Below are 55,868 nucleotides of genomic sequence, written 5' to 3'. Positions count from 1 at the left end.
TCAGGTTGGGCGCCATTCGATGGAAGCCCTCCTCGTCCAGCCGCATATCCAGCGCCAGGCTGGCCAGGTCATCGGCGAGCGGCTCGGCCGCCGCATCGTTCTCCAGATAGTTCTGCTTCAGGTAGCTCTGACACCCTGGGCAGCATTCGGCCCGCAGCGGCGCCTTGCCCGGTGCATGGCGATCGTCTTCAAGGCTGGTATAGCGCAAATCCTTGCTCGAATCGCAGTACACGCACTTGACCCGCACCACATGCCACTCGCAGGCACACAGCGAGCAAGCCAGATAGCGCAGGCCATTGTGCTTGCCGCGGTTACGCACCACTCCGGCCATCGCCGGCGAACCGCAGGCCGGGCATTGGGCCAGGCTGCCGGCGGGATTGAGCTCGGCCACTGGCAATGACAGCAGCCAACTGGACCATGCGGCCTGCAGCGCGGCCCCGATGAAGGGCACCAACGCCGCTGGCACCGCGTCGTACTGGCCAGCAAGCAGGGCAACACCCCAGCCCTTGTGCTGGTGTTCATCGCTGTCACGCAGCGCTTGCAACGCATCTCCCAACGCACTGCTGGTCTCGCTGTTGAAGTGCGCCAGCAAGGCCTGCAGCCAAACCAGCCAAGCTCCTTCACGCACCAGCCCGTCAGCCGCCAGCGGTGGCAGACCATGACTTATGCACAGGCGCTGACGATCTGCCGCGACCGGCACATCACCAGGCGGGTTATCCACCAGCTGCTGCTGGATACGGCACAACCGCGCGATAAACTTCATGTAATCGCCGAGGGCGTTACCCGCGGCCAACTGCTCAAGGCGCACCGCCCGCAGTTCGAACAGGTTGGCGGGCGGCATATGCAGAAACGGCGGCGTTACCGCCGACGTTTCAATCTGCCCGGGCTCGAGTATCGTGCTCAAACGTTCATCCTTCTTTACGTCGGTGATGGGTCGGGGTCTTGTCACCGGTCACTTCGCGGTACCACAACTTATGATGCTTGCGCGCCCAAGGGCGGCTGACCCAACCATGCAACATGGCGCCGATCGACCCCTTGATCCAGATACCCGCGTAGATATGCACGATGATGCTGAGGATCAGCACGAACGCGGCCAGGGCATGCAACAGGGCAGACAAACGGATAACTTCGATGCCGAACAGATGGCTGAAGTACGCCCGCCAGATCACCACACCGGTGACAAGAAGGGCCAGCATGCATAGCAGCAGGGTCCAGAACAGCAGCTTCTGCCCGGCGTTGTACTTGCCAACCGGCGGCACGCCCTCCTCCTCGTTGAGCATCACCCGGTCGATACGGCGCAGCCACAGGCGGTCGTTGGCGGTGATGAAGTTGGCGCGCCAGAAGCGCACCACCAGGCCGAGGAAGAACACGAACATCGCCACGCCCAGGAACGGATGCAGAATGCGCGTCCACGGCCCGCCGCCGAACAGGTGACTAAGCCAGAACAACGCCGGATGGAACAGCGCCAGCCCGGACAAACCGGCGGTCATGAACAGGATGGCGACGATCCAGTGGTTGGTCCGTTCGTTGGCGTTGTAGCGCAGGATGGGTCTGTTGTCGTTCATGGCCGCTGCTCCCCTTGCCCACCGGGCCTGGTCGGATCAAAGACATGGACGGCCGGGTCCACCTGATGCACCGACGTGTCTGCCGGGTGCACGCTGCCGTCCGGCGGGAGAGGATTTTCGTCTCCTTCGACGCGCTGTGGGCCGACCCGTACGTAATGGAAGAATCCGGCCAGCACCGCCGCGCCCATGGCCAGCAGCGCCAGCGGTTTGGTGAAGCCTTTCCACAGCCCCACCAGCGGGCTGATCACCGGTTGGTCCGGCAGGCCGGCGTACAGCCTGGGCGTGTCGGCATGGTGCAGGACGTACATCACATGGGTGCCGCCGACGCCGTCCGGGTCGTACAGCCCGGCATTGTCGAAACCCCGAAACTTCAGGTCGACAATGCGCTCGGCGGCATGCACCTTCATCTCCTCCTTGCTGCCGAACACGATCGCCCCGGTCGGGCAGGTTTTTACACACGCCGGCTCCAGGCCCACGCTGACGCGGTCGGAGCACAGGGTGCACTTGTACGCCTTGTGGTCCTTCTGCGAGATACGCGGGATATTGAACGGGCAACCGGTGATGCAGTAGCCGCAGCCGATGCAGTGGTCCTGGTTGAAGTCGACGATGCCGTTGGCGTGCTTGATGATCGCCCCCGGGCTGGGGCAGGCCTTCAGGCAACCTGGGTCGGCGCAGTGCATGCAGCCGTCCTTGCGGATCAGCCACTCCAGGTTGCCGTCGTCGCGCTCGTGCTCGGTGAAACGCATCAAGGTCCAGGTCTCGGCGGTGAGGTCCTGGGGGTTGTCGTAGGTACCATGGTTGTGGCCGACCTCGTCACGCAGTTCGTTCCACTCCGAACACGCCACCTGGCAAGCCTTGCAGCCGATGCACTTGGTGGTGTCGATCAGCTTGGCGACCTCCTCCAGCTGGCGTACCGAGGGCGGTACGGTGGTGGTGGCCGAGCGGGCAATGATGTCTTGGCTGGCCATCAGAGTTTCTCCACTTTGACGAGGAACGACTTGGACTCTGGCGTCTGCGTGTTGCCGTCACCCAGGAATGGCACCAGGGTGTTGGTCAGGTAGCCATGCCGGGTAGCCCCGGTGAAGCCCCAGTGCAACGGGATGCCGATCTGGTGCACGGTCTGGTTGTTGACCTGCAGCGGGCGAATCCGCTTGGTCACCACCGCCACCGCATCGATATGCCCGCGCTTGCTGGATACCCGCACCCGATCGCCGGCCTTGATGCCCTTCTCGTTGGCCAGCACCTCGCCGATCTCGACGAACTGCTCGGGCTGGGCAATGGCGTTGAGCCGGCAATGCTTGCTCCAGAAATGGAAGTGCTCGGTCAGCCGGTAGGTGGTGGCCGCGTACGGGAACTCGTCGTGGGTGCCGAGGGTGTCCCACACCGAATCGAAGATCCGCCCGGCCGGGTTGCTGGTGGCTTTCTTGTTCTGCGGGTGCAGGGGGTTGATGCCTATCGGCGTCTCGAATGGCTCGTAGTGTTCCGGGAACGGGCCTTCGGCCATCTTGTCGATGGCGAAGAAACGCGCCACGCCTTCGGGGTTCATAATGAACGGGTTCATGCCCGCCTCGGGTGGCGAATCGACCTTGAAATCCGGCACATCGGTGCCGGTCCAGGCTTTGCCGTTCCACCACACCAGGCGTTTTTTCTCCGGGTCCCAAGGCTTGCCCTGGGGGTCGCTGGAGGCACGGTTGTAGAGGATGCGCCGGTTGGCCGGCCAGGCCCAGGCCCAGTTCTGCACCTGGTGCATGCCGTACGGGTCGCTGTTGTCGCGGCGAGCCATCTGGTTGCCCTGCTCGGTCCAGCATCCGGCGAAGATCCAGCAGCCTGACGCGGTACTGCCATCGTCCTTCATCTGGCCAAAGCCCGAAAGCTGCTGCCCGGCCTTGATCACTGCACCGGTCGGGTCGGTGACATCGGTAACTGCCCAGCCATTCATCTCCTTGGCCAGCTCTTCCGGGGACGGCTCATCAGGGATCTTGTATGGCCAGTCGATGTTCATGATGGCGTCGGGGTAGGCACCGCCTTCCTTGCTGTAGCGCTCACGCAGGCGGATGAACAGCTCGCTCATGATCTGCACGTCGGTACGGGTCTCGCCAGGGCCGTCGGCGCCCTTCCAGTGCCACTGCAGCCAGCGGCTACTGTTGACCAGCGAGCCATCCTCCTCGGCGAAACAGGTGGTGGGCAGGCGGATCACTTCGGTCTGGATGCTGGCCGTATCGACGTCGTTGAACGGCCCGGCATTGCGCCAGAACTCCGAGGTCTCGGTGGCCAGCGGGTCCATGATCACCAGCCACTTGAGCTTGGCCAGTGCGGCGGTGACACGGTTCTTGTCCGGCAGCGCGGCAATCGGGTTGAAGCCTTGGCACATGTAGCCGTTGACCTTGCCCTGGCCCATCATCTCGAACATGCGCAGCACGTCGTAGGCCGGTACATCGAGCTTGGGCAACCAGTCATAGCCCCAGTTGTTTTCTGCCGTGGCGTTGGCGCCGTACCAGGCCTTCATCAGGCTGACGTGGAACTTGCCGTAGTTCTGCCAGTACGACAGCTGCCCCGGGCGCAGCGGCTTGGACGCACGCTTGTCGATGTAGGTGGCGTAGTCCTGCTCGGCGTCGCCGGCCAGGGTCAGGTAGCCTGGTAGCGAATTGGACAACAGGCCGAGGTCGGTCAGGCCCTGGATGTTGGAGTGCCCGCGCAGGGCGTTGACCCCGCCACCCGGCATGCCGACGTTGCCCAGCAGCAGTTGCACCATGGCCGCACTGCGGATGATCTGCGCACCAATCGAGTGCTGCGTCCAGCCCAGCGCGTAGAGGATGGTCATGGTCTTGCCCGGTACCGAGCAAGTGGCGATCTCCTCCCACACCTTCATCATCTGCTGCTGCGGCATGCCACAGGTCATGCTCGCCAGCTCGGGGGTGTAGCGGCTGTAGTGCTGTTTCATCAGCTGGAACACGCAACGGGGGTGCTGCAAGGTCGGGTCGACCTTGGCAAAGCCGTCTTCACCCAGCTCGTAACCCCAGCCGGACTTGTCGGCATACACCCGCTTGGCCTCGTCGTAGCCGCTGAACAGCCCGTCTTCGAAGCCATAGGTCTCTTTGACGATGAACGACACGTCGGTGTAGTTGCGCACGTACTCGTGCTGGATCTTGTCGTTGCTCAGCAGGTAATTGATCAGCCCGCCCATGAAGGCAATATCGGTACCGGTACGGATCGGCGCGTAGTAGTCCGCCACCGAAGCGGTTCGGGTAAACCGCGGGTCGACCACGATCAGCCGCGCCTTGTTGTGCGCCTTGGCCTCGGTCACCCACTTGAAGCCGCAAGGATGCGCTTCTGCTGCGTTGCCACCCATCACCAGGACCAGATTCGCGTTGGCGATATCTGACCAGTGGTTGGTCATGGCGCCACGGCCGTACGTCGGGGCAAGACTTGCCACCGTCGGGCCATGTCAGACACGTGCCTGGTTATCGAACCCCAGCATGCCTGTTGCGCGGACCACCTTGTGGGTCAGGTAGCCTGCCTCGCTGGAGGCAGCAGAGGCAGCCAGAAAACCGGTGGTTAGCCAGCGGTTGACTGTCTGCCCCTGGGCGTTTTTCTCGATAAAGTTGGCGTCGCGGTCCTGTTTCATCAGGTCGGCGACGCGGTCGAGCGCCTCGTCCCAGTTGACCCGCACCCACTCCTTGCTGCCCGGCTTGCGTACTTCGGGGTACTGCAGCCGGCTCGGGCTGTGGATAAAGTCCAGCAGGCCGGCGCCTTTCGGGCAGAGGGTGCCGCGGTTGACCGGATGGTCGGCGTCGCCTTCGATATGGATGATGTTCTGTTTGACGTTTTTACCCGCATCACCCTGGCTGTACAGGATCAGGCCGCAGCCGACCGAGCAGTAGGGGCAGGTGTTGCGCGTCTCGAGGGTGTGCGCCAGCTTGAAGTGACGCACCTGCTCGGCGAATGCCGGTGTCGGGGCCATACCCAACGCCGCAAGGCTCGAGCCTCCAAGGCCGACGGCGGCGACCTTGAAGAACTGCCGACGGTTCAGGTCCATCGTGCACTCCTGATCAGGTTTGGACGCGCGGAACATGGCCGGCGCCTCTCGGTAGTCACGGTGGCGGCCAATTGATGGCTGCCAACCGTTAAGACTAGTCAAGAATCCGCAAGGTGCGATGACCTGGGTCAGGTGGTAGCGCTTTATTCACGCTCAGGCACGCGGCAGGTTGCGCACCACGTTCAGCGCCGCACTGCTCTGCGCCACCGGCATGATCTCGATGCTGTTGATGTTCACATGCGCTGGCTGCTCGGCTATCCAGGCCACCGTGGCTGCGATATCTTCCGGCAGAATGGCCTGCACGTCGCGATACAGCGCCTGCACCGCCTCCAGGTCACCGTTCAGACGCACCAGAGAAAAATCAGTGCCCGAGCATAAGCCAGGCTCGATGTTGCTCACCCGTATCCGAGTACCGGCGAGGTCGGCACGCAGGTTGAGGCTGAACTGGCGGACGAAGGCCTTGCTGGCGCCATACACATTGCCGCCCGGATAGGGATAGGTGCCGGCAATGGAGCCGATATTGATGATCATGCCGCTGTCGGCTTCGACCATACGCGGCAGGACCTTGTGGGTGACCATCGCCAGGCCGGTGATGTTGGTGTCGATCATCTGCTGCCAGTTTTCCGCGCTGCTGGCCTGGGCTTTGTCGACGCCTAGCGCCAGGCCGGCATTGTTGACCAGCAGGTCGATCTGCAGCTTGGCATCGGCAATCTGCTCCATCGCCGTCCCGAGTGATACCGGGTCGGTAACGTCCAACGCCAGGGGGATGAAATTGACCCCCAGTTCTGTCTCCAGCGCCTGCAGCTTGTCCAGGCGCCTGGCGCCGCCCAGCACACGGTAGCCTTTGGCAATCAGTGTGCGGCAGATGGCCCGGCCGAACCCCGAAGAGGCGCCAGTCACGAATGCAGTTTTCATCAGTTTTCTCCAAATGGGTGGGTCAGACCAGGTATTTGACGCCCAGGCTGGTGAACAGGCAGAGCATCGAGAACACCAGCGCCTTGCGCACCACTTCATTGCCTTTGCGCAGGGCCAGGGCACTGCCCAGGTGGTTGCCGAGAATGTTGCAGGCCACCAGCGGCAGGGCCAGCAGGTACACGACCTTGCCGGCGATGACGAAGGCCACCAATGCACCGATGTTGGAGGCGAAATTGAAGGTCTTGGAGTTGGCCGAGCTGGACACCAGGTCCATTCGCAGCAGGTAGTGGAAGGCAATGATGAACATGCTGCCGGTGCCCGGGCCGAAGAATCCGTCATAGAAGCCGATGGCAAGGCAGGTAAGCGGAACTACGGTGTAGAGCACCCGCGATGACAATTCACGCTCCTCGACTGGCCGGTCCTTTGGTGTCAGGAAGATAAGGATGCCGAACGGGATCAACGCCAGGATGATCTTGCCTACGGTCTCCTGGGGGATGGAGACGATCAGATGCGCGCCCAGGTAGGCACCAAGCAACGAGAATGGCACCCCGACCAGCGCCACCTGCCAGACCATCCTGCTGTTGGCCAGAAAGTTTCGAATAGCAGCCAACGTGCCCAAGGTACTGACCAGCTTCTCCTGGCCCAGCGCGACCTGCGGCGGCATGCCGACCAGCAGAAACCCTGGGACCAGAAACAACCCGCCGCCACCTGCGATGCTGTCGACAAACCCGGCGACAAATGCAATCGCCCCGAGCATCAGGATCGCCAACAACCAGTGTTCCGCCCAAAAGGCTCCTAACAGTTCCATAGCAGTACTTCCATCGAGTCGGTGAAAAAGATCAGGAGAGGACTTCGTACAGGTGGTCCGCTCGCGCGAAATGCACCCGGTTCAAGTCGTTGACCGCAAACAGACGTAACAGCCAGCGGTCGGCACCATCGTTCTGCGGCTCGAAGCCATCGCGGGCGTGCAGCACACGCTGGTTCTTGAAGATCATGAAATCACCCGGCAGCAACAGGTGCGGTTCGTCGAAGCGGCGGGTTTCCAGCACCGATCGCAGGTTTGCCAGAGCCTGCTCTGCACGCAAGTTCAGCCCGTGGGTGTTCTCGCTGTCGAAGCGGCACAGCCATTCACCGGCGTGACCACGGGCCAGCACCGGCAGCTCGGCCGTGCACCGACGATTGCCGGTAAACGAGTCGGGGCGGCGGACTTCGAACTGCGGCAGGGAAAGCTCACGAACCGCCGAGGCAGGTAATGCCGCCACTACCGCATCAAGATTGACCAGCGTCGTGCTGATGCGCGGGTCACAGCGCATGCCGAAGAACGAGAGATATTCCGGGCAGCAGGACGCCGTGCCAAGTGGCTCGGATGACAGCGGCAAGTCCGGGTTATCCACATGATAGGAAAAGCGCAACCGCGAGCCATGGGAACTCTTGTGGCTGGATGCATTGCGCGACGGAATGACGTGGCGGAACAGCCGGCCGTTGTTCTCCCCTTCGTAAACGATCGGGTTGATACCCATCAGGCTCTGCATGCTCAGTGTTACCAAGCAGGCAATTGGCGTACTCCCCGGGCTTAGCACACCGGAATAAGGAGTGGGCGGGATGTCCCGATCCCGGGGGCAGTTGCGCACGATCATGCTAGTCAGGTGCGGGTCTTCGACAAACCCGCGAATCTGCTGGCACAACCCCTTGCCCAGCACCTCCTGAGCCTGGTCCCTGAGCTGTGGGTAAAGCTCCTTGCTGGTCTCGAAATCGAGAGGGGTGTTGTTCAGCAGGGTTTGCCAGGCACTGGAGCTAACCCAGGGCAGGCGGATCTCAAGTGAAGCCTGAGGCTCGGTCACTTGATGCAGGTGTGCGCTTTCCATTTCGAGTGTTATTCCATTGAGCTGGCTCGAGGCCGTTCGATGTCGTGCTAGGCCGGGCAGAGGCGGCAGACGTTATAATTTTTCCCTTTCACAGCGGTGTGACGACAGGTAGAGGCAACCGGCAGGTCGCGCTCACATTGCATCGACTCAATCATTGTAATTACAAAAATAAAATCGATTCAATCCATTTCTGCGAAGCAAATAGATGTCGATTGAATCGATTCAATCAACTCATTGATTTCAAAAGGTTTCTGGTCGATGGCGCAATGCTCAGGGCGTCCAGTCCGACGTGGAGTAGGCGGAGGACAAACAAGGCCGACATAAAGCGCAGTACGCAAGCATGGCAATCAAGGTAATTTACCCGTAGGAAAACACAATTACTCCTATAAGACCTTTCGTGCTAGGCTTTCGCGTTCTCGCAGATTCTGGTGCCATTTCCATGTGGGTTCCTCACTACAGCGACCTGGCGCAGCCGGTCTACCTGATGATCGCCGATGCTCTTGAGCAGGACATTGGCAACGGCCGGCTGGTGGCAGGCGAACGTCTGCCAACGCTCAAGGACCTCGCCGAGTCCTTGAACGTGACACCCGGCACTATCGGGCGCGCCTATGACGAAGCGGCCAAACGCGGCCTGGTAGTGGGCGAAGTCGGGCGGGGTACCTTCGTCCTGCAGCAACGCCAGGCGCAAACGCCTCCCCCGTCAACACGCCAAACGCCGATACCGCCCGAGCGAGAAAGCGGCCAGATCGACCTGTCGATCATCAAACCCGATGACGCGCACATGACGGACTGGCTGCGGGGGGCCATAACCGAACTGGCCCAGTCACCCGACCTGGTGCAAGTACTCGACTACGTGACCGAGGGCGGCCATGCCACCCATAAACAAGCCGGCGCGGCCTGGATTCAGCGTTGGTTGCCGGAAGCGCGCTGGCAACAGGTGGTGCTGACCTCGGGCGCCCAGCACGGCCTGCTGGTAGCCATCAGCAGCCTGTCGAAGAATGAAGACGTGGTGTTGTGCGAGTCCTTCTGCTACCCGGGCATCATTTCCCTGGCCCATAGCATGGGGCGCCGTCTGCGCGGCGTGGCCATGGACGAGCACGGGCTGATCCCCGAAGCACTGCGTGCGGCGTGCCTGGAGCACCGCCCTTCCCTTCTGGTGTGTGTCACCACTCACCAGAACCCGACCAACACCATCATGCCCCACGCACGGCGCCAGGCCATCGCCGAAATCGCCCGCGAGTTCGACCTGTTCATCGTCGATGATGATATCTACGGTTTTCTCGAACCCGCGCCGGACTACAAACCCCTGGCTGCCTATGCGCCAGAGCGCTCGGTGTACCTCACCAGCCTGTCCAAGAGCGTGCTGCCTGCGCTGCGCATCGGCTACCTTTATGCGCCGCCGCAAACGCTCTCACGATTATCGTCGATGGTGCGCAGCAGTGTCTGGATGCCTTCGCCGCTGATGGCACAACTGGCCAGCAACCTGATCAACAGCGGCATGGCCGACCGCCTGGTGCAGGTGCAGCAGGAGGAAGCGGCGGCGCGCCAGTGCATGGCGCAGCAGATTCTTGGCAAGTACAAGATCCGCAGCCAGCCCAACAGCTTCCACATCTGGCTGGAGTTGCCCGCCCCCTGGACCAGCGACGAGTTTGCCAACCTGGCCCGCAGCAACGGCGTCACGGTGGTGAGTGGCAGCCAGTTCCTGCCCGAACGTAGCAACGCCACCTGTGGGGTGCGGATTGCGCTGATGACACCAAGCCGTCAGGAACTGGGCTTTGCATTGACCAAGCTGGTCAGCTTGCTGGATTCGCCGGAGCCGCGGCTGTTCTATTGAAGCGCTGCCTGATATCAGCCAACGAGGTGTAGCAGAACGGCCCCAGCCAGAACGAGGCTCACGCCCACTACCTGAAAACAGGACAATCGCTCGCGATAGAAGAAGAAACCAAGTACTGCGGCGATGCCTCCCGACAGTGTGCTGATCACCGTGACGATGGAAATCGAACCATTCAGCACCCCCCAGGAAAAAGCAGAAAAACCACCCAGGTTGAACAGGCTGGCACTACACAATGTCGCATAGGTTCTTGGCCTAATGGCCGACCAGCACCTCATCAGCCTGAGCGCCTCGGGCATCAGGAAGATCACCCCTACTGCATACCCTAGCGCCAACATGTTCACAGGGCCGAGCGATGGCAGCGCATATTTACCTTGGAGCCAGAAACTGACGCCGTATAGGGCCGCAGCCAACAGAGCGAACGCAACTGGCAACCGGCTCATCGGACGCCCCTGTTCACCAGACCGGTTCCCGCTGCTACTGGCCAATAACACACCGATGAAACAGGTCAGCAAGGCAATAAACTGCCAAGGCGACAATTCCTCACCACCGAGCCAGGCCAACAGCGTGGTAAAAACTCCGTAAGTGGTTACCAGCGGAGCCACAACAGCTGTCTTGCCGATAGCGAAGGCTTTGGAAAGCGACAATGCACCCAACACCGTGCAAAGCGCCGCAACGCTGCCAAGGAGCAATGCCGGTACAGGTGCCGTCAGCATCCTTTCCAATTGAGTTGCCGACAGAAAGATGATCAGGCACATCAGCAGCAGGCCCAATACCTGCCCAAAGAACACGGCTCGGCGAATGCCAACCGCTCGGGCGTTTACACCTACCAGAAAATCCGTAGCGCCCCAGAAAACGGCTGCTACCAAACCCATGATGACGTCCATGTTTCCAGCTCCTCAGCCTGCCTAGGAGGAGATAGTAAACAGTGAGGGCGGCAAGCAGTTGCAACACCAGCTAATTCAGAAGCGTCCTACATAGGAGGCCTGCCCATAAAAAAACCCAGGGCAATGGCCCTGGGTTTTGCTCTAGCTGGACAACTTCACGCTCTGATCAGAACGGAATATCGTCATCGAAGCTGTCGAAGTCAGCTGCCGGCTGCGGTGCTGCCTGCTGCGGTGCAGGGCGCTGCTGCTGTTGCTGCTGCGGGCGCTGGGCCTGCTGGCGTGGCGGGGCCTGGTTGTACTGTTGCTGCTGGCCGCCCTGGTTGTAGTTGCCGCCGGCCTGGTTGTACGGGTCACCGCCCTGCTGCTGACCTTGTGGACGGCCGCCCAGCAGCTGCATGGTGCCGTTGATGTCGACGATGATCTCGGTGGTGTAACGCTTGATACCGTCTTTTTCCCACTCGCGGGTCTGCAGCTTGCCTTCGATGTAGCACTGCGAACCCTTGCGCAGGTACTCGCCAGCAATTTCGGCAACCTTGCCGAACAGCGACACACGGTGCCACTCGGTACGCTCGACCTTCTGGCCCGACTGTTTGTCGGTCCACTGCTCGCTAGTAGCCAGGCTCAGGTTGGTCACGGCGTTACCGTTGGGCAGGTAGCGGACTTCGGGATCCTGGCCACAGGTGCCGACCAGAATGACTTTGTTAACCCCACGGGCCATAACGTTCTCCTAGGCTTCGCACGCCGAAGAGGCCGGGTTTACCAGGCGCTCGAGGGTCGTACGGTCCAAAATTTTCGTATCCAGTTTGATATAGATGGCGGATTCTTCTTCCACCACAACGGCGTCGGTCACACCCGGCACAGCCATCAGGCGCTCGGTCAGGCCGGCTTCCCGGACTGCCTCTGGCGTCAGCGGCATACGCAGGCTGGTCACATAGGGCGGCTCGTTCATGCGCAAGGCAACGACCAGCCAGATGGCACACAGCACCGCGCAACCCAGGAACACCATGTTCAGCCCGCCGTGCTGGAACAACCAGCCACCGAGGATTCCTCCCAGGGCAGCACCGAGGAACTGGCTGGTGGAATACACCCCCATTGCCGTCCCCTTGCCACCTGCAGGCGACACTTTGCTCACCAGTGAAGGCAACGATGCCTCCAGCAGGTTGAATGCAGTAAAGAATACCACGGTGCCGATCACCAGTCCGCGCAAACCGTCAGCCCACTGCCAGAAGAACAGCTCCACCAGCAGCAACACACTGACCGCCCCGGCCAGTACGCGTTTCATCTTGCGCTTTTTTTCGCCGTAGATGATGAACGGTACCATTGCAAAAAATGAGATGAACAACGCGGTCAGGTATACCCACCAGTGCTGCTCCTTCGGCAGGCCGCCGCGCTCGACAAAGGCCAGTGGCAGTGCGACGAAGCTGGCCATGAGAATGGCATGCAGGACGAAAATGCCCACATCCAGGCGCAGAAGGTCCGGGTGGCGCAGGGTCGGGCCGATTGCCTGGCGTGCCACCCCCGACTCTCGGTGCTGCAGGATGCTGTGGGTGTTGGGCACGACGAACGCGATCAACAGGATACCCACCAGGGCAAGTCCTGCCGTTGTCAGGAACAATCCTGACAACCCGAATGCACTTGTCAGCAAGGGGCCGACAACCATGGCCACGGCGAACGACAGGCCGATGCTCATGCCGATCATGGCCATCGCCTTGGTCCGGTGCTGCTCGCGGGTAAGGTCGGACAACAATGCCATGACCGCTGCGGAAATCGCCCCGGCGCCCTGCAGGATACGCCCGGCGATCACCCCCCAGATGGAGTCGGCCTGCGCCGCCAGTACGCTGCCCAGGGCGAAGATCACCAGCCCCAGGTAAATCACCGGCCGGCGGCCGATACGGTCGGAAATCATCCCGAACGGAATCTGCAGCACTGCCTGGGTCAGGCCATAGGCACCGATGGCCAGGCCGATCAGTGCGGGGGTTGCACCGGCCAGGTCCATGCCGTAGGTAGCCAGCACCGGCAGGACCATGAACATGCCCAGCATACGAAAGGCAAAGACCAGGGCCAGGCCGCCAGCAGCGCGGGTTTCGCCGCTGCTCATGCGCTCGTTGTGGGTGTCGTGCATGGATTAACCTCGTATGAACCGGCGGCGATTCTATCAGTCCGACAGCTTGAGGGCATCTACGCGACGCTTTGCCGCGTACTGGCAGGGCGCCGTATACTTCTTTGTTTATGCCCGCCGAGCGAGGCCGCAGTGGACAAGATCCTGATTCGTGGGGCACGTACCCACAACCTGAAGAACATCGACCTGACCCTGCCCCGGGACAAACTCATCGTGATCACCGGCCTGTCCGGTTCCGGCAAGTCGTCCCTGGCGTTCGACACCCTGTACGCCGAAGGCCAGCGCCGCTACGTGGAATCGCTGTCGGCCTACGCCCGGCAATTCCTGTCGATGATGGAAAAGCCTGACGTCGACACCATCGAAGGCTTGTCGCCAGCCATTTCCATCGAGCAGAAGTCGACTTCGCACAACCCGCGCTCCACGGTCGGCACCATTACCGAAATCTACGACTACCTGCGCCTGCTGTACGCCCGCGTGGGTACCCCGCGCTGCCCGGACCATGACATTCCGCTGGAAGCGCAAACGATCAGCCAGATGGTCGACCTGGTGCTGGAGCGCCCGGAAGGCAGCAAGCTGATGCTGCTGGCGCCGGTGATACGCGAGCGCAAGGGTGAGCACCTGGCGGTATTCGATGAGCTGCGCGCTCAGGGTTTCGTGCGCGCCCGGGTCAACGGCAAGCTCTACGAGCTTGACGAGCTGCCAAAACTCGACAAGCAGAAGAAGCACAGCATCGATGTGGTGGTCGACCGCTTCAAGGTTCGCGCCGACCTGCAACAGCGCCTGGCCGAATCGTTCGAGACCGCGCTGAAGCTGGCCGACGGTATTGCCCTGGTGGCGCCGATGGACGACGAGCAGGGCGAAGAGACGATCTTCTCCGCGCGCTTCGCCTGCCCGGTATGCGGCCATGCGATCAGCGAGCTGGAACCGAAGCTGTTCTCCTTCAACAACCCGGCCGGCGCGTGCCCGACCTGCGACGGCCTGGGGGTGAAGCAGTTCTTCGACACCAAGCGCCTGGTCAACAGCGAGCTGACCCTGGCCGAAGGCGCCATCCGCGGCTGGGACCGGCGCAACGTATACTACTTCCAGATGCTCGGCTCGCTGGCCGCGCATTACGGTTTCAGCCTGGAAGAGCCCTTCGGCGAGCTGTCGGCCGAGCATCAGAAGGTGATCCTGCAGGGCAGTGGCAAGCAGAGCGTCGACTTCAAGTACCTCAACGACCGGGGCGATATCGTCAAGCGCTCGCACCCGTTCGAAGGCATCGTGCCGAACCTGGAGCGCCGCTACCGCGAAACCGAGTCGGCCACCGTGCGTGAAGAACTGGCCAAGTTCCTCGGTACCCAGCCTTGCCCGGATTGCCGCGGCACCCGCCTGCGCCGCGAGGCACGCCACGTGTGGGTGGGCGAAAAAACCCTGCCGGCGGTGACCAACCTGCCCATCGGTGATGCCAGCAACTACTTCGCCGAGCTGACCCTGACCGGTCGCCGTGGCGAGATCGCGGCGAAGATCCTCAAGGAAATCTGCGAACGCCTGCAGTTTCTGGTCAACGTCGGCCTCGACTATCTCACCCTCGACCGCAGCGCCGATACCCTGTCCGGTGGCGAAGCCCAGCGAATTCGCCTGGCGAGCCAGATCGGCGCCGGCCTGGTCGGGGTAATGTACATTCTCGACGAACCGTCCATCGGTCTTCATCAGCGCGACAACGACCGCCTGCTGGCCACCCTCAACCACCTGCGCGACCTTGGTAACACGGTAATCGTGGTGGAGCACGACGAGGACGCCATCCGCCTGGCCGACTATGTCGTCGATATTGGCCCGGGGGCGGGTGTGCACGGCGGCCAGATCGTCGCCGAGGGCTCGCCGCAGGAGGTCATGGACCACCCTGACTCGCTGACCGGCAAGTACCTGTCCGGGCGCAAGAAGATCGCCGTGCCAGCCAAGCGCACGCCGCGCAACAAGAAGCTGCAGCTCAAGCTCAAGGGCGCGCGGGGCAACAACCTGCAGAACGTCGACCTGGAAGTCCCGATCGGCCTGCTGACTTGCGTGACGGGAGTGTCCGGCTCGGGCAAGTCGACGCTGATCAACAACACCCTGTACCCCTTGGCCGCTACCGCCCTGAATGGTGCCAGCAGCCTGGAAGCGGCAGCGCACAGCAGCATGGATGGCCTGCAGCACCTGGACAAGGTGGTGGATATCGACCAGAGCCCGATCGGCCGCACGCCGCGCTCCAACCCGGCCACCTACACCGGCATCTTCACGCCGATCCGCGAACTGTTTTCCGGCGTGCCGGAATCACGCTCGCGGGGTTACGGCCCCGGGCGCTTTTCGTTCAACGTCAAGGGTGGCCGTTGCGAGGCTTGCCAGGGTGATGGCCTGATCAAGGTGGAGATGCACTTCCTGCCGGACATCTACGTGCCGTGCGACGTGTGCAAGAGCAAGCGCTACAACCGCGAAACCCTGGAGATCAAGTACAAGGGCAAGAACATCCACGAAGTGCTGGAAATGACCATCGAGGACGCCCGCGAGTTCTTCGATGCGGTACCAGCGCTGGCGCGCAAGCTGCAAACGTTGATGGATGTAGGCCTGTCGTACATCAAGCTGGGTCAGTCGGCAACCACGTTGTCTGGCGGCGAGGCGCAACGGGTGAAACTGTCACGCGAGCTGTCCAAGCGCGATACCGGCAAGACCCTGTACATCCTCGATGAACCGACCACGGGCCTGCACTTCGCCGACATCCAGCAGTTGCTCGACGTGCTGCATCGCCTGCGCGACCACGGCAACACTGTGGTGGTGATCGAGCACAACCTGGATGTGATCAAGACCGCCGACTGGCTGGTGGACCTGGGGCCGGAAGGTGGTTCCAAAGGTGGGCAGATCATTGCCTGCGGTACGCCGGAAGAGCTGAGCACGATGAAACAGTCGTATACCGGGCATTACCTGAAACCGCTGCTGGAGCGGGACCGGGCCTGAATACATCCGACAACATGAAAAAGCCCCTGATACCGAAGGTGCCAGGGGCTTTTTCATGATCTGTGGATAACTTACATCTGCGACTGCAGGTAGTTTTCCAGGCCGATCGCCTTGATCAGGCCCTGCTGCTTTTCCAGCCAATAGGTGTGATCTTCTTCGGTATCGGCCAGCTGTGCACGCAGGATGTCACGGCTGACGTAGTCCTTGTGCAGCTCGCACAGCTCGATGCCCTTGCATAGCGCGCCGCGGACCTTGTACTCGAGCTTGAGGTCCGCCTCGATCATCTCCGGCACGGTGCTGCCCACTTCCAGGTCGTCCGCGCGCATGTCGGGGGTGCCTTCGAGCATGAGGATGCGGCGCATCAGGGCATCGGCGTGCTGCGTCTCTTCTTCCATCTCGTGGTTGATACGCTCGTAGAGCTTGGACAGGCCCCAGTCTTCGTACATACGCGAATGAATGAAGTACTGGTCGCGTGCCGCCAGTTCGCCCTTCAGCAACGTGACGAGGTAGTTGATTACGTCCGGGTGACCTTGCATCGCCCTGCTTCTCCATGTGAATACGTCTATGCCACACAGTGTGAACCAGCTTTTGCCCGCGGTCACTGAAAAACGCGCAATTAGAAGCAAAAAATCGGCTAAACAGTAGTGATATTCATTGAAAAACCGCCCAAATGAGGGCGGTTCTTCTTATCACTTCGACTTAGGCAAGATTGACGCCCAAAGCCTTGGCAATGCCTTCGCCGTACGCCGGGTCGGCCTTGAAGAAGTACTGCAACTGCCGTTGCACCACGTCCAGGCTTACACCTGCCATGGTGCCGGCGATGTTGTCGATCAGCAGGGCCTTCTGCTCGGCACTCATCAAGCGGAACAGGGCCCCGGCGTGGCTGTAGTAGTCGCTGTCCTCGCGGTGATCGTAGCGGTCTGCCGAACCACTCAGGGCCAGTGCAGGCTCGGCGTGGCGCGGCGACTGTTTCGGTGCCTCGGCGTAGCTGTTGGGCTCGTAGTTGGGCGCACCCGCGTAACTGCCAGTGGCCATGGAGCCGTCCCGTTGATAGCTGTTCACCGCGCAGCGTGGCGCGTTCACAGGCAGCTGCTGGTGGTTGGTCCCCACGCGGTAGCGATGCGCATCAGCGTAGGCGAATACACGGCCTTGCAGCATGCGGTCCGGCGACAGGCCGACACCCGGCACCATGTTGCTTGGCCCGAACGCCGCCTGCTCCACTTCGGCGAAATAGTTGAGCGGGTTGCGGTTCAGCTCCAGCACCCCCACTTCGATAAGCGGGTGATCCTTCTGCGACCAGGTCTTGGTCACATCGAACGGGTTTTCGCCGCGGCTCGCCGCCTGGTCTTCGCTCATCACCTGAATGCACACGGTCCAGCGTGGGTATTCGCCGCGCTCGATGGCCTCGAACAGATCACGCTGGGCATAGTCCGGATCGGTACCTGCCAGCCGTGCAGCGTCTGCCGGAGTGAGGTTCTTGATACCTTGCTGGGTCTTGAAGTGCCATTTGACCCAGGTGCGCTCACCCTCGGCGCTGATCAGGCTGTAGGTGTGACTACCAAAGCCATGCATGTGGCGATAGCCATCCGGAATGCCGCGGTCAGAGAACAGGATGGTGACCTGGTGCAGAGCCTCGGGGGAGTGCGACCAGAAGTCCCACATCATCTGGGGGTTCTTCAGGTTGGATTGCGGGTGGCGTTTTTGCGTGTGGATAAAGTCCGGGAACTTGAGCGGGTCGCGAATGAAGAACACTGGCGTGTTGTTGCCAACGATGTCCCAGTTGCCTTCCTCGGTATAGAACTTGACCGCGAAACCGCGCGGGTCGCGCTCGGTATCCGCAGAGCCACGCTCGCCACCTACAGTGGAGAAGCGCAGGAAGGTCTCAGTCTGCTTGCCGATCTGCTCGAACAGCTTGGCGCTGGTGTAGCCGGTGATGTCGCGGGTAACGGTGAAGGTGCCATACGCACCCGAGCCCTTGGCGTGAACGCGGCGCTCAGGGATGTTCTCGCGATTGAAGTGGGCAAGCTTCTCGATCAGGTGAAAGTCGTCGAGCAGCAGCGGGCCACGTGGGCCAGCGGAACGGGAGTTCTGGTTGTCAGCTACAGGTGCACCGCTGGCGGTGGTGAGAATCTTGCTCATGGGCTCTCCTTATCGGGCTTCAAGCGCCGGCTAATCGGCTATGGAGAGTATCGACGAGCAAGTTCATAAGGACAAATGTATTACATGACTCGCATCAATAGAAAATAACAATATATGCACACACAAAAAACCGGGCACTAGGCCCGGTTCTTTGTAGCAGACAGAACGTCTTACTCAGCAGCTTCTACAGCACCGCCGACCGGACGATCAACCAGCTCGACGTACGCCATAGGCGCGTTGTCGCCAGCGCGGAAACCGCACTTCAGGATGCGCAGGTAGCCGCCCTGACGGGTGGCGTAACGCTTGCCCAGGTCGTTGAACAGTTTGCCAACAGCGGACTTCGAACGGGTACGGTCGAAGGCCAGACGGCGGTTAGCAACGCTGTCTTCCTTGGCCAGGGTGATCAGCGGCTCGGCAACGCGACGCAGTTCCTTGGCTTTCGGCAGGGTGGTTTTGATCAGCTCGTGCTCGATCAACGACACTGCCATGTTCTGGAACATAGCCTTGCGGTGAGAGCTGGTACGGCTCAGGTGACGTCCACTTTTACGATGACGCATGATTCATTCCTTACCAAACACTACGTTCGGTGATTACGACGATCAGGCGGTCGCCTTGTCGTCTTTCTTAAGACTTGCAGGCGGCCAGTTGTCGAGGCGCATGCCGAGAGACAGACCACGAGAGGCCAGGACGTCCTTGATTTCAGTCAGGGACTTCTTGCCCAGGTTAGGAGTCTTCAACAGCTCTACTTCGGTACGCTGAATCAGGTCGCCGATGTAGTAGATGTTCTCCGCCTTGAGGCAGTTGGCCGAACGTACAGTCAGTTCCAGGTCGTCAACCGGACGCAGGAGGATCGGATCGATCTCGTCTTCCTGCTCGACTACGACAGGCTCGCTGTCACCTTTGAGGTCGACGAACGCGGCCAGCTGCTGTTGCAGGATGGTCGCAGCGCGGCGGATAGCCTCTTCAGGATCCAGGGTGCCGTTGGTTTCCAGATCGATGACCAGCTTGTCCAGGTTGGTACGCTGTTCAACACGGGCGTTTTCGACCACATAGGCGATACGACGCACCGGGCTGAACGAAGCGTCCAACTGCAGACGGCCAATGCTACGGCTTTCGTCTTCGTCGGTTTGACGGGAGTCAGCCGGCTCGTAACCACGACCACGAGCTACAGTGAGCTTCATGTTCAGGGCGCCATTCGACGCCAGGTTCGCGATTACGTGATCGGGGTTGACGATCTCGACATCGTGATCCAGCTGAATATCGGCAGCGGTAACCACCCCCGAACCCTTTTTCGACAAGGTCAGCGTAACTTCGTCACGACCGTGCAGTTTGATAGCCAGGCCTTTCAGGTTCAACAGGATTTCAATTACGTCTTCCTGAACACCTTCGATCGCGGAGTACTCGTGGAGTACGCCATCGATCTCGGCCTCGACTACTGCACAGCCAGGCATGGAGGACAACAGGATGCGGCGCAGCGCGTTGCCCAGGGTGTGGCCGAAACCACGCTCGAGAGGCTCGAGCGTAATCTTGGCGCGGGTCGGACTGACTACCTGCACATCAATGTGGCGGGGAGTCAGGAACTCATTTACCGAAATCTGCATGGATGCACCTATTTTCTAGCCCTTACTTGGAGTAGAGCTCGACAATCAGGTTTTCGTTGATGTCGGCAGACAGGTCGCTGCGAGCAGGAACGTTCTTGAAAACGCCCGACTTTTTAGCAGCATCCACGTCAACCCACTCAACGCGGCCACGCTGGGCGCACAGTTCAAGGGCTTGAACAATGCGCAGCTGAGCCAACGACTTCTCGCGGACCGCGACCACGTCACCCGGACGAACTTGGTAGGATGGAATGTTTACAGTCTTACCGTTGACGCTGATCGCTTTGTGCGAAACCAGCTGACGCGACTCGGAACGAGTCGAGCCGAAGCCCATACGGTAAACGACGTTATCCAGACGGCACTCGAGCAGTTGCAGCAGGTTCTCACCAGTTGCGCCTTTTTTCGAGGCTGCAGCTTGGTAGTAACCGCGGAACTGACGCTCCAGAACACCGTAGATACGACGGACTTTTTGTTTCTCGCGCAGCTGGGTACCGTAGTCGGACTGACGGCCACGGCGCTGGCCGTGGATACCTGGGGCTGCTTCGATGTTGCACTTCGATTCCAGAGCGCGAACGCCGCTCTTCAGGAACAGATCGGTGCCTTCACGACGAGACAGTTTGCATTTTGGACCAATGTAACGTGCCATTCTTCTGTCTCCTGATTACACGCGACGCTTCTTCGGCGGACGGCACCCGTTATGCGGGATTGGCGTCACGTCGGTGATGCTGGCGATCTTGTAGCCGCAGCTGTTCAATGCACGAACGGCGGACTCACGACCTGGACCTGGACCCTTGACGTTAACGTCGAGGTTCTTCAGACCGTATTCCAGCGCAGCTTGACCAGCACGCTCGGCAGCAATCTGGGCTGCGAACGGGGTGGATTTGCGCGAACCACGGAAACCCGAACCACCGGAGGTCGCCCAGGACAAAGCATTGCCCTGACGGTCGGTGATGGTCACGATGGTGTTGTTAAAAGAAGCATGGATGTGGGCGATGCCATCAACCACTGTCTTTTTGACTTTCTTACGAGGACGAGCAGCAGGTTTTGCCATGTCTATATTCCTGGGCGGTTACTTGCGGATCGGCTTACGCGGGCCCTTACGGGTGCGTGCGTTGGTCTTGGTGCGCTGACCGCGAACCGGCAGACCTTTACGATGACGCAGGCCGCGGTAGCAACCCAGGTCCATCAAGCGCTTGATCTTCATGTTGATGTCACGACGCAGGTCACCTTCGGTGGTGAACTTCGCGACTTCGCCACGCAGGGTTTCGATTTGCTCGTCGCTCAGATCCTTGATCTTAGCGGCTGGGTTTACACCAGCGTCTGCACAAATCTTATGTGCAGTTGTGCGACCGACACCATAGATGTAGGTCAGCGAGATAACAGTATGCTTGTTATCTGGAATGTTGACGCCTGCAATACGGGCCATTCAGTGGGACTCCAATTGACAGCTACCTACGCCCCGGAAGCCAAGAAATAGGGCGCGAGATAATATCGCTGTAGAAACGATTAATCAACCCAGCAGCACACTAGCTGCTGGGTTTGACGCAAATCACACTCAGCCTTGGCGCTGTTTGTGACGCGGTTCCGCGCTGCAGATCACTCGTACGACGCCTTCGCGACGGATGATCTTGCAGTTACGGCACAGCTTTTTCACCGATGCACGAACTTTCATTACCGACTCCTCGAACCTTAAGGGGCGTATCAGCGCAGCAAACCGCTGCCGCCGTAGCCTTTCAGGTTGGCTTTCTTCATCAGGGATTCGTACTGGTGCGAAACGAGGTGCGATTGTACTTGGGACATGAAGTCCATCACAACCACTACCACAATCAGCAACGAGGTCCCGCCAAGGTAGAACGGCACATTTGCTGCCACCACCAGGAACTGGGGCAGAAGGCAGACGGCCATCATGTATAGAGCACCGAACATGGTCAAACGGGTCAGAACGCCATCGATATAGCGCGCCGACTGCTCACCAGGACGGATACCCGGAATAAAGGCACCGGACTTCTTCAGGTTTTCCGCTACGTCTTTCGGGTTGAACATCAACGCTGTGTAGAAGAAGCAGAAGAAAATGATCCCTGCACTAAACAGCAGAATGTTCAACGGCTGACCAGGAGCGATCGACTGCGAGATGTCCTGCAGCCAGCCCATACCTTCGGACTGACCGAACCAGGCACCCAGCGAAGCCGGGAACAGCAAAATGCTGCTCGCGAAAATGGCCGGGATAACCCCCGCCATGTTCACTTTCAGCGGCAAGTGGCTGGTCTGCGCTGCAAAGACCTTGCGGCCCTGCTGACGCTTGGCGTAGTGAACGGCGATACGACGCTGACCACGCTCAATGAACACCACGAAACCGATAATCGCTACTGCCAGCAAACCGATTGCGACCAGGGCGAAAATGTTGATATCGCCTGTGCGTGCAGACTCGAAAGACTGCCCGATTGCTCTCGGAAGACCGGCAACGATACCTGCGAAGATCAACATCGAGATACCGTTGCCCACACCGCGCTCGGTGATCTGCTCGCCCAGCCACATCATGAACATCGCGCCAGCCACGAACGTGGAGACGGCGACGACATGGAAGCCCAGCCCTGCAGAAAACGCCACGCCCTGGTTGGCCAGGCCAATGGACATGCCAATGGCTTGAACCAGTGCCAGGATAACGGTGCCGTAGCGGGTGTACTGGCTGATCTTGCGACGGCCAGCTTCACCTTCCTTCTTCAACTGCTCCAGTTGCGGGCTGACCGCCGTCATCAGCTGCATGATGATCGATGCCGAGATGTACGGCATGATCCCCAGTGCAAAGATGCTCATGCGCTCAAGCGCGCCACCGGAAAACATGTTGAACAAGCTAAGAATGGTCCCCTCATTCTGCCGAAACAGATCCGCCAGACGGTCCGGATTGATGCCGGGAACCGGGATATGCGCACCTATCCGATAGACGATGATCGCCATGAACAGAAAGCGCAGACGAGCCCAGAGTTCCGACATCCCGCCCTTACCGAGCGAAGAGAGAGCACCTTGCTTAGCCATTTATTCCTCGAATTTGCCGCCAGCTGCTTCGATAGCCGCACGCGCACCCTTGGTGGCTGCGATGCCCTTGATGGTGACTGCGCGAGTAACTTCGCCAGACAGCATGATTTTCACACGCTGAATGTGCTGGTTGATCACGTTGGCATCCTTCAGGGATTGCACGGAGATCACGTCGCCTTCCACTTTGGCCAGCTCGGACAGACGCACTTCTGCGCGGTCCATGGCTTTCAGGGAAACGAAGCCGAATTTCGGCAGACGACGGTGCAGCGGCTGTTGACCGCCTTCGAAGCCAGGAGCGATCGAACCACCCGAACGGGAGGTCTGACCTTTGTGGCCACGGCCGCCGGTCTTACCCAGACCGCTACCGATACCACGACCTGGACGATGCTTTTCGCGACGGGAACCCGGCGCTGGACTCAGATCATTGAGTTTCATCGATTAGCCCTCGACCTTCAGCATGTAGTAAGCCTTGTTGATCATCCCGCGGTTCTCGGGAGTATCCTGGACTTCTACAGTGTGACCGATGCGACGCAGACCCAGACCCTTAACGCACAGTTTGTGGTTAGGGATGCGGCCCGAGACGCTCTTGATCAGCGTTACTTTTACGGTTGCCATGATCAGAAGATCTCCTCGACGCTCTTGCCGCGCTTGGCAGCAATGGATTCAGGAGATTGCATGGCTTTCAGACCCTTGAAGGTGGCGTAAACCACGTTCACTGGGTTGGTCGAACCGTAGCACTTGGCCAGAACGTTCTGAACACCAGCAACTTCCAGGACAGCACGCATTGCACCGCCGGCGATGATACCGGTACCTTCCGAAGCAGGCTGCATGTAAACCTTCGAGGCGCCGTGGGCAGCCTTGGTGGCGTACTGCAGGGTGGTGCCCTTCAGGTCAACCTGGATCATGTTGCGACGAGCAGCTTCCATGGCTTTCTGAATCGCGGCAGGTACTTCGCGCGACTTGCCACGGCCGAAGCCAACACGGCCCTTACCATCACCTACCACGGTCAGCGCGGTGAAGGTGAAGATACGGCCGCCTTTTACGGTTTTGGCAACGCGGTTAACTTGAACCAGCTTCTCGATGTAGCCTTCGTCGCGCTTTTGATCGTTATTTGCCATAACTTAGAACTCCAGCCCGCCTTCACGAGCAGCATCAGCCAGCGCTTTGACGCGGCCATGGTACTTGAAGCCGGAACGGTCAAAGGCAACTTGAGATACACCGGCGGCTTTCGCACGCTCAGCTACCAGCTTGCCAACCTTAGTGGCCGCGTCGATGTTGCCGGTGGCGCCATCACGCAGGTCTTTGTCCAAGGTCGAGGCGCTTGCCAGAACCTTGCTGCCGTCGGCCGAAATGACCTGGGCGTAGATGTGCTGCGAGGAGCGGAACACGCACAGGCGCACGACTTCGAGTTCGTGCATCTTGAGACGTGCTTTGCGAGCGCGACGCAGTCGAATAACTTTTTTGTCGGTCATTTGCTAGGCCCTACTTCTTCTTGGCTTCTTTACGACGGACTACTTCGTCCGCGTAACGCACACCCTTGCCTTTGTAAGGCTCTGGTGGACGGAAGTCGCGGATTTCAGCGGCCACCTGACCTACCAGCTGCTTGTCGATACCCTTGATCAGGATGTCGGTCTGGCTAGGTGTTTCAGCGGTGATACCGGCTGGCAGTTCGTAGTCCACTGGATGCGAGAAGCCCAGAGCCAGGTTCAGGACGGTGCCTTTAGCCTGCGCCTTGTAACCAACACCGACCAGCTGGAGCTTACGCTCGAAGCCTTGGCTTACGCCTTGGACCATGTTGTTGACCAGGGCACGGGTAGTACCGGCCATAGCACGAGCTTGCTGATCACCGTTGCGAGCGACGAAACGGAGTTCGCCGGAGACTTCGGAGACTTCAACAGACGAGTGAACGTTCAGTTCGAGAGTGCCCTTGGCACCCTTCACCGAAAGCTGCTGACCGGCGAATTTGACTTCGACGCCTGCTGGCAGCTTAACGGGGTTCTTAGCGACGCGAGACATGCCTATCTCCCCTTAGAACACTGTGCACAGAACTTCGCCGCCGACACCGGCAGCGCGCGCAGCGCGGTCAGTCATCACACCTTTGTTGGTGGAGACGATAGACACGCCCAGGCCGCCACGTACTTTCGGCAGGTCTGTAACGGCCTTGTACTGGCGCAGGCCAGGACGGCTGGAGCGCTTCAGCTCCTCGATGACCGGACGGCCTTCGAAGTACTTGAGCTCGATCGACAGAGAAGGCTTGGCCTCACCAGTAACCTGGTAACCGGCAATGTAACCTTCGTCTTTCAGAACTTTGGCAACCGCGACCTTCAGGGTAGAGGAAGGCATGCTTACGACGGACTTTTCAGCCATCTGGGCATTACGGATGCGAGTTAGCATGTCCGCTAACGGGTCCTGCATACTCATGGGCTAGATGCTCCTGATACAAGAATTATTAGCCTTGCGGCTATCACAACCACCCGAGCGGACAGGGTTAAACCCCAGGCTCAGGTGAGCCGGTCATTCTAGACACAAGGTAGAAACGAAACAAGCCCCATATAGGGGCTTGTTTGTTGGCAAGATCACCGGCGGTCGGAAGATTGCTCTCCTTACGCCGGGATCACACCTGCAGCGATTACCAGGAGGCCTTGACCAGACCTGGTACGTCACCACGCATTGCAGCTTGACGCAGCATGTTACGGCCCAGGCCGAACTTACGGTATACACCGTGAGGACGACCGGTCAGGCGGCAACGGTTGCGCAGACGCGCAGCGCTGGCATCACGTGGCTGCTTCTGCAGCGCAACAACGGCAGCGAAACGCTCTTCAGGAGAGGCGTTCACGTTGACGATGGTCGCTTTCAGCTCAGCACGCTTTTTGGCGAACTTGGCTACCGTGAGCTGACGCTTCAGCTCGCGGTTTTTCATGCTCTTCTTGGCCATTTTCCTACTCCAATCAGTTGCGGAACGGGAATTTGAATGCACGCAGCAGAGCGCGGCCTTCGTCATCCGAACGAGCAGTGGTGGTCAGGGTGATGTCCAAACCGCGCAGAGCATCGATCTTGTCGTAATCGATTTCCGGGAAGATGATCTGCTCTTTCACGCCCATGCTGTAGTTGCCACGGCCATCGAAGGACTTGGCATTCAGGCCGCGGAAGTCGCGGACCCGAGGCAGGGAGATCGCCAGCAGGCGGTCCAGGAATTCGTACATCTTGTCGCTACGCAGGGTCACCTTGACGCCGATCGGCCATCCTTCGCGGACTTTGAAGCCAGCGATGGATTTACGAGCGAAAGTCACGACCGGCTTTTGACCGGTGATCTTTTCCAGGTCGGCAACAGCGTGCTCGATGACTTTCTTGTCGCCGATCGCTTCGCCCAGACCCATGTTCAGGGTGATTTTGGTAACGCGCGGAACTTCCATCACGTTCGACAGCTTAAGTTCTTCCTTAAGCTTGGGAGCGATTTCGTTCCGGTAAATCTCTTTCAGTCGTGCCATGGTCTTCTACCTAGCAGTGTTCAAGCATCAACCGCTTTTTGGGTCGACTTGAAGACACGAATTTTCTTACCGTCTTCTACTTTAAAACCAACGCGGTCAGCCTTGTTGGTTTCGCCGTTGAAGATGGCAACGTTGGAAGCGTGCAGAGGCGCTTCTTTCTCGACGATACCGCCCTGAACGCCCGCCATCGGGTTAGGCTTGGTATGACGCTTGACCAGGTTCACACCACCGATGACCAGACGGTCATCAGCGAGAACCTTCAGCACCTTACCGCGCTTACCTTTGTCTTTGCCGGCGATCACGATGATCTCGTCGTCACGACGAATCTTTTGCATGTCGGATCTCCTTACAGCACTTCAGGGGCGAGCGAGACGATCTTCATGAACTTCTCAGTACGAAGTTCACGGGTCACTGGCCCGAAGATGCGAGTGCCGATCGGCTCTTGCTTGTTGTTCAGCAGAACAGCAGCGTTGCCGTCGAAACGAATGATGGAACCGTCAGCGCGACGGACACCGTGACGGGTGCGCACGACAACAGCAGTCATCACTTGGCCTTTTTTGACCTTACCGCGCGGAATTGCTTCCTTGACGGTAACCTTGATGATGTCACCGATGCCGGCGTAACGGCGGTGCGAACCGCCGAGCACCTTGATGCACATGACGCGACGAGCGCCGCTGTTATCGGCCACATCGAGCATGGATTGAGTCTGAATCATAAAATTTCTCCGACCCCTAGCCCTTAGACTTCAACAGCGCGTTCGAGGACTTCAACCAGTGCCCAGGACTTGGTCTTGGCCAGCGGACGGGTTTCGGTAATCGAAACTTTGTCGCCGATCTTGCACTGGTTGGTTTCGTCGTGCGCGTGCAGCTTAGTCGAACGCTTAACGTATTTACCGTAGATCGGGTGCTTTACGCGACGCTCGATCAGTACGGTGATGGTCTTGTCCATTTTGTCGCTGACGACACGGCCAGTCAGCGTACGGACGGTTTTTTCAGCTTCAGCCATGATCACTTACCTGCCTGCTGGTTGAGCACAGTTTTCACGCGAGCGATGTCACGCTTAACTTGCGAGAGCAGGTGCGACTGCCCCAACTGGCCAGTTGCTTTCTGCATGCGCAGATTGAACTGGTCGCGCAGCAGGCCGAGCAGTTGCTCGTTCAGCTGCTGTGCCGATTTTTCACGAAGTTCATTCGCTTTCATCACATCACCGTCCGCTTAACAAAGGAGGTGGCGAGAGGCAGCTTTGCAGCAGCCAGGGCGAAAGCTTCGCGCGCCAGCTCTTCAGAAACACCCTCGATCTCGTACAGGACTTTGCCTGGCTGGATCTGGGCAACCCAGTATTCCACGGAGCCCTTACCTTTACCCATACGAACCTCGAGAGGTTTCTTGGAGATCGGCTTGTCCGGGAACACACGGATCCAGATCTTGCCGCCACGTTTTACGTGACGGGTCAGGGCACGACGTGCCGACTCGATCTGGCGGGCGGTGAGGCGACCGCGAGCAACAGCCTTCAGGGCGAATTCGCCGAAGCTGACTTTGCTACCGCGCAGTGCCAGACCACGGTTGTGGCCAGTCATCTGCTTGCGGAATTTTGTACGCTTTGGTTGCAACATTTGGCGTACCCCTTACTTAGCAGCTTTTTTACGAGGCGCTGGTGCTTGTGGTTTCAGTTCTTCTTGGCGACCACCAATAACTTCGCCTTTGAAGATCCAAACCTTCACACCGATCACACCATAAGTGGTGTGAGCTTCGTAGGTGTTGTAGTCGATATCGGCACGCAGGGTGTGCAGAGGCACACGACCTTCGCGATACCACTCGGTACGAGCAATCTCGGCGCCGCCGAGACGACCGCTCACCTGGATCTTGATGCCCTTGGCACCAATACGCATGGCGTTCTGTACGGCGCGCTTCATGGCGCGACGGAACATTACGCGGCGTTCCAGCTGCTGAGCTACGCTCTGCGCAACCAGCATAGCGTCGAGTTCCGGCTTGCGGATCTCTTCGATGTTGATGTGCACAGGCACACCCATCTGCTTGGTCAGGTCCTGACGCAGTTTCTCAACATCTTCACCTTTCTTGCCGATAACGATACCGGGACGAGCAGTGTGGATGGTGATGCGTGCGGTTTGAGCCGGGCGATGAATATCGATACGGCTTACGGACGCGCTTTTTAGTTTGTCCTGGAGGTACTCACGTGTTTTCAGATCCTTCAACAGGTAATCTGCGTAAGTAGCGCCGTCTGCATACCAGACGGACGTGTGCTCCTTGACGATTCCCAGGCGAATGCCAGTGGGATGTACTTTCTGACCCATCTGATCGACTCCGTTACTTGTCCGCAACCTTGACAGTGATATGGCAAGACCGCTTGACGATGCGATCTGCGCGGCCTTTGGCACGCGGCATGATGCGCTTCAGCGAACGCCCTTCGTTGACGAAGACGGTGGAGACCTTCAGGTCATCAACGTCTGCGCCTTCGTTGTGTTCGGCGTTGGCAACGGCCGACTCGAGGACTTTCTTCATGATTTCAGCGGCTTTTTTGCTGCTGAAGGCCAACAGGTTGAGCGCTTCGCCCACCTTCTTCCCGCGGATCTGGTCGGCGACCAAGCGGGCTTTCTGGGCGGAGATTCGAGCGCCCGACAACTTAGCGGCTACTTCCATTTCCTAACCCCTTAACGCTTGGCTTTCTTGTCAGCCACGTGCCCACGATAAGTGCGGGTACCGGCAAACTCGCCCAGTTTATGGCCGACCATGTCTTCGTTCACGAGAACTGGAACATGCTGGCGACCGTTGTGAACCGCGATGGTCAGACCGACCATTTGTGGCAGGATCATCGAACGACGCGACCAGGTTTTAACTGGTTTGCGATCGTTCTTCTCCACCGCCACTTCGACCTTCTTCAACAGGTGAAGATCGATAAAAGGACCTTTTTTCAGAGAACGTGGCACTGTCGTATCCCTCTAGTTACTTGCGACGACGGACGATCATTTTGTCGGTACGCTTATTACCACGGGTTTTAGCACCCTTGGTTGGGAAGCCCCATGGCGATACCGGATGACGACCACCGGAGGTACGACCTTCACCACCACCATGTGGGTGGTCAACCGGGTTCATGGCAACGCCACGAACGGTTGGGCGAACGCCGCGCCAGCGTTTGGCACCTGCTTTACCCAGCGAACGCAGGCTGTGCTCGGAGTTCGAGACTTCGCCCAGGGTCGCACGGCACTCAGCCAGTACTTTACGCATTTCACCAGAGCGCAGACGCAGGGTCACGTAGACACCTTCGCGAGCGATCAGCTGAGCCGAAGCACCAGCGGAACGAGCGATCTGTGCACCTTTACCCGGCTTCAGTTCGATGCCGTGAATGGTGCTACCCACTGGAATGTTGCGCAGCTGCAGGGAGTTACCGGCCTTGATTGGGGCCAGGGTACCTGCGATCAGCTGGTCGCCAGCGCTCACGCCTTTAGGGGCGATGATGTAGCGACGCTCGCCGTCTGCGTAGCACAGCAGGGCGATGTGAGCAGTACGGTTCGGGTCGTATTCGATACGCTCGACAGTGGCTGGGATGCCATCTTTGTCGTTGCGACGGAAGTCAACCAGACGGTAATGCTGCTTATGACCACCACCAACGTGACGAGTGGTAATGCGGCCATTGTTGTTACGACCACCAGACTTCGATTTTTTCTCGAGCAGCGGTGCGTGAGGAGCGCCTTTGTGCAGCTCCTTGTTGACCACCTTGACCACGAAACGGCGGCCAGGGGAAGTCGGTTTGCATTTAACGATTGCCATGATGCACCCCTTCCTTACTCAGCACTGCTGCTGAAATCGAGATCTTGGCCTGGCTGAAGGGAGACGATCGCCTTCTTCCAGTCATTGCGCTTGCCCAGACCACGTGCGGTACGCTTGGTTTTACCCAGAACGTTAACGGTCGACACGTTTTCAACTTTTACGTTGAACAGGCCTTCGACAGCTTTCTTGATTTCCAGCTTGGTTGCGTCGGTAGCAACCTTGAATACGAACTGGCCTTTCTTCTCAGCCAGAACGGTAGCCTTCTCGGAAACGTGCGGGCCAAGGAGGACTTTGAATACGCGTTCCTGGTTCATCCCAGCAGCTCCTCGAATTTCTTCACGGCCGAGACAGTGATCAACACTTTCTCGTATGCGATCAGACTGACCGGGTCGGAACCTTGTACGTCACGTACGTCGACGTGCGGCAGGTTACGAGCAGCCAGGTACAGGTTCTGATCAACAGCGTCGGAAACGATCAGTACGTCGCTCAGACCCATGCCGTTCAGCTTGTTCAGCAGATCTTTGGTTTTCGGCGCTTCGACAGCGAAGTCCTGAACCACGACCAGACGGTCGCTACGCACCAGCTCAGCGAGGATGGAGCGCAGGGCTGCGCGGTACATCTTCTTGTTGAGCTTTTGCGAGTGATCTTGAGGGCGAGCTGCGAAGGTTACACCACCGCCACGCCAGATCGGACCACGAGTGGTACCAGCACGAGCACGGCCAGTACCCTTCTGACGCCATGGGCGCTTACCGCCACCAGCCACGTCGGAACGGGTCTTCTGCTGCTTGGTACCTTGACGGCCGCCGGCCATGTAGGCCACGACTGCTTGGTGAACCAGCGTCTCGTTGAATTCGCCACCGAAAGTCAGTTCGGAAACTTCGATCGCCTGAGCGTCATTTACATTAAGTTGCATGTCAGTTTCCCCTTAACCGCGAGCCTTGACAGCTGGACGTACAACCACGTCGCCGCCAGTAGCGCCTGGAACGGCACCCTTGACGAGCAGCAGGTTGCGCTCAGCGTCTACGCGAACTACTTCCAGGGACTGAACAGTCACGCGCTCGGCGCCCATGTGACCGGACATTTTCTTGCCCTTGAACACACGACCAGGAGTCTGGCACTGGCCGATGGAACCAGGAACACGGTGCGACACGGAGTTACCGTGGGTGTTGTCCTGACCACGGAAGTTCCAGCGCTTGATGGTACCGGCGAAGCCTTTACCTTTCGACTGACCAGTAACGTCTACCAGCTGGCCTTCAGTGAAGAGTTCAGCTTTGATCGAGTCGCCAGCCTGGAACTCGCCTTCTTCAAGACGGAACTCCCAGACACCGCGACCAGCGGCAACGTTAGCCTTGGCGAAGTGACCTGCCTGAGCGGCAGTCACGCGAGAAGCACGACGCTCGCCGACAGTGACTTGCACTGCACGGTAGCCATCGGTTTCTTCAGTTTTGAACTGGGTGACGCGATTCGGCTCGATCTCGATGACCGTGACCGGAATGGAGACACCTTCTTCGGTGAAAATGCGGGTCATACCGCACTTGCGACCGACTACACCAATAGTCATGTTGTAACCTCATGAGTGTACGGGGCTTTCACCCGCTATGGCCGCCCATTTCAGAGCGTTACACGGACAAGACCGAAGTCTTAGCCGAGGCTGATCTGCACTTCCACACCTGCCGCCAGATCAAGCTTCATCAGCGCGTCAACGGTTTTATCCGTTGGCTGGACGATGTCCAGAACACGCTTATGAGTGCGGATCTCGTACTGGTCACGCGCGTCTTTGTTGACGTGCGGGGAAACCAGAACGGTGAAACGCTCTTTGCGGGTAGGCAGTGGAATTGGACCACGCACTTGTGCACCAGTACGTTTCGCGGTTTCCACGATTTCCTGGGTGGATTGGTCGATCAGGCGATGGTCGAAAGCCTTCAACCTGATTCGGATTTGCTGATTTTGCATTGGATTTCAGACTCCAGGCTGTTCCCAACGGACGCACTACGCCCGCTAAAAGGAGGCGTGATTCTATAGACGCCTCAATTTAGTGTCAACCGAATAAAAAAAACCCCCGCTGAGCGGGGGTTTTTTTCAACCGATCGAGTGATTACTCGACGATTTTGGCCACGACGCCGGCGCCGACGGTACGACCGCCTTCACGAATGGCGAAACGCAGACCGTCTTCCATTGCGATGGTCTTGATCAGGGTGACAACCATTTGGATGTTGTCGCCTGGCATTACCATTTCAACGCCTTCCGGCAGTTCGCAGTTACCGGTCACGTCAGTGGTACGGAAGTAGAACTGAGGACGGTAGCCTTTGAAGAACGGCGTGTGACGACCGCCTTCTTCCTTCGACAGAACGTAGACTTCGGCAACGAACTTGGTGTGCGGCTTGACCGAACCTGGCTTGACCAGAACCTGGCCACGCTCAACGTCGTCACGCTTGGTACCACGCAGCAGAACGCCGCAGTTCTCGCCAGCACGACCTTCGTCCAGCAGCTTGCGGAACATCTCAACACCGGTGCAGGTGGTGGTGGTGGTGTCACGCAGACCAACGATTTCCAGCGGATCCTGAACGCGGACGATACCACGCTCGATACGACCGGTAACAACGGTACCACGACCCGAGATCGAGAATACGTCTTCGATCGGCATCAGGAACGGCTGGTCGATGGCACGAACTGGCTCTGGGATGTAGCTGTCCAGAGTTTCGACCAGTTTACGAACGGCAGTGGTGCCCATTTCGTTGTCGTCTTTGCCTTCCAGGGCCATACGAGCCGAACCGATGATGATCGGGGTGTCGTCGCCTGGGAAGTCGTAGGTGGACAGCAGGTCGCGAACTTCCATCTCGACCAGTTCCAGCAGCTCAGCGTCGTCTACCAGGTCAGCCTTGTTCAGGAAGACCACGATGTACGGAACGCCAACCTGACGGGACAGCAGGATGTGCTCACGGGTTTGTGGCATCGGACCATCGGCGGCCGAGCAAACCAGGATCGCGCCGTCCATCTGGGCAGCACCGGTGATCATGTTCTTCACGTAGTCAGCGTGACCTGGGCAGTCGACGTGAGCGTAGTGACGAATGGTCGAGTTGTATTCGACGTGAGCGGTGTTGATGGTAATACCGCGCGCTTTCTCTTCCGGAGCCGAGTCGATCTTGTCGAAGTCGACGATTGCGGAACCGAAAACTTCGGAGCAAACGCGAGTCAGAGCTGCGGTCAGAGTGGTCTTACCGTGGTCAACGTGGCCGATAGTGCCGACGTTAACGTGGGGAAGGGAACGATCAAATTTTTCTTTAGCCACGACAGTGAACCTCTTGCCTAAAGGGGATTAGCCTTGTTTTTTAACGAGTGCTTCGACGATGTTCGACGGAGCTTCGGCGTATTTGGAGAATTCCATGGAGTAGCTCGCGCGACCCTGAGACATGGAACGAACGTCGGTCGCATAACCGAACATCTCTCCGAGCGGTACTTCAGCACGAACGACGCGGCCGGAGACCGAATCATCCATACCCTGAACCAGACCACGACGACGGTTCAGGTCACCCATCACGTCACCCAGGTAGTCTTCCGGGGTTACAACTTCGACCTTCATGATCGGCTCGAGAACCACGCCGCCGCCCTTCTGGGCCAGCTGCTTGGTTGCCATCGAAGCAGCGATTTTGAACGCCATTTCGTTGGAGTCGACATCGTGGTACGAACCGTCGAATACCGTGGCCTTCAGGCCGATCAGAGGATAGCCGGCAACAACGCCGTTCTTCATCTGCTCTTCGATACCCTTCTGGATCGGGGCGATGAATTCCTTAGGAATCACACCACCAACGACTTCGTTGGAGAACACCAGACCTTCGGTGATGTTGCCTTTGTCGTCCTGATCTGGCTCCGAGAAACGGATCCAGCAGTGACCGAACTGACCACGACCACCCGACTGACGAACGAACTTGCCTTCGATTTCGACGTTGGACTTGGTGATCTTCTCGCGGTACGAAACCTGCGGCTTGCCGATGTTGGCCTCGACGTTGAACTCGCGCTTCATGCGGTCAACGAGGATGTCCAGGTGCAGCTCACCCATACCGGAGATGATGGTCTGGCCGGTTTCTTCGTCGGTCTTGACGCGGAACGAAGGGTCTTCCTGAGCCAGCTTGCCCAGTGCGATACCCATCTTTTCCTGGTCTTGCTTGGTCTTCGGCTCTACAGCTACCGAGATCACAGGCTCCGGGAAGTCCATACGCTCGAGGATGATCGGCTTGTCGGCGTTGCACAGGGTGTCACCGGTGGTGACGTCCTTCATGCCGATCAGAGCAGCGATGTCGCCTGCCAGTACTTCTTTGATTTCTTCACGCTGGTTGGCGTGCATCTGCACCATACGACCAACGCGCTCTTTCTTGCCTTTGACCGAGTTGATCACCGAGTCGCCGGACTGCAGCATACCCGAGTAAACACGGACGAAGGTCAGAGTACCAACGAACGGGTCGGTGGCAATCTTGAACGCCAGAGCCGAGAACGGCTCGTTGTCGTCGGCATGACGCTCGTCGTAGTCGGCCTCGACCAGCTCATCCTTCGGCTTCTCGATCAGGTCAGGGTGGATACCCTTGATCGCAGGAATCTCGGTAGGAGCAGGCAGGAAGTCGATGACGGCGTCGAGAACCAGGGGAACGCCCTTGTTCTTGAAGGACGAACCGCAGACAGCCGGAACGATCTCGCTGGCCAGGGTGCGCGCGCGCAGACCGGCTTTGATCTCTTCGACGGTCAGCTCTTCGCCTTCCAGGTACTTGTTCATCAGCTCTTCGCTGGACTCGGCAGCCGCTTCGACCATGTTCGCGCGCCATTTTTCGGCCAGCTCGAGCATGTCCGCAGGAATTTCTTCCTCACGGTAGGTGGTGCCTTTGTCGTCGTCGTTCCAGTAGATAGCCTTCATCTTGATCAGGTCGACCTGACCCTGGAAGTTATCTTCCGAACCGATGGCCAGCTGAACAGGAACCGGGGTGTGCCCCAGACGGTTCTTGATCTGACCAACAACGCGCAGGAAGTCGGCACCGGCACGGTCCATCTTGTTCACGTAAACAACACGTGGAACGCCGTACTTGTTGGCCTGACGCCATACGGTTTCGGACTGCGGCTCAACGCCGGAGGTACCGCAGAACACAACGACCGCGCCGTCGAGTACACGCAGCGAACGCTCTACTTCAATGGTGAAGTCAACGTGGCCGGGGGTATCGATGACGTTTACGCGGTAGTTGTCGTACTGACCAACGGAACCTTTCCAGAAGGTAGTAACGGCAGCGGAGGTAATGGTGATACCCCGCTCCTGCTCCTGCACCATCCAGTCGGTGGTCGCGGCGCCGTCATGCACCTCGCCCATCTTGTGGCTCAGACCTGTGTAGAACAGGATCCGCTCGGTAGTGGTGGTCTTGCCCGCGTCAACGTGGGCACAGATACCAATGTTACGGTAGCGGTTAATTGCTGTAGTACGAGCCATAAAGCCCTCGCAAAATGATTGATGCTTGAATTAGAAGCGGTAGTGCGAGAACGCTTTGTTGGCTTCAGCCATACGGTGAACGTCTTCACGCTTCTTGACTGCAGCACCCTTGCCTTCAGCAGCATCCAGCAGTTCGCCGGCCAGGCGCAGAGCCATCGACTTCTCGCCGCGCTTGCGGGCGTAGTCTACGAGCCAGCGCATTGCCAGAGCGTTACGACGGGATGGACGAACTTCAACCGGAACCTGGTAAGTGGCACCGCCGACACGACGGGACTTTACTTCGACCAGCGGAGCGATGGCGTCGAGAGCTTTCTCGAAGATTTCCAGGGGGTCGCTGTTCTTGCGCTCTTTGACCTTGTCCAGGGCACCGTAAACGATGCGCTCGGCCACGGCCTTCTTGCCGCTTTCCATCACGTGGTTCATGAACTTGGCGAGGATTTGGGATCCGTATTTAGGATCGTCCAGAATCTCACGTTTTGCTGCTACACGACGTCTTGGCATGATAAGCCCTCAAACGGTCTTCAGGTTAGCCCGGGACCTGGGTCTACGACCCCCGCCCGACCTTACTCTTATCGACTCAAAAAAATGGATGTGTGCAAACGGCCGATTACTTCGGACGCTTGGTACCGTACTTCGAACGACCCTGGTTACGGCCTTTGACGCCCGAAGTATCCAGAGAGCCGCGAACGGTGTGGTAACGAACACCTGGCAAGTCTTTTACACGGCCGCCACGGATCAGGACGACGCTGTGCTCTTGCAGGTTGTGGCCTTCACCGCCGATGTACGAGGAAACCTCGAAACCGTTGGTCAGACGCACACGGCATACTTTACGCAGTGCCGAGTTAGGTTTTTTCGGCGTGGTGGTGTACACACGGGTGCACACGCCACGACGTTGCGGGCAGTTCTGCAGCGCAGGAACGTCGGACTTCTCGACCGAACGCTTACGCGGCTGACGTACCAGCTGGTTGATAGTTGCCATCTACTAGCTCCACTGATTGTCTTGCGACTCTATTGTCTTGCAAGAAAGCCAAAAATTGACGAGACGGAGCCTCACCAAATTTAAGGGTACAAAAGTCTACGGAGGATCTTGCACCCAGTCAAGACGAGGCCCCGGCCCTCCTCGCCCGATCATCGGCAACATTGTGTGTCGTCGATGACCGTTCGAGGTTTGCCGGGGCCCTGCCCTGTACTTAGTTACCGCTGGAATTCAGCGCTTCGGTCAGTGCAGCTTCGACCTCACTGGCGCTCACACGCAGCGGTTTGTCGGCTTCACGGCGACGCTTGCGCTCGCTGTGGTAAGCCAGACCGGTACCGGCCGGGATCAGACGACCCACGACCACGTTCTCTTTCAGGCCGCGCAGGTAGTCGCGCTTGCCGGTTACAGCCGCTTCGGTCAGTACGCGGGTGGTTTCCTGGAAGGAAGCCGCGGAGATGAACGATTCGGTCGACAGCGACGCCTTGGTGATACCCAGCAGCACACGGGTGAACTTGGAGATGAACTTGTCATCGCCGGCGAGACGCTCGTTCTCCACCAGTACGTGGGTCAGTTCCATCTGGTCGCCCTTGATGAAGCTGGAATCACCCGACTCCGAGATCTCGACCTTGCGCAGCATCTGACGCAGGATGGTCTCGATGTGCTTGTCGTTGATCTTCACGCCTTGCAGACGGTAAACGTCCTGGATCTCGTTGACGATGTACTTCGCCAGCGCGCTCACACCCAGCAAACGCAGGATGTCGTGCGGATCGCTCGGGCCGTCGGAGATGACTTCGCCGCGGTTTACCTGTTCGCCTTCGAAGACGTTCAGGTGGCGCCACTTAGGAATCAGCTCTTCGTACGGATCGCTACCGTCGGTCGGAGTGATGACCAGACGGCGCTTGCCCTTGGTCTCTTTACCGAACGCGATGGTGCCGCTGACTTCAGCCAGAATCGAGGCTTCTTTCGGACGGCGTGCTTCGAACAAGTCGGCAACACGTGGCAGACCACCGGTGATGTCACGGGTTTTCGACGTTTCTTGCGGGATACGCGCAATTACGTCACCAACACCGATCTGTGCACCGTCAGCCACACCTACCAAGGCGTTGGCTGGCAGGAAGTACTGAGCAGGTACATCGGTACCTGGCAGGTACAGGTCCTTGCCATTGGCATCGACCATCTTGATAGCCGGACGGATTTCCTTGCCTGCGGCAGGGCGATCCTTGACGTCCAGCACTTCAATGTTGGTCAAACCAGTCAATTCGTCAGTCTGACGCTTGATGGTGATGTTTTCTTCCATGCCCACGAAGGTCACGGTACCTTTCAGCTCGGTAACGATCGGGTGGGTGTGCGGGTCCCACTTGGCGACGATGGCGCCAGCTTCGACCTTTTCACCTTCCTTGACCGAAATTACCGCACCGTAAGGCAGCTTGTAACGCTCACGCTCACGACCGAATTCGTCGGCGATGGCCAACTCGCCCGAACGCGATACGGCAACCAGGTTGCCATCGGCACGTACTACCTGCTTCAGGTTGTGCAGACGAACCATACCGCCGTTCTTCACCTGGACGCTGTCGGCAGCCGAGGTACGGCTTGCAGCACCACCGATGTGGAACGTACGCATGGTCAGCTGGGTACCCGGCTCACCGATCGACTGGGCAGCGATAACGCCGACAGCTTCACCGATGTTCACCTGGTGACCGCGAGCCAGGTCACGACCGTAGCACTTGGCGCAGATACCGAAGCGGGTTTCGCAGTTGATCGGCGAACGCACGATCACTTCGTCGATGCTGTTCAGCTCGATGAATTCGACCCACTGCTCATCAACCAGGGTACCGGCCGGAACGATAACGTCCTCGGTGCCTGGCTTGAACACGTCACGGGCGATGACACGACCCAGTACACGCTCACCCAGCGGCTCTACAACGTCGCCGCCTTCGATGTGCGGGGTCATCAACAGGCCATGGTCGGTGCCGCAGTCGATCTCGGTAACCACCAGATCCTGGGCAACGTCTACCAGACGACGAGTCAGGTAACCGGAGTTGGCGGTCTTCAGTGCGGTATCCGCCAGACCTTTACGAGCACCGTGAGTCGAGATGAAGTACTGAAGTACGCTCAAGCCTTCACGGAAGTTCGCGGTGATCGGCGTCTCGATGATGGAGCCGTCCGGCTTGGCCATCAGGCCACGCATACCGGCCAACTGACGGATCTGTGCTGCGGAACCACGGGCACCGGAGTCAGCCATCATGTACATCGAGTTGAAGGACTCTTGCTCGACTTCTTTGCCTTCGCGGTCGATGACCTTCTCTTTCGAGAGGTTGGCCATCATCGCCTTGGACACTTCGTCGTTCGCCTTCGACCACAAGTCGATGACCTTGTTGTACTTCTCGCCCTGTGTTACCAGGCCGGAGGCGTACTGGCTCTCGATTTCCTTCACTTCATCGGTGGCGCTGTTGATGATGCGGGCTTTTTCATCAGGGATGACGAAGTCATTCACACCGATGGAAACGCCGGAAATGGTCGAGTAGGCAAAGCCGGTGTACATCAGCTGGTCGGCGAAGATAACGGTCTCTTTCAGACCAACCACGCGGTAGCACTGGTTGATCAGCTTGGAGATCGCCTTTTTCTTCATCGGCTGGTTGACGACATCGTATGGCAGGCCTGCCGGTACAACCTGGAACAGCAGCGCACGGCCGACGGTGGTGTCGACGATACGGGTGTTCTTGGTCGAGGAACCATCACGGTCATTCACGGTTTCGTTGATACGAACCTTGATTTTCGCGTGCAGGGCAGCTTCGCCGGCGCGGAATACGCGGTCGACTTCCTGCAGGTCGGCGAACACGCGACCTTCGCCCTTGGCGTTGATGGCTTCACGGGTCATGTAGTACAGACCCAGTACCACGTCCTGCGAAGGAACGATGATTGGCTCACCGTTGGCTGGCGACAGGATGTTGTTGGTCGACATCATCAGCGCGCGCGCTTCAAGCTGGGCTTCCAGCGTCAGCGGCACGTGAACGGCCATCTGGTCACCGTCGAAGTCGGCGTTGTACGCGGCGCAGACCAGCGGGTGCAGCTGAATGGCCTTACCTTCGATCAGAACCGGTTCAAAGGCCTGGATACCCAGACGGTGCAGGGTCGGTGCACGGTTGAGCAGCACGGGGTGTTCGCGGATCACCTCGGCGAGCACGTCCCACACCTCTGGCAGCTCGCGCTCGACCATCTTCTTGGCAGCCTTGATGGTGGTCGCCAGACCACGCATTTCCAGCTTGCCGAAAATGAACGGTTTGAACAGCTCGAGGGCCATCTTCTTCGGCAGACCGCACTGGTGCAGACGCAGGGTCGGGCCTACGGTAATTACCGAACGGCCGGAGTAATCCACGCGCTTACCGAGCAAGTTCTGACGGAAGCGACCTTGCTTACCTTTGATCATGTCAGCCAGGGACTTCAGCGGACGCTTGTTCGAGCCAGTGATGGCGCGACCGCGACGGCCGTTGTCCAGCAGGGCGTCGACCGCTTCCTGCAGCATGCGCTTTTCGTTGCGCACGATGATGTCCGGCGCCGACAGATCGAGCAGGCGCTTCAGACGGTTGTTACGGTTGATCACCCGACGATACAGGTCGTTCAGGTCGGAGGTCGCGAAGCGGCCACCATCCAGCGGTACCAGCGGACGCAGGTCCGGCGGCAGCACTGGCAGGACGGTCAGGACCATCCACTCAGGCAGGTTGCCCGAGCCCTGGAAAGCTTCCATCAGCTTCAGGCGCTTGGACAGCTTCTTGATCTTGGTTTCCGAGTTGGTCTGCGGAATTTCTTCGCGCAGGCGACCAATCTCGTGCTCCAGGTCGATAGCGTGCAGCAGCTCGCGGACAGCTTCGGCACCCATGCGGGCATCAAAGTCGTCACCGAACTCTTCCAGCGCTTCGAAGTACTGCTCGTCGTTCAGCAGCTGGCCCTTTTCCAGGGTGGTCATGCCCGGATCGATAACGACGTAGCTCTCGAAGTAGAGCACGCGCTCGATGTCACGCAGGGTCATGTCCATCAGCAGGCCGATACGGGACGGCAGCGACTTCAGGAACCAGATGTGAGCAACCGGCGAGGCCAGTTCGATGTGCGCCATGCGCTCACGACGAACCTTGGCCAGGGCAACTTCAACGCCGCACTTCTCGCAGATCACGCCGCGGTGCTTGAGGCGCTTGTACTTGCCGCACAGGCACTCGTAGTCCTTGACTGGGCCAAAGATCTTGGCGCAGAACAGGCCGTCACGCTCTGGTTTGAACGTACGGTAGTTGATGGTTTCCGGCTTCTTGACTTCACCGAACGACCACGAACGGATCATTTCAGGTGACGCCAGACCGATGCGGATGGCGTCGAACTCTTCGACTTGACCCTGGTTTTTCAGCAAATTCAGTAGGTCTTTCAAGGCCTTTCCTCCTGGCGGAGCAGGGAGTGGGCATTACCGCCCCACTCCCCTTCGCGTCACGTGTTATTCGGTTTCCAGATCGATGTCGATACCGAGCGAACGGATCTCTTTGATCAACACGTTGAAGGACTCGGGCATGCCCGGCTCCATACGGTGATCGCCATCCACGATGTTCTTGTACATCTTGGTACGGCCGTTCACGTCGTCCGACTTCACTGTGAGCATTTCTTGCAGGGTGTATGCCGCGCCGTATGCTTCCAGCGCCCACACTTCCATCTCCCCGAAACGCTGACCACCGAACTGCGCCTTACCACCCAGCGGCTGCTGGGTAACCAGGCTGTAGGAACCAGTGGAACGCGCGTGCATCTTGTCGTCCACCAAGTGGTTCAGCTTGAGCATGTACATGTAACCAACGGTCACAGGACGCTCGAACTTGTTGCCGGTACGGCCATCGAACAGCACCATCTGGCCGCTCTCAGGCAGGTCAGCCAGCTTCAGCATGGCCTTGATCTCGCGCTCCTTGGCACCATCGAAGACCGGGGTAGCCATCGGCACGCCCTTCTTCAGGTTGTGCGCCAGGGCCAGGATCTCTTCGTCGGTGAACTCGTCGAGGTTTTCCTGACGACCGCCGATCTCGTTGTAGACCTCGGTCAGGAACACACGCAGCTCAGCGGCTTTGCGCTGCTCTTCGATCATGCGGTCGATCTTCTCGCCCAGACCTTTGGCCGCGAGGCCCAGGTGAGTTTCGAGGATCTGACCGACGTTCATACGCGAAGGTACGCCCAGCGGGTTCAGCACGACGTCGACCGGAGTACCGTTGGCATCGTGTGGCATGTCTTCAACCGGCATGATTACCGAGACGACACCCTTGTTACCGTGACGACCGGCCATCTTGTCACCCGGCTGGATGCGACGGCGGATTGCCAGGTAGACCTTGACGATCTTCAGTACGCCCGGTGCCAGGTCATCGCCCTGCTGCAGCTTGCGCTTCTTGTCTTCGAACTTGTCGTCCAGCAGACGGCGACGATCGACGATGTACTGTTGAGCCTTTTCCAGCTGCTCGTTCAGTGCATCTTCGGTCATGCGCAGTTTGAACCACTGGCCGTGCTCCAGACCGTCCAGCACTTCGTCAGTGACCACAGTGCCCTTCTTCAGGCCTGCGCCACCGTCGACCACCTGGCCGTTCAGGGCAGAACGCAGACGCTCGAAGGTTGCGCCTTCGACGATGCGGAACTCTTCGTTGAGGTCCTTGCGGATCTCGTCGAGCTGCATCTTCTCGATGGCCAGGGCGCGGCTGTCGCGTTCAACGCCATCACGGGTGAAGACCTGTACGTCGATGACAGTACCTTTGGTGCCGGTTGGCACGCGCAGGGAGGTGTCCTTAACGTCGCTGGCTTTTTCACCGAAGATCGCACGCAGCAGCTTCTCTTCCGGCGTCAGCTGGGTTTCGCCTTTTGGCGTGACCTTGCCGACCAGGATGTCGCCCGCGCCTACTTCGGCACCCACGTAGACGATACCGGCTTCGTCCAGCTTGTTCAGTGCGGCTTCACCCACGTTCGGGATGTCCGCAGTGATTTCCTCTGGGCCAAGCTTGGTGTCACGCGCCACACAGGTCAGTTCCTGGATGTGGATGGTGGTGAAGCGGTCTTCCTGAACCACACGCTCGGACAGGCAGATGGAGTCTTCGAAGTTGAAGCCGTTCCACGCCATGAACGCGATGCGCATGTTCTGGCCCAGTGCCAGTTCACCCATGTCGGTGGACGGGCCGTCGGCCATGATGTCGCCACGCTGAACCTTGTCACCTTTGCTCACCAGCGGACGCTGGTTGATGCAGGTGTTCTGGTTCGAACGGGTGTACTTGGTCAGGTTGTAGATATCTACACCTGCTTCACCGGTTTCCACTTCGTCGTCGGCAACGCGAACAACCACACGGCTGGCGTCGACCGAGTCGATCACACCACCGCGGCGAGCAACCACGCAGACACCGGAGTCACGGGCAACGTTGCGCTCCATGCCGGTACCTACCAGCGGCTTGTCGGCACGCAGGGTTGGTACAGCCTGACGCTGCATGTTCGAACCCATCAACGCACGGTTGGCGTCGTCGTGCTCAAGGAACGGAATCAGCGACGCTGCGACAGAAACAACCTGCTTCGGCGAAACGTCCATCAGGGTGACGTCTTCCGGCGCCTTGACGGTGAACTCGTTCAGGTGACGAACAGCTACCAGCTCATCGATCAGCTGCTTCTTCTCGTTCATCGCGGCCGAAGCCTGGGCGATGACGTGATCAGCTTCTTCAATGGCCGACAGGAACACGATGTCATCGCTGACCACGCCTTCCTTCACCACGCGGTACGGGCTTTCCAGGAAGCCGTACTGGTTGGTGCGGGCATAGGCTGCCAGGGAGTTGATCAGACCGATGTTCGGACCTTCAGGGGTCTCGATCGGGCACACGCGGCCATAGTGGGTCGGGTGTACGTCGCGGACTTCGAAGCCTGCACGCTCACGGGTCAGACCGCCCGGGCCGAGTGCGGAGACGCGGCGCTTGTGGGTGATCTCGGAGAGCGGGTTGTTCTGGTCCATGAACTGGGACAGCTGGCTCGAACCGAAGAACTCTTTCACCGCCGCCGCAACCGGCTTGGCGTTGATCAGGTCTTGCGGCATCAGGCCTTCGCTTTCTGCCATCGACAGACGTTCCTTGACCGCGCGCTCAACACGCACCAGGCCAACACGGAACTGGTTCTCGGCCATCTCGCCGACGCAGCGTACGCGACGGTTACCGAGGTGGTCGATGTCGTCGACGATGCCTTTGCCGTTACGGATATCGACCAGGGTCTTCAGAACCTCGACGATATCTTCCTTGCTCAGCACGCCCGAACCTTCGATCTCGGTACGACCGATACGACGGTTGAACTTCATGCGGCCGACGGCAGACAGGTCGTAACGCTCGGCGCTGAAGAACAGGTTGTTGAACAGGGTCTCGGCAGCATCCTTGGTTGGCGGCTCGCCAGGACGCATCATGCGGTAGATTTCGACCAGGGCTTCCAGCTGGTTGCTGGTGGTGTCGATCTTCAGCGTGTCGGAGATGAACGGACCGCAATCGATGTCGTTGGTGTACAGGGTCTCGATACGGACGACCTGAGCCTTGGCGATCTTGATCAGCAGATCGGTGGTCAGCTCGGTGTTGCACTCGGCCAGGATCTCGCCAGTCGCCGGGTGCACGATCGCCTTGGCGGTAGTGCGGCCCAGGACGTACTCCATCGGAACGTCCAGCTGCTTGACGCCAGCTTTCTCGATCTGGTTGATGTGGCGCGCGGTGATACGGCGGCCTTGCTCAACGATGACCTTGCCGGTTTCGTCATGGATGTCCATGACTGCAACTTCACCACGCAGACGCTGCGCCACCAGTTCCAGGCTGAGGCTCTCGCCGGAAATGTGGAAGATGTTGGTGGTGTAGAAGGTGTTCAGCACTTCTTCAGTGCTGTAACCCAGGGCACGCAGCAGTACCGAGGCCGGCAGTTTGCGGCGACGGTCGATACGCACGAACACGCAGTCTTTAGGGTCGAACTCGAAGTCCAGCCACGAACCGCGGTAAGGGATGATGCGAGCGGAGTACAGCAGCTTGCCGGAGCTGTGAGTCTTGCCACGGTCGTGGTCGAAGAACACACCAGGCGAACGGTGCAGCTGGGAAACGATCACACGCTCGGTACCGTTGATTACGAAGGTACCGTTCTCAGTCATCAGGGGGATTTCACCCATGTAGACTTCTTGCTCTTTGATGTCCTTGATCGCTTTGTTCGACGATTCCTTGTCGAAGATGATCAGGCGCACCTTGACCCGCAGTGGAACCGCGAAGGTCACGCCACGCAGGACACATTCCTTCACATCGAAGGCGGGTTCGCCCAGGCGATAGCCTACGTACTCCAAGGCAGCATTGCCGGAGTAGCTGATGATCGGGAATACCGATTTGAAGGCCGCGTGCAGGCCGACGTCGCGGAAGTGATCCTTGGATGCTCCCGCTTGCAGGAATTCGCGATACGAATCCAGCTGGATGGCCAGGAGGTAAGGCACATCCATAACGTCCGGCAACTTGCTAAAGTCCTTGCGGATACGTTTTTTCTCAGTGTATGAGTAAGCCATCAGCGTTCCCCAGCTTGGTCACCTGCTTGTTTGGCTTCTCCCGACGGGAGCAGCCAGAAAATCGTGCAAACCCCTTGGTTTGCGCCACCCACATGGGTGTCTTGCAGCTTGTTATCGGGGCCGGCCTGACCGGCCACCAATAACGGAAAAAGGCCGGTGGCATAAGCCACCAGCCATCAGCCCTTTGCTCAACGCTCAGGCTGGCATCGCAAGGTCGAGATTACTTCAGCTCGACTTTAGCGCCTGCTTCTTCCAGCTTCTTCTTGGCGTCTTCAGCGGCTTCTTTCGAAACGCCTTCAGCTACGACCTGAGGAGCGCCGTCGACTTTCTCTTTGGCTTCTTTCAGGCCCAGACCGGTCAGTTCGCGAACGGCTTTAATCACGTTCACTTTCTTCTCGCCAGCTTCCAGCAGAACAACGTTGAACTCGGTCTGCTCTTCAACAACGGCAGCAGCAGCAGCTGGGCCAGCAGCGGCAACAGCAGCGGTCACGCCGAAGGTTTCTTCCATAGCTTTGATCAGCTCAACAACTTCCAGAACGGTTTTCTGGCCGATTGCTTCGATGATTTGTTCGTTAGTCAGGGACATGACTTAAATCCTGTATTGGGGTGACAGCCTACGCAGCCATCAAATTAAACATATGATTTTGAAAGATTTTACGCTGCCTTAGGCAGCAGCAGCTTCTTTCTGGTCGCGAACGGCCGCCAGAGTACGAGCCAGCTTGCTGGTGGCGCCTTGAATCACGCTCATCAGACGTGCGATAGCTTCGTCACGGGTCGGCAAGGTAGCCAGTACATCGATCTGGTTGGCGGCAATGAAATTGCCGTCAAACGCAGCTGCCTTGATCTCGAACTTGTCGTGACCCTTGGCGAACTCTTTGAACAGACGAGCAGCAGCGCCCGGGTGTTCGTTGGAGAAAGCAATCAGGGTCGGGCCTTTGAACGCGTCGTTGAGGATCGAAAATTCGGTGCCTTCAACAGCGCGCTTGAGCAGGGTGTTACGTACGACACGTACGTATACGCCAGCTTCGCGAGCCTCTTTACGGAGTCCGGTCATTGCGCTTACAGTCACACCACGGGCATCAGCCACGACAGCGGACAGAGCGACTTTGGCAGCCTCGTTGACTTCAGCGACGATGGCCTTCTTGTCTTCGAGTTTAATTGCCACGGGTTTACTCCTGGTTTTTACCGTTTCATCTGGCCGAAGCCGGATGTCGTTTTGGTGTCTGATTCGCGAACGAATCGGGAGCACCATCTGCGTGGGCTGGTATTTTAAGGCTTGCGCCACCTACGGTCTTGGATAGCCCCCGCCAGGCAGGGACCCCAATTTTTGCTGGCGGCGCGACAGGTCGCGCCGCCATGTTCTTACACGTCCAGCGAGCTCTGATCGATGACCAGACCTGGGCCCATGGTGGTGCTCAGGGTAACGCGCTTGACGTAGATACCTTTCGAGGAAGCAGGCTTGATACGCTTCAGATCAGCGATCAGGGCTTCAACGTTTTCCTTCAGCTTGCCAGCTTCAAAGCCGATCTTGCCAACGGAGGTATGGATGATACCGTTCTTGTCGGTACGGTAGCGAACCTGACCAGCCTTGGCGTTTTTCACGGCAGTGGCTACGTCTGGGCTAACGGTACCAACTTTCGGGTTAGGCATCAGGCCGCGAGGACCCAGAACCTGACCCAGCTGACCTACAACGCGCATGGCATCAGGCGATGCGATGACGACGTCATAGTTCAGGTCGCCGGCTTTCATTTCGGCAGCCAGATCGTCCATACCTACACGGTCAGCGCCGGCAGCCAGAGCGGCCTCGGCAGCTGGACCCTGGGTGAAGACAGCAACGCGAACGGTCTTGCCAGTGCCGTGTGGCAGCACAGTAGCGCTACGTACGACCTGGTCGGATTTACGCGGGTCAACACCGAGGTTAACGGCGATGTCGTAGGACTCTACGAATTTGGCAGCCGGCAGCGAAGCCAGCAGAGTTGCCGCTTCTTCGAAGTTGTAGGCCTTGCCTGCTTCGATTTTCTCGGCGATTGCCTTTTGACGCTTGGTCAGCTTAGCCATTACACACCCTCCACGTTCAGGCCCATGCTGCGGGCAGAGCCAGCGATGGTGCGTACAGCAGCGTCCAGGTCAGCGGCAGTCAGATCAGCCTGTTTGGCCTTGGCGATATCTTCCAGCTGAGCACGGGTCACGGTACCGACTTTAACGGTGTTCGGACGAGCCGAACCACTGGTCAGGCCAGCAGCTTTCTTCAGCAGAACCGAGGCAGGGGTGCTCTTGGTCTCGAAGGTGAAGCTACGGTCGCTGTAGACAGTGATGATCACAGGAGTCGGCAGGCCGGCTTCTTGACCCTGAGTACGGGCGTTGAAGGCCTTGCAGAATTCCATGATGTTCACACCGTGTTGACCCAGTGCTGGACCAACGGGTGGGCTTGGGTTGGCCTGGCCGGCCTTAACTTGCAGCTTGATGTAAGCCTGAATCTTCTTAGCCATGAGCTACTCCAAAATCGGGTACGAACGCCTGATGGCTCCCCGGATGACTTGCGTTTTATCCCAGTGACGACAAAACCCCGCAGCACACAGGGCTGCGGGGTATGGGATGCTTCGTCCGCCTAGACCTTTTCGACCTGGCTGAACTCGAGCTCCACCGGAGTAGAGCGACCGAAAATGAGCACCGCAACCTGCAGGCGGCTCTTTTCGTAGTTAACCTCTTCGACACTACCGTTGAAGTCAGCGAACGGACCGTCAACGACTCGAACCACTTCACCTGGTTCGAACAGCGTCTTGGGCTTCGGCTTGTCGCTACCGTCGGCAACGCGACGCAGGATAGCCTCGGCTTCTTTATCGGTGATTGGCGCAGGCTTGTCTGCAGTACCACCAATAAAGCCCATCACACGAGGAGTATCCTTGACCAAGTGCCAAGTCCCTTCGTTCATCTCCATCTGGACCAGTACATAGCCAGGGAAGAATTTACGCTCACTCTTGCGCTTCTGGCCGTTGCGCATTTCGACGACTTCTTCGGTCGGAACCAAGATCTCGCCGAAACCGTCTTCCATGCCAGCCAGCTTGACGCGCTCAATCAGGGAGCGCATTACATGCTTCTCGTAACCCGAGTAAGCATGCACAACATACCAACGCTTAGCCACGGGACACCTTTAGCCAACGATCAGGGAGACCGCCCAGCCGAGCAGGGAATCGAGACCCCACAACAGCAGTGCCATAACCAGCACGACAGCCACGACAATCAGCGTGGTCTGGGTGGTTTCCTGGCGGGTCGGCCACACGACTTTACGGATCTCGGTACGAGCTTCCTTCGCCAACGTAAAGAACGACTTGCCCTTCGCAGTCTGCAGAGCTACAAAGCCCGCGACAGCGGCCAGGACGAGAAGTGCGAGAACGCGGTACAGGATAGGAGAGGCGGAGTAGTATTGATTACCCACTACACCAACAACCACCAAAGCCACTACAGCCAGCCACTTGAACAGATCAAAACGCGATTCTTGGGCTTCAGTTTTGGGGGTCATCGAGGAGGATCCTGTAAGAAGAAAGCCATCACACCGAGGTGAAATGGCAGGTCAGGAGGGAATCGAACCCCCAACCTACGGTTTTGGAGACCGTCGCTCTGCCAATTGAGCTACTGACCTGTAACGCTGTATCAGGCCGGCCATTATACCGGCCTGATCAAGTAAATCAACTACTTATTCAATAATTTTTGCTACGACGCCGGCGCCGACGGTACGACCGCCTTCACGGATAGCGAAGCGCAGACCGTCTTCCATTGCGATGGTCTTGATCAGGGTGACAACCATTTGGATGTTGTCGCCTGGCATTACCATTTCAACGCCTTCCGGCAGTTCGCAGTTACCGGTCACGTCAGTGGTACGGAAGTAGAACTGAGGACGGTAGCCTTTGAAGAACGGCGTGTGACGACCGCCCTCTTCCTTCGACAGGACGTAGACTTCTGCAGTGAACTTGGTGTGCGGCTTGACCGAACCTGGCTTGACCAGAACCTGACCACGCTCAACGTCGTCACGCTTGGTACCACGCAGCAGAACGCCGCAGTTTTCGCCAGCACGACCTTCGTCCAGCAGCTTGCGGAACATCTCAACACCGGTGCAGGTGGTGGTGGTGGTGTCACGCAGACCAACGATTTCCAGCGGATCCTGAACGCGGACGATACCACGCTCGATACGACCGGTAACAACGGTACCACGACCCGAGATCGAGAATACGTCTTCGATCGGCATCAGGAACGGCTGATCGATAGCACGAACTGGCTCCGGGATGTAGCTATCCAGAGTTTCTACCAGCTTCTTGACAGCGGTAGTGCCCATTTCGTTGTCGTCTTTGCCTTCCAGGGCCATACGAGCCGAACCGATGATGATCGGGGTGTCGTCGCCTGGGAAGTCGTAGGTGGACAGCAGGTCGCGAACTTCCATCTCGACCAGCTCCAGCAGCTCAGCGTCATCTACCAGGTCAGCCTTGTTCAGGAAGACCACGATGTACGGAACGCCAACCTGACGGGACAGCAGGATGTGCTCACGGGTTTGTGGCATCGGACCATCGGCGGCCGAGCAAACCAGGATCGCGCCATCCATCTGGGCAGCACCGGTGATCATGTTCTTCACGTAGTCAGCGTGACCTGGGCAGTCGACGTGAGCGTAGTGACGAATGGTCGAGTTGTATTCGACGTGAGCGGTGTTGATGGTGATACCGCGCGCTTTTTCTTCCGGAGCCGAGTCGATCTTGTCGAACTCAACGATTGCCGAACCGAAAACTTCGGAGCAAACGCGAGTCAGAGCTGCGGTCAGAGTGGTCTTACCGTGGTCAACGTGGCCGATAGTGCCGACGTTAACGTGGGGAAGGGAACGATCAAACTTTTCCTTAGCCATCGATACAATCCTCCGCAGAAGAAATAGTCTTGCGCTGATAAAACAAAGGCAGATATTTTCATATCTGCCTTGTTTGTATGGAGCTCTTGAGCGGATTTGAACCGCTGACCTCACCCTTACCAAGGGTGTGCTCTACCAACTGAGCTACAAGAGCGAAACACTTTGTGCAAAATCCGGCAAACTTGGAGCGGGTAGCGGGAATCGAACCCGCATCATCAGCTTGGAAGGCTGAGGTTCTACCACTAAACTATACCCGCGGAGCTTGCGGCTCTCGCTAAAACTGGTGGAGGGAGAAGGATTCGAACCTTCGAAGCTCTCGCAACGGATTTACAGTCCGTCCCCTTTGGCCGCTCGGGAATCCCTCCAGATGTGGCCGGCATTCTATTTGTCTGCCGTCCTAGTGTCAAGCGTTTTTTCAAATTTTTTCAATCAAATCTGAAACTTAGCTGCTTTGACACCGCTTCCAGTTCTGCCACCTGAGTGGTGTTCCCTGTGAAGCGGGCGCCATTCTATCAAGCTATTCGCCAGTTGCAATACCCTGGCAGAAAATAATTTTGTGTTTTAAGTCTTTGAAATCATTGGAAAGAGCTGAGAGCACCGTTTGGTCCAGCAAACGCTCGCTTTCTGCGGCAACCTTGAGCCAGCGACCCTCCGCGCCAGGCAACTGCCCCAGCACCGGCAAGGCAGTGATATCCAGGCTCAGCAGGCGCTGACGCAGGGCCTCGAGCTGCCCCTGCCCCAAATCGCCGCCGACTACCAGGCATTCGTCACGGCGCTTGGCAGGTGCAGACGCACCCGTTTCTCGCAGCAGGCGAATTTCTTGCTGATTCCCCTTGTACAGCGACAGCGGGGCGACTTCCTTGACCTTCAGCGGGGCTTCCTGCTGATGCCACACGTAATAACAGACGTTAAGCACCACCAACAACAGAAACAACCAACGCATAGGCACCTCAATTCAGTGGGCAGGCCATGGCCAGGCCAACAAAAACCAAGTCAGGTACAACACGCGCTTGCGGCAGAGCCTCCCTGACCAGTGGCGCATCACCGCCGGTGAGGAACACCGTGAATTGTTCACCCCATAGCGCACGCGCCTGCTCAAGCTGAGTGCGCGCAAAACCCTGCAGCATCAATACACAACCGCGCTCCACCGCCTCTACAGTCGAACGACCTGGTGACAAGCTGGTCAACGCTCGCTCCGCGGAGGCATCGTCGTAGCGGATACGCCGGGTGTGAGTACGCAACTGGCTGCGCATCAATGGCATACCCGGGCAGATGTAGCCGCCCAGATGCTCGCCGTTCGCCGCAACGAAATCCGCCTTGGCAGCCGTACCCAGGTCGATGATCAGGCACGCGCCTTTGGCCAGGTGAAATGCACCCAATGCCGCAAGCCACCGATCCATGCCCAGACGCTGATAATCGTCATAGCCATTATGCACCCCGGCCATTTCCTGAGCAGGCTGCGCCACGCGCGCGTGCACGGCAAACGCCTGCGCGATCAGCGCGCACAGGGCTGCGGTTTCCTCTTCGCTGCGGACACTGACAATACGGCAGCCGGTAAGGCATAGCGAAGCGAGCGCAGCGACTTCCGCCAATAGCGCCTGATCGGAATCGACAATGCCACCGCCTTCAATCACTGCATCAGCGGCATGGATAACCCGCCACTTGATGAAGCTGTTACCGCAATCGAGCTCAAGAATCATCACGCAACCTCAAACTGAGCTCACCACCGCTGAAGCTCTTTTCTACCCCGTCCACTGCAAGGCGCAAACCACCCTGCCCGTCGACGCCAAGAACCTTGCCATCAATATGCGTAGTACCGGCAACCAGCGAGACATTACGCCCCTGCCAGAGATGTGCCTGCTCCCACTCTTCCTGGAATGCGGCAAACCCATAGCGACGATGACGGGCCAATTCGTGCTGCAATTGCTGACTGAGCGATGCAACCAGACGGTTTCGGTCGATTGCCGTACCCACCTCGCGTCGCATCGAGGTCCACTGCTGATCGACCTGGTCGTTGGCCTGCATGTTCACGTTGATGCCAATTCCCAGCACCACATGGCAGACATCGGCGGGATCACCCACCAGTTCCAGCAGAATACCGGTAATCTTCTGCCTGCCAACCAGCACATCATTAGGCCATTTGAGCCCTGCACCCTTCACACCGAACGCCTGCAGGGTGCGCATTACCGCCAGCCCCACCACCAGGCTCAAGCCTTCCAGCTGGCGCATGCCGCCATCAACCCGCAGCACCAGGCTGTAATAAAGATTTTCCGCGAAGGGGCTGACCCATTGCCGGCCACGCCGACCGCGCCCGGCACTCTGGCGCTCAGCCAAGACCAGGAACGGAGCCGCCTGCCCCTCACCGGCGAGCCGCAGGCCCTCGGCGTTGGTCGAATCGATGCTTTCGTAGATGAAGACAGGCCACTGTTCGCCCTCGGCGAAATCAGCGATTGCCTGCGCTTCGAGCAATGCGAGTGGCGCCGCCAGCTGATAGCCACGACCACGAACCTTGTGAATGGTGAGGTTCAGCTCACTTTCCAGATGCTGCAGCTGCTTCCAAACGGCGCTGCGACTCACCCCGAGGGCTGCCCCCAAGGCTTCTCCGGAATGGAACCGGCCATCCTTGAGGAGATTCAACAACTTCAGCATGCCAGTCTCGACTTGGAATAAGGCAGGCATGATAGCCACGGGCTGCTGGCTTGCATAGGAAAAGGGCCGGCAAAACAAGGGCAAACGACCTATGTGGTCCTGGATTTTTGCCCACAAAGACAAAACCCCTACCTGCATGCGCAGATAGGGGTTTTGCGAAATGAATCTTGACGATGACCTACTCTCACATGGGGAGACCCCACACTACCATCGGCGATGCATCGTTTCACTACTGAGTTCGGGATGGGATCAGGTGGTTCCAATGCTCTATGGTCGTCAAGAAATTCTGTAGCCAGAATGTCCAGATGGACAGCCCAGCAAATTCGGATATGTGATGTTTGTGATGCTTTGTGAACAGTGCGAACTCTCGGTTCGTGTCATCTTCACCACCGCAATCTGCATGAGCAAATTGCTTGGGTGTTATATGGTCAAGCCTCACGGGCAATTAGTATTGGTTAGCTCAACGCCTCACAGCGCTTACACACCCAACCTATCAACGTCGTAGTCTTCGACGGCCCTTCAGGGGATTCTAGATCCCAGTGAGATCTCATCTTGAGGCAAGTTTCCCGCTTAGATGCTTTCAGCGGTTATCTCTTCCGAACATAGCTACCCGGCAATGCCACTGGCGTGACAACCGGAACACCAGAGGTTCGTCCACTCCGGTCCTCTCGTACTAGGAGCAGCCCCTCTCAAATCTCAAACGTCCACGGCAGATAGGGACCGAACTGTCTCACGACGTTCTAAACCCAGCTCGCGTACCACTTTAAATGGCGAACAGCCATACCCTTGGGACCGGCTTCAGCCCCAGGATGTGATGAGCCGACATCGAGGTGCCAAACACCGCCGTCGATATGAACTCTTGGGCGGTATCAGCCTGTTATCCCCGGAGTACCTTTTATCCGTTGAGCGATGGCCCTTCCATACAGAACCACCGGATCACTAAGACCTACTTTCGTACCTGCTCGACGTGTGTGTCTCGCAGTCAAGCGCGCTTTTGCCTTTATACTCTACGACCGATTTCCGACCGGTCTGAGCGCACCTTCGTACTCCTCCGTTACTCTTTGGGAGGAGACCGCCCCAGTCAAACTACCCACCATACACTGTCCTCGATCCGGATAACGGACCTGAGTTAGAACCTCAAAGTTGCCAGGGTGGTATTTCAAGGATGGCTCCATGAGAACTGGCGTCCCCACTTCAAAGCCTCCCACCTATCCTACACAAGCAAATTCAAAGTCCAGTGCAAAGCTATAGTAAAGGTTCACGGGGTCTTTCCGTCTAGCCGCGGATACACTGCATCTTCACAGCGATTTCAATTTCACTGAGTCTCGGGTGGAGACAGCGCCGCCATCGTTACGCCATTCGTGCAGGTCGGAACTTACCCGACAAGGAATTTCGCTACCTTAGGACCGTTATAGTTACGGCCGCCGTTTACCGGGGCTTCGATCAAGAGCTTCGCTTGCGCTAACCCCATCAATTAACCTTCCGGCACCGGGCAGGCGTCACACCCTATACGTCCACTTTCGTGTTTGCAGAGTGCTGTGTTTTTAATAAACAGTCGCAGCGGCCTGGTATCTTCGACCGGCATGGGCTTACGGAGCAAGTCCTTGACCCTCGCCGGCGCACCTTCTCCCGAAGTTACGGTGCCATTTTGCCTAGTTCCTTCACCCGAGTTCTCTCAAGCGCCTTGGTATTCTCTACCTAACCACCTGTGTCGGTTTGGGGTACGGTTCCCAGTTATCTGAAGCTTAGGAGCTTTTCTTGGAAGCATGGTATCAACCACTTCGTCGCCTAAAGGCAACTCGTCATCAGCTCTCGGCCTTGAAATCCCGGATTTGCCTAAGATTTCAGCCTACCACCTTAAACCTGGACAACCAACGCCAGGCTGGCCTAACCTTCTCCGTCCCTCCATCGCAATAACTGGAAGTACAGGAATATTAACCTGTTTTCCATCGACTACGCTTTTCAGCCTCGCCTTAGGGACCGACTAACCCTGCGTCGATTAACGTTGCGCAGGAAACCTTGGTCTTTCGGCGTGCGAGTTTTTCACTCGCATTGTCGTTACTCATGTCAGCATTCGCACTTCTGATACCTCCAGCAAGCTTCTCAACTCACCTTCACAGGCTTACAGAACGCTCCTCTACCGCATCATCATAAGATGATACCCGTAGCTTCGGTGCATGGTTTGAGCCCCGTTACATCTTCCGCGCAGGCCGACTCGACTAGTGAGCTATTACGCTTTCTTTAAAGGGTGGCTGCTTCTAAGCCAACCTCCTAGCTGTCTAAGCCTTCCCACATCGTTTCCCACTTAACCATGACTTTGGGACCTTAGCTGACGGTCTGGGTTGTTTCCCTTTTCACGACGGACGTTAGCACCCGCCGTGTGTCTCCCATGCTCGGCACTTGTAGGTATTCGGAGTTTGCATCGGTTTGGTAAGTCGGGATGACCCCCTAGCCGAAACAGTGCTCTACCCCCTACAGTGATACATGAGGCGCTACCTAAATAGCTTTCGAGGAGAACCAGCTATCTCCGAGCTTGATTAGCCTTTCACTCCGATCCACAGGTCATCCGCTAACTTTTCAACGGTAGTCGGTTCGGTCCTCCAGTCAGTGTTACCTAACCTTCAACCTGCCCATGGATAGATCGCCCGGTTTCGGGTCTATACCCAGCGACTAAACGCCCTATTAAGACTCGCTTTCGCTACGCCTCCCCTATTCGGTTAAGCTCGCCACTGAATATAAGTCGCTGACCCATTATACAAAAGGTACGCAGTCACCTAACAAGTAGGCTCCCACTGCTTGTACGCATACGGTTTCAGGATCTATTTCACTCCCCTCTCCGGGGTTCTTTTCGCCTTTCCCTCACGGTACTGGTTCACTATCGGTCAGTCAGTAGTATTTAGCCTTGGAGGATGGTCCCCCCATATTCAGACAAAGTTTCTCGTGCTCCGTCCTACTCGATTTCATTGATAAGAGATTTTCGTGTACGGGGCTATCACCCACTATGGCCGCACTTTCCAGAGCGTTCCACTAATCTCAAACCAACTTAAGGGCTGGTCCCCGTTCGCTCGCCACTACTAAGGGAATCTCGGTTGATTTCTATTCCTCAGGGTAC

At 58.3% G+C, this 55,868-nt stretch carries 58 protein-coding genes, 4 tRNA genes and 2 rRNA genes (2 of these 64 only partly in view); 2 read left to right on the top strand and 62 right to left on the bottom strand.

Annotation, left to right across the window (positions count from 1 at the left end):
- The 7 genes from fdhE to AC5O5I_RS02445 all read right to left on the bottom strand — a co-directional run.
- Positions 1-904, bottom strand: the 5' portion of a protein-coding gene (gene fdhE, locus AC5O5I_RS02475) for a formate dehydrogenase accessory protein FdhE (protein WP_494512016.1). It extends 17 nt beyond the left edge of the window; the window shows 904 of its 921 coding nt (coding positions 1-904); it begins with the start codon at positions 902-904; the stop codon falls past the left edge of the window.
- 4 nt (positions 905-908) lie between these two features.
- Positions 909-1,565, bottom strand: a complete 657-nt coding sequence (locus AC5O5I_RS02470; RefSeq protein WP_172220641.1) for a formate dehydrogenase subunit gamma — start codon at positions 1,563-1,565, stop codon at positions 909-911.
- Entirely contained in the window at positions 1,562-2,533 is a 972-nt protein-coding gene (gene fdxH / locus AC5O5I_RS02465; RefSeq protein WP_494512015.1) for a formate dehydrogenase subunit beta, read from the bottom strand. The genes AC5O5I_RS02470 and fdxH overlap by 4 nt, the downstream gene beginning before the upstream one ends.
- Complete coding sequence (gene fdnG, locus AC5O5I_RS02460) at positions 2,533-5,601, bottom strand: formate dehydrogenase-N subunit alpha (RefSeq protein WP_494512014.1); 3,069 nt, start codon at positions 5,599-5,601, stop codon at positions 2,533-2,535. The genes fdxH and fdnG overlap by 1 nt, the downstream gene beginning before the upstream one ends.
- 153 nt (positions 5,602-5,754) lie before the next feature.
- Entirely contained in the window at positions 5,755-6,516 is a 762-nt protein-coding gene (locus tag AC5O5I_RS02455; RefSeq protein WP_172230103.1) for an SDR family NAD(P)-dependent oxidoreductase, read from the bottom strand.
- A 22-nt stretch (positions 6,517-6,538) separates the two neighbouring features.
- Positions 6,539-7,324 carry a sulfite exporter TauE/SafE family protein gene (locus tag AC5O5I_RS02450; RefSeq protein ID WP_172285386.1) on the bottom strand — a complete coding sequence of 262 codons (786 nt, stop codon included), beginning with the start codon at positions 7,322-7,324 and terminating at the stop codon, positions 6,539-6,541.
- Positions 7,325-7,355: 31 nt separating this feature from the next.
- Positions 7,356-8,381, bottom strand: a complete 1,026-nt coding sequence (locus AC5O5I_RS02445; RefSeq protein WP_172230109.1) for a TauD/TfdA family dioxygenase — start codon at positions 8,379-8,381, stop codon at positions 7,356-7,358.
- Between the two features lie 439 nt (positions 8,382-8,820).
- Between AC5O5I_RS02445 and AC5O5I_RS02440 the strand changes: the two genes are divergently transcribed.
- The gene (locus AC5O5I_RS02440) at positions 8,821-10,215 is read left to right on the top strand and encodes an aminotransferase-like domain-containing protein (RefSeq protein WP_172230112.1); all 1,395 of its coding nucleotides are present in this window, start codon (positions 8,821-8,823) and stop codon (positions 10,213-10,215) included.
- Positions 10,216-10,229: 14 nt separating this feature from the next.
- Here the strand turns inward: AC5O5I_RS02440 and AC5O5I_RS02435 are convergent, their stop codons facing one another.
- From AC5O5I_RS02435 to AC5O5I_RS02425, 3 genes are all read right to left on the bottom strand, one after another.
- The gene (locus tag AC5O5I_RS02435) at positions 10,230-11,099 is read right to left on the bottom strand and encodes a DMT family transporter (RefSeq protein WP_172285387.1); all 870 of its coding nucleotides are present in this window, start codon (positions 11,097-11,099) and stop codon (positions 10,230-10,232) included.
- A gap of 166 nt (positions 11,100-11,265) precedes the next feature.
- Positions 11,266-11,817 carry a single-stranded DNA-binding protein gene (locus AC5O5I_RS02430; RefSeq protein WP_172230115.1) on the bottom strand — a complete coding sequence of 184 codons (552 nt, stop codon included), beginning with the start codon at positions 11,815-11,817 and terminating at the stop codon, positions 11,266-11,268.
- Between the two features lie 9 nt (positions 11,818-11,826).
- On the bottom strand, positions 11,827-13,221 hold the full coding sequence (locus AC5O5I_RS02425) for an MFS transporter (protein WP_172285388.1): 1,395 nt from the start codon (positions 13,219-13,221) through the stop codon (positions 11,827-11,829).
- Positions 13,222-13,350: 129 nt separating this feature from the next.
- On the opposite strand from AC5O5I_RS02425, the gene uvrA reads away from it, so the two are divergent.
- Positions 13,351-16,185, top strand: coding sequence for an excinuclease ABC subunit UvrA (uvrA, locus tag AC5O5I_RS02420; protein ID WP_172285389.1), 2,835 nt, complete (start codon positions 13,351-13,353; stop codon positions 16,183-16,185).
- 71 nt (positions 16,186-16,256) lie between these two features.
- On the opposite strand, the gene bfr is transcribed toward uvrA, so the two are convergent.
- From bfr to AC5O5I_RS02160, 52 genes are all read right to left on the bottom strand, one after another.
- Complete coding sequence (gene bfr, locus AC5O5I_RS02415) at positions 16,257-16,721, bottom strand: bacterioferritin (protein ID WP_003255449.1); 465 nt, start codon at positions 16,719-16,721, stop codon at positions 16,257-16,259.
- A gap of 163 nt (positions 16,722-16,884) precedes the next feature.
- Complete coding sequence (locus AC5O5I_RS02410; RefSeq protein ID WP_494512013.1) at positions 16,885-18,324, bottom strand: catalase; 1,440 nt, start codon at positions 18,322-18,324, stop codon at positions 16,885-16,887.
- Positions 18,325-18,494: 170 nt separating this feature from the next.
- The gene (rplQ, locus tag AC5O5I_RS02405; RefSeq protein WP_003255451.1) at positions 18,495-18,881 is read right to left on the bottom strand and encodes a 50S ribosomal protein L17; all 387 of its coding nucleotides are present in this window, start codon (positions 18,879-18,881) and stop codon (positions 18,495-18,497) included.
- A 42-nt stretch (positions 18,882-18,923) separates the two neighbouring features.
- A complete protein-coding gene (locus AC5O5I_RS02400; RefSeq protein WP_003255452.1) occupies positions 18,924-19,925 on the bottom strand; it encodes a DNA-directed RNA polymerase subunit alpha in 1,002 nt (333 codons plus the stop codon).
- A gap of 22 nt (positions 19,926-19,947) precedes the next feature.
- Positions 19,948-20,568 (bottom strand): 30S ribosomal protein S4, encoded by a 621-nt coding sequence (gene rpsD, locus AC5O5I_RS02395; RefSeq protein WP_012270238.1) that lies wholly within the window; start codon positions 20,566-20,568, stop codon positions 19,948-19,950.
- 15 nt (positions 20,569-20,583) lie between these two features.
- Positions 20,584-20,973: a 30S ribosomal protein S11 gene (gene rpsK, locus AC5O5I_RS02390; protein WP_003255454.1), complete on the bottom strand. Its 390-nt coding sequence runs from the start codon at positions 20,971-20,973 to the stop codon at positions 20,584-20,586.
- 18 nt (positions 20,974-20,991) lie between these two features.
- Positions 20,992-21,348, bottom strand: coding sequence for a 30S ribosomal protein S13 (gene rpsM, locus AC5O5I_RS02385; RefSeq protein ID WP_172228320.1), 357 nt, complete (start codon positions 21,346-21,348; stop codon positions 20,992-20,994).
- Positions 21,349-21,477: 129 nt separating this feature from the next.
- Positions 21,478-21,594 carry a 50S ribosomal protein L36 gene (gene rpmJ / locus AC5O5I_RS02380; RefSeq protein ID WP_002555468.1) on the bottom strand — a complete coding sequence of 39 codons (117 nt, stop codon included), beginning with the start codon at positions 21,592-21,594 and terminating at the stop codon, positions 21,478-21,480.
- 29 nt (positions 21,595-21,623) lie between these two features.
- Positions 21,624-22,955, bottom strand: coding sequence for a preprotein translocase subunit SecY (gene secY, locus AC5O5I_RS02375; RefSeq protein WP_003255459.1), 1,332 nt, complete (start codon positions 22,953-22,955; stop codon positions 21,624-21,626).
- Positions 22,956-23,390 carry a 50S ribosomal protein L15 gene (gene rplO, locus AC5O5I_RS02370; RefSeq protein WP_003255461.1) on the bottom strand — a complete coding sequence of 145 codons (435 nt, stop codon included), beginning with the start codon at positions 23,388-23,390 and terminating at the stop codon, positions 22,956-22,958.
- 3 nt (positions 23,391-23,393) lie between these two features.
- Entirely contained in the window at positions 23,394-23,570 is a 177-nt protein-coding gene (rpmD, locus tag AC5O5I_RS02365) for a 50S ribosomal protein L30 (protein WP_011531895.1), read from the bottom strand.
- Positions 23,571-23,572: 2 nt separating this feature from the next.
- On the bottom strand, positions 23,573-24,073 hold the full coding sequence (gene rpsE, locus AC5O5I_RS02360) for a 30S ribosomal protein S5 (protein WP_003255465.1): 501 nt from the start codon (positions 24,071-24,073) through the stop codon (positions 23,573-23,575).
- A 3-nt stretch (positions 24,074-24,076) separates the two neighbouring features.
- Positions 24,077-24,427 carry a 50S ribosomal protein L18 gene (rplR, locus tag AC5O5I_RS02355; RefSeq protein WP_003255467.1) on the bottom strand — a complete coding sequence of 117 codons (351 nt, stop codon included), beginning with the start codon at positions 24,425-24,427 and terminating at the stop codon, positions 24,077-24,079.
- A gap of 10 nt (positions 24,428-24,437) precedes the next feature.
- Positions 24,438-24,971 (bottom strand): 50S ribosomal protein L6, encoded by a 534-nt coding sequence (gene rplF, locus AC5O5I_RS02350; RefSeq protein ID WP_172285391.1) that lies wholly within the window; start codon positions 24,969-24,971, stop codon positions 24,438-24,440.
- 12 nt (positions 24,972-24,983) lie between these two features.
- Positions 24,984-25,376 carry a 30S ribosomal protein S8 gene (gene rpsH / locus AC5O5I_RS02345; RefSeq protein WP_003255471.1) on the bottom strand — a complete coding sequence of 131 codons (393 nt, stop codon included), beginning with the start codon at positions 25,374-25,376 and terminating at the stop codon, positions 24,984-24,986.
- A 208-nt stretch (positions 25,377-25,584) separates the two neighbouring features.
- Complete coding sequence (gene rpsN, locus AC5O5I_RS02340) at positions 25,585-25,890, bottom strand: 30S ribosomal protein S14 (RefSeq protein WP_008089807.1); 306 nt, start codon at positions 25,888-25,890, stop codon at positions 25,585-25,587.
- 13 nt (positions 25,891-25,903) lie between these two features.
- Entirely contained in the window at positions 25,904-26,443 is a 540-nt protein-coding gene (gene rplE, locus AC5O5I_RS02335) for a 50S ribosomal protein L5 (RefSeq protein WP_003255474.1), read from the bottom strand.
- A gap of 20 nt (positions 26,444-26,463) precedes the next feature.
- Positions 26,464-26,778, bottom strand: coding sequence for a 50S ribosomal protein L24 (rplX, locus tag AC5O5I_RS02330; protein ID WP_003255476.1), 315 nt, complete (start codon positions 26,776-26,778; stop codon positions 26,464-26,466).
- A gap of 11 nt (positions 26,779-26,789) precedes the next feature.
- A complete protein-coding gene (rplN, locus tag AC5O5I_RS02325; protein ID WP_002555479.1) occupies positions 26,790-27,158 on the bottom strand; it encodes a 50S ribosomal protein L14 in 369 nt (122 codons plus the stop codon).
- Between the two features lie 23 nt (positions 27,159-27,181).
- A complete protein-coding gene (gene rpsQ, locus AC5O5I_RS02320) occupies positions 27,182-27,448 on the bottom strand; it encodes a 30S ribosomal protein S17 (RefSeq protein WP_023534981.1) in 267 nt (88 codons plus the stop codon).
- A gap of 2 nt (positions 27,449-27,450) precedes the next feature.
- A complete protein-coding gene (gene rpmC, locus AC5O5I_RS02315; RefSeq protein ID WP_002555481.1) occupies positions 27,451-27,642 on the bottom strand; it encodes a 50S ribosomal protein L29 in 192 nt (63 codons plus the stop codon).
- Positions 27,642-28,055, bottom strand: a complete 414-nt coding sequence (gene rplP / locus AC5O5I_RS02310; RefSeq protein ID WP_003255479.1) for a 50S ribosomal protein L16 — start codon at positions 28,053-28,055, stop codon at positions 27,642-27,644. The genes rpmC and rplP overlap by 1 nt, the downstream gene beginning before the upstream one ends.
- 12 nt (positions 28,056-28,067) lie before the next feature.
- Positions 28,068-28,754, bottom strand: coding sequence for a 30S ribosomal protein S3 (gene rpsC / locus AC5O5I_RS02305; RefSeq protein ID WP_003255481.1), 687 nt, complete (start codon positions 28,752-28,754; stop codon positions 28,068-28,070).
- Between the two features lie 13 nt (positions 28,755-28,767).
- Positions 28,768-29,100, bottom strand: a complete 333-nt coding sequence (rplV, locus tag AC5O5I_RS02300; protein WP_003103908.1) for a 50S ribosomal protein L22 — start codon at positions 29,098-29,100, stop codon at positions 28,768-28,770.
- 11 nt (positions 29,101-29,111) lie between these two features.
- Positions 29,112-29,387: a 30S ribosomal protein S19 gene (gene rpsS / locus AC5O5I_RS02295; RefSeq protein ID WP_003255482.1), complete on the bottom strand. Its 276-nt coding sequence runs from the start codon at positions 29,385-29,387 to the stop codon at positions 29,112-29,114.
- A 16-nt stretch (positions 29,388-29,403) separates the two neighbouring features.
- Positions 29,404-30,228, bottom strand: a complete 825-nt coding sequence (gene rplB / locus AC5O5I_RS02290) for a 50S ribosomal protein L2 (RefSeq protein WP_172221131.1) — start codon at positions 30,226-30,228, stop codon at positions 29,404-29,406.
- A gap of 14 nt (positions 30,229-30,242) precedes the next feature.
- Positions 30,243-30,542 (bottom strand): 50S ribosomal protein L23, encoded by a 300-nt coding sequence (gene rplW / locus AC5O5I_RS02285; protein WP_003255484.1) that lies wholly within the window; start codon positions 30,540-30,542, stop codon positions 30,243-30,245.
- Positions 30,539-31,141, bottom strand: a complete 603-nt coding sequence (gene rplD, locus AC5O5I_RS02280; protein ID WP_003255485.1) for a 50S ribosomal protein L4 — start codon at positions 31,139-31,141, stop codon at positions 30,539-30,541. The genes rplW and rplD overlap by 4 nt, the downstream gene beginning before the upstream one ends.
- 12 nt (positions 31,142-31,153) lie before the next feature.
- Positions 31,154-31,789, bottom strand: coding sequence for a 50S ribosomal protein L3 (rplC, locus tag AC5O5I_RS02275; protein ID WP_172221128.1), 636 nt, complete (start codon positions 31,787-31,789; stop codon positions 31,154-31,156).
- Between the two features lie 80 nt (positions 31,790-31,869).
- On the bottom strand, positions 31,870-32,181 hold the full coding sequence (rpsJ, locus tag AC5O5I_RS02270; protein ID WP_003186070.1) for a 30S ribosomal protein S10: 312 nt from the start codon (positions 32,179-32,181) through the stop codon (positions 31,870-31,872).
- Between the two features lie 142 nt (positions 32,182-32,323).
- On the bottom strand, positions 32,324-33,517 hold the full coding sequence (tuf, locus tag AC5O5I_RS02265; protein ID WP_172221125.1) for an elongation factor Tu: 1,194 nt from the start codon (positions 33,515-33,517) through the stop codon (positions 32,324-32,326).
- A gap of 27 nt (positions 33,518-33,544) precedes the next feature.
- Positions 33,545-35,692 carry an elongation factor G gene (fusA, locus tag AC5O5I_RS02260; protein ID WP_172285392.1) on the bottom strand — a complete coding sequence of 716 codons (2,148 nt, stop codon included), beginning with the start codon at positions 35,690-35,692 and terminating at the stop codon, positions 33,545-33,547.
- A 30-nt stretch (positions 35,693-35,722) separates the two neighbouring features.
- Positions 35,723-36,193, bottom strand: a complete 471-nt coding sequence (rpsG, locus tag AC5O5I_RS02255; RefSeq protein ID WP_008089143.1) for a 30S ribosomal protein S7 — start codon at positions 36,191-36,193, stop codon at positions 35,723-35,725.
- Positions 36,194-36,299: 106 nt separating this feature from the next.
- Positions 36,300-36,671: a 30S ribosomal protein S12 gene (gene rpsL / locus AC5O5I_RS02250; protein WP_003255492.1), complete on the bottom strand. Its 372-nt coding sequence runs from the start codon at positions 36,669-36,671 to the stop codon at positions 36,300-36,302.
- A 211-nt stretch (positions 36,672-36,882) separates the two neighbouring features.
- Positions 36,883-41,082: a DNA-directed RNA polymerase subunit beta' gene (gene rpoC / locus AC5O5I_RS02245; protein WP_172221119.1), complete on the bottom strand. Its 4,200-nt coding sequence runs from the start codon at positions 41,080-41,082 to the stop codon at positions 36,883-36,885.
- A 63-nt stretch (positions 41,083-41,145) separates the two neighbouring features.
- A complete protein-coding gene (gene rpoB, locus AC5O5I_RS02240) occupies positions 41,146-45,219 on the bottom strand; it encodes a DNA-directed RNA polymerase subunit beta (RefSeq protein WP_494512012.1) in 4,074 nt (1,357 codons plus the stop codon).
- 220 nt (positions 45,220-45,439) lie between these two features.
- The gene (rplL, locus tag AC5O5I_RS02235; RefSeq protein WP_033703494.1) at positions 45,440-45,805 is read right to left on the bottom strand and encodes a 50S ribosomal protein L7/L12; all 366 of its coding nucleotides are present in this window, start codon (positions 45,803-45,805) and stop codon (positions 45,440-45,442) included.
- A gap of 78 nt (positions 45,806-45,883) precedes the next feature.
- A complete protein-coding gene (rplJ, locus tag AC5O5I_RS02230) occupies positions 45,884-46,384 on the bottom strand; it encodes a 50S ribosomal protein L10 (RefSeq protein WP_172221114.1) in 501 nt (166 codons plus the stop codon).
- A gap of 197 nt (positions 46,385-46,581) precedes the next feature.
- Positions 46,582-47,277, bottom strand: a complete 696-nt coding sequence (gene rplA, locus AC5O5I_RS02225) for a 50S ribosomal protein L1 (RefSeq protein ID WP_172221111.1) — start codon at positions 47,275-47,277, stop codon at positions 46,582-46,584.
- Positions 47,277-47,708, bottom strand: a complete 432-nt coding sequence (gene rplK, locus AC5O5I_RS02220) for a 50S ribosomal protein L11 (RefSeq protein ID WP_003255500.1) — start codon at positions 47,706-47,708, stop codon at positions 47,277-47,279. Before rplK ends, rplA begins: the two co-directional genes overlap by 1 nt.
- A 119-nt stretch (positions 47,709-47,827) precedes the next feature.
- A complete protein-coding gene (gene nusG / locus AC5O5I_RS02215) occupies positions 47,828-48,361 on the bottom strand; it encodes a transcription termination/antitermination protein NusG (protein ID WP_043199430.1) in 534 nt (177 codons plus the stop codon).
- Between the two features lie 9 nt (positions 48,362-48,370).
- The gene (gene secE, locus AC5O5I_RS02210; protein WP_112249307.1) at positions 48,371-48,739 is read right to left on the bottom strand and encodes a preprotein translocase subunit SecE; all 369 of its coding nucleotides are present in this window, start codon (positions 48,737-48,739) and stop codon (positions 48,371-48,373) included.
- 44 nt (positions 48,740-48,783) lie between these two features.
- Positions 48,784-48,859: transfer RNA gene (locus AC5O5I_RS02205), tRNA-Trp, on the bottom strand.
- 54 nt (positions 48,860-48,913) lie between these two features.
- Positions 48,914-50,107, bottom strand: coding sequence for an elongation factor Tu (gene tuf / locus AC5O5I_RS02200; RefSeq protein ID WP_172221108.1), 1,194 nt, complete (start codon positions 50,105-50,107; stop codon positions 48,914-48,916).
- Between the two features lie 78 nt (positions 50,108-50,185).
- Positions 50,186-50,261, bottom strand: a tRNA-Thr gene (locus tag AC5O5I_RS02195).
- A gap of 29 nt (positions 50,262-50,290) precedes the next feature.
- A tRNA-Gly gene (locus tag AC5O5I_RS02190) sits at positions 50,291-50,364 on the bottom strand.
- Between the two features lie 24 nt (positions 50,365-50,388).
- Positions 50,389-50,472 (bottom strand) — tRNA-Tyr (locus tag AC5O5I_RS02185).
- Positions 50,473-50,624: 152 nt separating this feature from the next.
- Positions 50,625-51,050, bottom strand: coding sequence for a hypothetical protein (locus tag AC5O5I_RS02180; RefSeq protein ID WP_172221105.1), 426 nt, complete (start codon positions 51,048-51,050; stop codon positions 50,625-50,627).
- Positions 51,051-51,057: 7 nt separating this feature from the next.
- Positions 51,058-51,807 (bottom strand): pantothenate kinase, encoded by a 750-nt coding sequence (locus tag AC5O5I_RS02175; protein ID WP_172221102.1) that lies wholly within the window; start codon positions 51,805-51,807, stop codon positions 51,058-51,060.
- Positions 51,797-52,756: a bifunctional biotin--[acetyl-CoA-carboxylase] ligase/biotin operon repressor BirA gene (gene birA, locus AC5O5I_RS02170; RefSeq protein ID WP_172285393.1), complete on the bottom strand. Its 960-nt coding sequence runs from the start codon at positions 52,754-52,756 to the stop codon at positions 51,797-51,799. The genes AC5O5I_RS02175 and birA overlap by 11 nt, the downstream gene beginning before the upstream one ends.
- A gap of 165 nt (positions 52,757-52,921) precedes the next feature.
- Positions 52,922-53,037, bottom strand: a 5S ribosomal RNA gene (rrf, locus tag AC5O5I_RS02165).
- A gap of 143 nt (positions 53,038-53,180) precedes the next feature.
- A 23S ribosomal RNA gene (locus tag AC5O5I_RS02160) occupies positions 53,181-55,868 on the bottom strand; it runs 204 nt beyond the window's last position.

The organism is Pseudomonas sp. 9_2_1, assembly GCF_059295275.1.
This window is presented reverse-complemented; position numbering and strand designations above follow the sequence as displayed.

What these genes read in the sequence shown, in the direction of transcription:
- tuf (WP_172221108.1), bottom strand. Translation starts at nt 50,107, where the DNA reads ATGGCTAAGGAAAAGTTTGATCGTTCCCTTCCCCACGTTAACGTCGGC.
- rplN (WP_002555479.1), bottom strand. Translation starts at nt 27,158, where the DNA reads ATGATTCAGACTCAATCCATGCTCGATGTGGCCGATAACAGCGGCGCT.
- rplD (WP_003255485.1), bottom strand. Translation starts at nt 31,141, where the DNA reads ATGCAACTTAATGTAAATGACGCTCAGGCGATCGAAGTTTCCGAACTG.
- rplB (WP_172221131.1), bottom strand. Translation starts at nt 30,228, where the DNA reads ATGGCAATCGTTAAATGCAAACCGACTTCCCCTGGCCGCCGTTTCGTG.
- AC5O5I_RS02180 (WP_172221105.1), bottom strand. Translation starts at nt 51,050, where the DNA reads ATGCGTTGGTTGTTTCTGTTGTTGGTGGTGCTTAACGTCTGTTATTAC.
- rpsJ (WP_003186070.1), bottom strand. Translation starts at nt 32,181, where the DNA reads ATGCAAAATCAGCAAATCCGAATCAGGTTGAAGGCTTTCGACCATCGC.
- AC5O5I_RS02470 (WP_172220641.1), bottom strand. Translation starts at nt 1,565, where the DNA reads ATGAACGACAACAGACCCATCCTGCGCTACAACGCCAACGAACGGACC.
- AC5O5I_RS02175 (WP_172221102.1), bottom strand. Translation starts at nt 51,807, where the DNA reads ATGATTCTTGAGCTCGATTGCGGTAACAGCTTCATCAAGTGGCGGGTT.
- rplE (WP_003255474.1), bottom strand. Translation starts at nt 26,443, where the DNA reads ATGGCACGACTGAAAGAGATTTACCGGAACGAAATCGCTCCCAAGCTT.
- secY (WP_003255459.1), bottom strand. Translation starts at nt 22,955, where the DNA reads ATGGCTAAGCAAGGTGCTCTCTCTTCGCTCGGTAAGGGCGGGATGTCG.
- rplK (WP_003255500.1), bottom strand. Translation starts at nt 47,708, where the DNA reads ATGGCTAAGAAGATTCAGGCTTACATCAAGCTGCAAGTTAAGGCCGGC.
- rplX (WP_003255476.1), bottom strand. Translation starts at nt 26,778, where the DNA reads ATGCAAAAGATTCGTCGTGACGACGAGATCATCGTGATCGCCGGCAAA.
- rplA (WP_172221111.1), bottom strand. Translation starts at nt 47,277, where the DNA reads ATGGCTAAGCTGACCAAGCGTCAAAAGGCAATCGCCGAGAAAATCGAA.
- rpoB (WP_494512012.1), bottom strand. Translation starts at nt 45,219, where the DNA reads ATGGCTTACTCATACACTGAGAAAAAACGTATCCGCAAGGACTTTAGC.
- rpsG (WP_008089143.1), bottom strand. Translation starts at nt 36,193, where the DNA reads ATGCCAAGACGTCGTGTAGCAGCAAAACGTGAGATTCTGGACGATCCT.
- rpsN (WP_008089807.1), bottom strand. Translation starts at nt 25,890, where the DNA reads ATGGCCAAGAAGAGCATGAAAAACCGCGAGCTGAAGCGTCAGCTCACG.
- AC5O5I_RS02410 (WP_494512013.1), bottom strand. Translation starts at nt 18,324, where the DNA reads ATGAGCAAGATTCTCACCACCGCCAGCGGTGCACCTGTAGCTGACAAC.
- AC5O5I_RS02430 (WP_172230115.1), bottom strand. Translation starts at nt 11,817, where the DNA reads ATGGCCCGTGGGGTTAACAAAGTCATTCTGGTCGGCACCTGTGGCCAG.
- rplW (WP_003255484.1), bottom strand. Translation starts at nt 30,542, where the DNA reads ATGAACCAGGAACGCGTATTCAAAGTCCTCCTTGGCCCGCACGTTTCC.
- rplO (WP_003255461.1), bottom strand. Translation starts at nt 23,390, where the DNA reads ATGAAACTCAATGATCTGAGTCCAGCGCCGGGTTCCCGTCGCGAAAAG.
- rpsH (WP_003255471.1), bottom strand. Translation starts at nt 25,376, where the DNA reads ATGAGTATGCAGGACCCGTTAGCGGACATGCTAACTCGCATCCGTAAT.
- AC5O5I_RS02440 (WP_172230112.1), top strand. Translation starts at nt 8,821, where the DNA reads ATGTGGGTTCCTCACTACAGCGACCTGGCGCAGCCGGTCTACCTGATG.
- rpsQ (WP_023534981.1), bottom strand. Translation starts at nt 27,448, where the DNA reads ATGGCTGAAGCTGAAAAAACCGTCCGTACGCTGACTGGCCGTGTCGTC.
- rpsD (WP_012270238.1), bottom strand. Translation starts at nt 20,568, where the DNA reads ATGGCACGTTACATTGGTCCAAAATGCAAACTGTCTCGTCGTGAAGGC.
- AC5O5I_RS02445 (WP_172230109.1), bottom strand. Translation starts at nt 8,381, where the DNA reads ATGGAAAGCGCACACCTGCATCAAGTGACCGAGCCTCAGGCTTCACTT.
- fdxH (WP_494512015.1), bottom strand. Translation starts at nt 2,533, where the DNA reads ATGGCCAGCCAAGACATCATTGCCCGCTCGGCCACCACCACCGTACCG.
- rpsM (WP_172228320.1), bottom strand. Translation starts at nt 21,348, where the DNA reads ATGGCCCGTATTGCAGGCGTCAACATTCCAGATAACAAGCATACTGTT.
- AC5O5I_RS02450 (WP_172285386.1), bottom strand. Translation starts at nt 7,324, where the DNA reads ATGGAACTGTTAGGAGCCTTTTGGGCGGAACACTGGTTGTTGGCGATC.
- rplR (WP_003255467.1), bottom strand. Translation starts at nt 24,427, where the DNA reads ATGACCGACAAAAAAGTTATTCGACTGCGTCGCGCTCGCAAAGCACGT.
- secE (WP_112249307.1), bottom strand. Translation starts at nt 48,739, where the DNA reads ATGACCCCCAAAACTGAAGCCCAAGAATCGCGTTTTGATCTGTTCAAG.
- AC5O5I_RS02400 (WP_003255452.1), bottom strand. Translation starts at nt 19,925, where the DNA reads ATGCAGATTTCGGTAAATGAGTTCCTGACTCCCCGCCACATTGATGTG.
- rplP (WP_003255479.1), bottom strand. Translation starts at nt 28,055, where the DNA reads ATGTTGCAACCAAAGCGTACAAAATTCCGCAAGCAGATGACTGGCCAC.
- AC5O5I_RS02425 (WP_172285388.1), bottom strand. Translation starts at nt 13,221, where the DNA reads ATGCACGACACCCACAACGAGCGCATGAGCAGCGGCGAAACCCGCGCT.
- rplL (WP_033703494.1), bottom strand. Translation starts at nt 45,805, where the DNA reads ATGTCCCTGACTAACGAACAAATCATCGAAGCAATCGGCCAGAAAACC.
- rplF (WP_172285391.1), bottom strand. Translation starts at nt 24,971, where the DNA reads ATGTCTCGCGTCGCTAAGAACCCCGTTAAGCTGCCAGCAGGCGTCGAA.
- rpmC (WP_002555481.1), bottom strand. Translation starts at nt 27,642, where the DNA reads ATGAAAGCGAATGAACTTCGTGAAAAATCGGCACAGCAGCTGAACGAG.
- bfr (WP_003255449.1), bottom strand. Translation starts at nt 16,721, where the DNA reads ATGCAAGGTCACCCGGACGTAATCAACTACCTCGTCACGTTGCTGAAG.
- rpsE (WP_003255465.1), bottom strand. Translation starts at nt 24,073, where the DNA reads ATGGCAAATAACGATCAAAAGCGCGACGAAGGCTACATCGAGAAGCTG.
- rpmJ (WP_002555468.1), bottom strand. Translation starts at nt 21,594, where the DNA reads ATGAAAGTTCGTGCATCGGTGAAAAAGCTGTGCCGTAACTGCAAGATC.
- fusA (WP_172285392.1), bottom strand. Translation starts at nt 35,692, where the DNA reads ATGGCTCGTACTACAGCAATTAACCGCTACCGTAACATTGGTATCTGT.
- rplV (WP_003103908.1), bottom strand. Translation starts at nt 29,100, where the DNA reads ATGGAAGTAGCCGCTAAGTTGTCGGGCGCTCGAATCTCCGCCCAGAAA.
- rpmD (WP_011531895.1), bottom strand. Translation starts at nt 23,570, where the DNA reads ATGGCAACCGTAAAAGTAACGCTGATCAAGAGCGTCTCGGGCCGCATC.
- birA (WP_172285393.1), bottom strand. Translation starts at nt 52,756, where the DNA reads ATGCTGAAGTTGTTGAATCTCCTCAAGGATGGCCGGTTCCATTCCGGA.
- rpsK (WP_003255454.1), bottom strand. Translation starts at nt 20,973, where the DNA reads ATGGCAAAACCTGCTGCTCGTCCTCGTAAGAAAGTCAAAAAGACAGTG.
- rplQ (WP_003255451.1), bottom strand. Translation starts at nt 18,881, where the DNA reads ATGCGTCATCGTAAAAGTGGACGTCACCTGAGCCGTACCAGCTCTCAC.
- rpsL (WP_003255492.1), bottom strand. Translation starts at nt 36,671, where the DNA reads ATGGCAACTATCAACCAGCTGGTACGTCAGCCGCGTAAGCGTTCGGTC.
- AC5O5I_RS02435 (WP_172285387.1), bottom strand. Translation starts at nt 11,099, where the DNA reads ATGGACGTCATCATGGGTTTGGTAGCAGCCGTTTTCTGGGGCGCTACG.
- AC5O5I_RS02455 (WP_172230103.1), bottom strand. Translation starts at nt 6,516, where the DNA reads ATGAAAACTGCATTCGTGACTGGCGCCTCTTCGGGGTTCGGCCGGGCC.
- rplC (WP_172221128.1), bottom strand. Translation starts at nt 31,789, where the DNA reads ATGACTATTGGTGTAGTCGGTCGCAAGTGCGGTATGACCCGCATTTTC.
- rpsC (WP_003255481.1), bottom strand. Translation starts at nt 28,754, where the DNA reads ATGGGTCAGAAAGTACATCCCACTGGCATTCGCCTGGGAATCGTCAAG.